Raw genomic sequence first — 57,671 nt, 5'->3', positions numbered from 1 at the left:
TATTAATGCAATAGGTGCAGATGCTAAAGGTAAACAGGAAATTGATCCTAGCTTACTCGTTCATTCCAAACTCGTAGTAGATGATATTCCTCAGGCATCACATTCCGGAGATATAAACGTACCTATTTCAGAAGGTAAATTGGAAGTCGAGGATATTTACTGTGAACTTGGCCAAATAATAAACGGAACATATGCTGGTAGACAAACTGATGAGGAAATAACTATATTTGATTCTACAGGCTTAGCTATCCAAGATGTTGCAACAGCATCCTACGTTTATTCTAAGGCTAAAGATAAAATGATTGGAAAAAGAGTTGAAATGTTTTTTTGAATTAGGAGTGTGATATCAATGAAATCTGGAATTGGAGCCTATGGATATCAAAAAATAAAGAAATCGATTACTGGAATAATAGGACCTGAAAAGAATAGTGATGAAGATAAAAGCTTGGATTCATCAGTAACTGAACTATCGATCAAACCGCCAGATCCAACAGTAGGTGATGTGCTTGAAGCTTGGGGTACAGCGAAACCAAACTCTAAAATTGAAGTAAGTGTAACTTTTGAAAAAGAAATACCTGTAAATGATGGGAAATACTTTTTCGAGTTTGACAGAGTAGCTATCCCCGAAGCTCCTAATCGGTATACTGTTAAAGCAGTGGGTGCAAAGAACCTCAACTTTACAGTAAAGATGTTTGTTATGTTTACACGTACGTCTCAAGCAAAAGATGGTGTTGCGATATTCTCGGATTCAAATGTACCCTCAGGTACTTATGATATAAGAATTGATGGCGATGCTGAAGATGGTAAGGACAGTATCGTTCTGGGTATAGAAGCCGTTCAAACAATTCCCACAAATGAAGAAGGCAAGTTCCATTATAAATACGATACAACCCCACTGGTAGATGGTGAGTTTAAAGTGCAGGCAGGAGATGTTGTGGAATACATAAAACTTAATTCAAAAAAGAACTAATATATAGAAAAAGTGTAAAAATATTTTTAGTAAAAGGGATGTAAACACCAGCTCATCTCTGATTGAGTACGTAACGTATTTTGTTACAATCTCTTTACGACATTTTCTATGGCACTACAGAAATATCCATCACTTCACAACTTTTGCTCTGTCCAATCATATTTTCTAAAATGTTTTTTTTGATGTGAGATGATAGGTTCAACTAATCCTAATTATTTGATTGGATAGATACTTATTTAACCTATTTAACTAGATTCTTATTGATAATTTGTTTTGTTACTGTGATCAAAATAAAAACAGAATTTACAGGAAAGAGGATTCATGGGTTTAATGAAAATCAAAAGAATAAAAGGTTTTAAGAAACAGATTCCATTGGTAATTATGACCATCATGTTAATGACATTGATGGTTCCATTTATCGGTTGTCTAAGTGAAGGAAATGGTGTGGAAAGTCAATATTGTGACCTAGATGATCAAAGTCCTATAATAGATCTAGATTTCATTAACGAATCTGAAGCATATGCAAGTACATCAATTGAGTTAGCAACACCTTACACTCTAAAACAAATTAATATATAATTTAATTTTATTTGTGAGTAAAATATAGGATTAGTGAACTAAATAGAAGTTCTATATTGAAAAATTTTAGAAAAAAAGATGAGTTTATAGAAATCTCACCTTATTGTCTTAATTACTTATATTTTGACATTAAACTCATGAATTCGCCTGTTTCCATGACAGGTATTGATTCAATTACACATACATCTGACCAAGGTAGATTGAATGCACCAACAGCTTCTGCAGATTCTGCTTCATATAATATGAAGTATCTGCCACCACTTAAGTCAATCCACTGGTTCTTGATCTTGATACCTTCAGGAACTTTTATGTCTTTGAAGTGTTTTAAGATCTCATCTCTGTCATGTGGTTCCCATGTGCTTATATCTAAAAATAACATTCTTTAATCACACCCTTTAATTAATTTTATTACATTACGTAATTAGCAACTATAATATATAGTTATTTCGAATTCATCTATGTGTTATTGGATAAGCTGATACTGGATATTTTTTTGGATCGAACTTTATTAAAAATTAAACACTTACCTTCTATCAACAACTCTTTTTGGGCGACCTTTTACTTTATACAGTTCTAGGTCACCTATTTGAGTGAAATTGAACAATATTTTTAGTAATCCATCCCCATGCGCTTGTTTTAGTGGTGGTTTATATTTTAGGAAAGAGTTCAAGAAATTTTCTTTTATTAGTTCTTTGTCAGTATCACTTTTATCTTTGCACTCCACACTAACCCTGAGCACGGTTTCGCCTTCGTCATCTCCTCCATAGATAAAAGCTTCATATTCTCCTGTAAGGTATTCCATGTTCTCTCTTTGGAAAACTCCTCTTTCTACATCGACACGGTTGAAGGGCGCACCTAATATCCAAAAGGTTTCAGCTTCACGTTGTGGATTTTCTATCCTCATATGTGTTCTTCCACAAGCACATCTTTTCTTTGTGTGTATTAATGTGGTATCCTCCGTATCGTAATTTAAAAGCAAATTACCACATTTTTCTCCAACAGGTAACAAAGTTGTCAAAATAGCTCTACCACATTCTCCTTCATTTACATAATTGCCTGAATATGGGTCATAGACGTCAAGGTGTACAAGGTCTTCTGGTACATGGAGGCCAGCAATTTCAGTACATTCGCCACACATAGTTCCTTCAGTGCTACCATAAGTATTATACACGTCACAGTTCCATATCTCGGATACGTATTGTCTGGATTCGTCTGCAAACCCTTCTCCACCAACAATCAGTTTTTGTATGCTTGATTCTGCAGGGTTCATCCCATTATCTTCCATACGTTCGGCAAGTTTTATCAACTTGAATACACTCCCCACAATAGAAGTAGGCTTATATGATTCCATTATTCTAACTGGGAATGTACATTTACCTGTTGGTATTATGGCCATCCCAACATCCTTTGCAGCTAATGTCATTGTATTTGCACCTACATTCATTCCATAGGATGCACAAATCACTACTCTATCTCCTTGACCAAAACCTTGAGATGCGAATGCACGAGAATATTTTTGTGCAAACCTCATCCAATCATCCCATGTTAAGAAGAAGGATTTAGGAATTCCTGTGGTTCCACTTGTTTCATGGATAGTGAAAACATTGTTCCAATCAACACTTTTAAACTCGAAATTATCTGTTATAGGAGGTTGGTGTTGTTTTAACATATCTCCATTTATTATTGGGAGTCTTAAAAGGTCTTCATGTTCTTTTATGGTCTTGGGGTCGATATTATTCTCTTTGAACCATTTTTTATAAAATGGAGAATTTTCTGCAGCGTATTGTACTGTGTACCTGATGCGTTCGTCAACAAGTGCTTCTAGTTCACTACGCTCCATAGTTTCCATTTCCGGATTGAAGTATGTGCTCATAACAAGTCCTCAGTGAACTACTCCTGAGCTAAAGACTCAGGTGCTTCCTTCGACCGATTCCTTGAGGAATCTGATATCACAGTTCATACCCAACTGGAAAGGCAACGAACTATGGGAACCCTTTACGAAGACCCCTATCCCATGGGTGTCCAGTTTTAATTCCTTTTGGCTTGGTTCTCGCCATCGGTTAATTACATACATATTGAGACTTATTTATAATATAGTTGACGCTTACATCCACTATGCTAAAGACATAGTGGTTTTACGCTTTAATTATAAAATATTGATGTGTGAGTTTTAAATCATTTGTCAAATAGAACCGTTAATTGTGATATCTTTAAAGAGAATGGGTGTTTAAAATGTTTTTTATAACATGAACTAGAAAATTATATTGAGTAGAGGTTAAATTCAAAGCTTATATTCAATTCATTAAATTCAAATATTTAGTGCAGGTGAGATTATGAAAAAGGTGTTAATGATTCTTACATTTGTAACAGTTGCTTTGTTGTCTGTGGGGTGCATGGACTATGACGAGGAAGGTTATCTAGAGGAAAGGGCCGAAGAAGCCAATGATGACGATCTATTGCCAGATGAAGAAAACGGGGATGTCGAAGAAAATGGCCTAACTGAGGTAGCAATAGAATCCTTCTCTTATGTCCCTGACACAGTCATTATTTAATAAGTAGAAACTGTTAGTGTAAGAACTGTGATTCTGAAGAACATGATGTTGCATTTGATTTCAATCAACTAAAAAAGCAGGAGTCTCCTTCCGTAAGGTGGGGATACTTGACAAGGTAGTATTAACAATCTTTTTATTGTTTTATTGTGAACTAGATAAAACCTTAGTCAACTCAAAATGAGTGTTTAATATGAAAAGTATATCTTTATTAAGTGGTGGACTTGATTCAATTGTAGCCACATCTGTTGCTATGAATGAAGGAATTAATATAAATTTGGCTATTGTGTTTGATTATGGACAACGTGCAGCAAAAAAGGAGATAGGAGTGTCTAAACGTTTCTGTGAACATATGAGTATACCCTATGATATAATTAAACTCGATTGGCTTGAATCAATCACTAAAACGTCTTTAGTGAATAAAGATAAATCAATCCCACATTTATCTCAGGAAGAAATAAACGAAGATGATATGGATATTGTAACAGAATCTGCGAGGCAAGTATGGGTTCCAAACAGGAATGGTGTTATGATCAATATCGCTGCAAGTTTTGCAGAAAGCATGGGCTGTGATTATATTATCGTTGGTTTTAATGAAGAAGAAGCTAGTACATTTCCTGATAATTCTGAAAGTTTCATGAAGTCGGTTAACTTGTCATTATCATATTCAACTCAAAAAAGTGTTGAAGTATATGCACCTCTCCTATCTTATGATAAAGAAGCGATTGTAAGGAAAGGGGTAGATGTAAAGGCCCCACTTGAATTTAGCTGGAGCTGTTATTACGGTGATGATAAACCGTGCGGTGTATGTGAGAGTTGTGTTAGAAGGAAAATAGCATTTGAAGAAGTGGGTATGGAAGATCCATGTTTGAGATAATGTTTTTGTAGGTAAATATACATGAGACCAATTGTTTTAACTGATGAGCAACTTCGATATGATGGGAGTCAAATCTCATCGTTGTGGGCATATACGAAGTTTAAAGTGAGCGAAGATACAATTGTTTCTTTTAGAGGTCCTTGTGATGTTAATATTGAACATATGATCGACCTTGAGGATAAGGTCCTAAACGAGTCTATAGTATCCACTGACATGATCCATTTTATAATAGAACACTTTGATTCAAATAACTTAAAACTAGTATACACGCGGCAAAGGCTTTTTGTGAATATTGTTGCAGAGATATTAAGTGAATATTGTATGAATATTATGCGTGATGGTGATGACCTTTTCATCAACTCCAAAAAGTTATCAGTATCTATAGCCAGTGTATCTTCAGTATCTCAAAAGATACATTTTGGTTTGAATGTAGTACATGATAGTTATGGTAGTTTAGATATGGCTGGCATAAATGGAGATGAGACAGTTTCTGCTATAATGCATAAAATTGCTCAGAGGTACTGTACTGAGTTTAATGATATTGAGGCGGATTTAAGAAAATCAAGACCATTGGACGTGTTTTAATGGATGCACCCTTGCAAGAGATATTCTGTTCGGTTCAAGGTGAAGGTCCTTATATAGGAATGAGGCAAGTTTTTGTAAGATTTGCTGGCTGTAACTTGTCATGTTCTTATTGCGACACGCCTCAAAAGACTGATAAATACTTTAAGTTCGAGCGAATACCAGGTTCTTTTGAGTTTGAGAGTATGGCAAATCCAATAACACCTTCAAGACTCAATGAACTTGTTTCAAGGTTTGATCAAGTGCATTCCATATCCCTTACTGGAGGTGAACCTCTCTTGTACAGTGATTTTATTCAAGAACTTGATACAAGATATCCATTATATCTTGAATCTAATATGACACTCCCTGAGAATGCAAGACAAATAAGTGATAAGATCAGGTTCGTTTCAGGAGATATTAAGATGCAGGGTGATGTCAATGTACCTGAACTCAGTTCACATATTGATTCAACTATTAAATGCTTTAAGGAACTTAGGACTACTAAGACTAGGGATTGTTTTGCTAAAGTCATCATCTCAAAATATACGGAAACTGAACAAATCTACGATATAGTTACAGAAATATCTCAATACATATCATGCATTGTTCTACAACCAGTAACATCACCCACTGATAGGTGTGACTTAGATGTTTTGTTACAGTTTCAAAATAAACTATTAAATATTATCGATGCAAGGATAATCCCACAATCACATAAAATGTTAGGGTGTCTTTAATGAAGAAAATGAGACTTGGAATTATTGATCATATAGATAGCGCACATTACCTTCCAGGGCATGATTCATGTGGAATTGTGCATGGTCATACCTATAAGGTTGAAATAGTTATTGAAGGTGAAAAGAAAAAAACTGGAATGGTCATGGATTTCTATGATATTAAACAGAAAGTTAAAGTGATATTGAACCAGTATGACCATGTACTTCTAAACGATCTTCTAGAATATCCAAGCGCTGAGAATATGTGCGAACAAATACATGCTAAGGTAAGCAAAGAACTTGGATATCCTTTATCTGTAAAGGTATGGGAAGGTCATAACAAGTGGTGTGAACTAAGTTCAATAGAATGATCAGCCTATATAATATCAAAATATTCAAAACTTATTTCAACTTATATGTCAAATTAACAGTTGAATTAGTTTACTTTCATCCCTTATACAATGGAGAATATAATGTCAGAAACAAAAAAAGATACACATGACAAAAGTTCTGAGACCTTAGATCAAAAATGCCCTAGCTATAAAGGAAGCGATGTACTAAGAAAAATAGCTGGCCACCCATGTTATGATTCAAAGGCACAGCACAAGTTTGGGCGCATACATTTGCCCGTTGCACCAGCTTGTAATGTACAGTGTAGATTCTGTGTAAGGGAATTCGATTGTGTGAATGAAAGTAGACCTGGTGTCACGAGTGAAGTTCTAAGTCCCGAAGAGGCTGTATCTAAACTAAGGGAAGTAACCAAAGAACATCCATATATTAAGGTAGTAGGTATTGCGGGCCCAGGTGATCCTCTATCAAATGAGAATACCTTCAAAACACTTGAACTTGTGAAAAAGGAGTTCCCAGATTTATTGTTATGTCTTAGTACAAACGGGCTTGCTTTAGCTGATAGGATAGATGATCTAGTTGATCTTGGTATCTCTACATTAACTGTTACAGTGAATGCAATTGATCCGGAACTAATTGAAAAAATATATTCACATATAGTATATGATGGTAAGATTTACAAAGGGGCCAAAGCAGCTCAACTTCTTCATGAGAAACAGATGGAAGGAATAAAAGCTGCTGTAGATAATGATATAGTTGTTAAGATAAACACTGTACTAATCCCCGAGATTAATGGGGACCATGTTGTCGATATTGCTCGTAAAATGAGGGATATGGACGTTCATATAATGAATATAATTCCAATGATGGCTCAAGGTGAGTTTGCGTCCTTAAAAGAACCTACAGACGAAGAACGCCAACAAGCTCAAAAAGCATGTGAAGAATTTGTGAGTCAAATGAAACATTGTCGTCAATGTAGGGCTGATGCTTATGGTTTGATTGGAAATGATCTATCTCAGATGAGTCAGGAACGTCGAAATCTAATTAAACTTAGAAAAGATTGAGTGATTTACTGCTGTTTTAAATGGAGAATTACTTTCGATGTCCGAATTGAAAAGTTTGATAAAAGAGCTTCGTGAGTTTGAAGGGGTAAAACGTAAACAGCCTATAGAAGACGTTGTGAAACTTTTTGAAAGTGTGAAGGACGATTATAATGGTACTACTCTGATTGATTTTGGGGACGATGCAGCTGTTATTGATATTGGCGGTAATGATGTTATACTTTTTTCAGCGGATGGTATTTGGGGTAAGATCACGGATGCAAGCCCCTGGTGGGCAGGTTACACTTCAGTTCTTGTGAACGTTAATGATATCTCGGCTATGGGTGGAAAACCTATTGCAATGGTGAATGTTTTAGCTTCTAATAATTTAGAGATATGTAATGAATTGATACAAGGGATAAATGAAGGTATTAAGAAATTTGGTGTGCCTATGGTAGGTGGACATATGCATCCCGATACACCTTATACGTCCATATCAGTAGCAATTATAGGTATTGCTAAAAAGGATAGCATTATTCGAAGTGATACTGCAAAAGATGGTAACATTATCATTGTGGCATATGATATGGACGGTAAGATTGGCAGAAATTCTCCATATAGTTGGGATAGTACATCTTTTAAAGATTCTAAAAAAGTTAGGGATATGTACATGGTAATGCAAAAGCTTGGTGAAGCAGGACTAGTTACCTCGGGTAAGGACATTAGTAACCCCGGTACAATTGGTACACTTGGTATGCTCTGTGAGTCAAGTCATGTAGGTGCATCTGTAGATATTACCAAAATACCACGACCCAATTCAGTACCTTTAGCACAATGGCTTAAGGTCTATCCCGCAACAGGTTATATTGTTACTGCCACTGAAGATAATGTAGAACCATGTATCACTACTTTTGAGGAAACAGGCTTGACAGCAGCTGCTATTGGCACTATAGACAATACTGGTAAAATAGAACTCTTATTTGAAGATGAAAGTGATACTGCATTCGATTTCAGGTATGATTCTATAACTGGAATTAATATGAAATCCTGAGATCCTAAAATTCCTTTTTTTATGGTTTTGAGCACACAAACCCTTTTTCAATATACTCACTCGATTAATCATGATAAATCAAAAAACTTAAATATAATATAATCTATCATTATTATTAACTATAATTGATATATTCAATTAATATGCTCAATTAAATGTTTCAGACTATAATTTTGGTGTTTATGATATGAAGAACAAAATTACAGTTAATTATGTATATTGCGTGGGGTGTATGTAAATGAAAGAAAGGTTTAACTTTAAGTTAGATAAGACCGATTCAATTGCTATATATCTGTATTTGATTGGAATAGTGCTATTGATTATATTATATATATCTGGACTTTTAGCATAACATGAAAAGGCAGACCAGTTTTTTTCCTGTACATGTTATATAAAAACATTATTTCCAATTACAAATGACTGGATGGTCGTGATCCAATAGTTAAAAAAGCAACGTTTGCAGCCGGATGTTTCTGGGGGATCGAGAATGCCTTCAGAAAAATAAAGGGTGTTAAATCAGTTTTATCTGGTTATACTGGTGGCGACATTCCTGATCCAAAATACAAAGATGTGATTAAAGGTAAGACCGATCATGTAGAGGCCGTACAGGTAACTTATGATCCATCAGAGATAGATTATTCAAAGCTCATTGAAGAGTTTTGGAAGTTACATGATTCAAAATATTCAGGATGTCTTGTAGCTCCACTTACTAAAGACCAACCACAATTTGGTCGACATTATCAATCGATTATATTTTATCATGATGATGACCAAAAAGAGGTTGCAACTAAGGCTTTAAGAGATCAGGAAAAGTCGGGGAAATATGATTCAGAACTAACAACTCAAATATTACCTGCAAAGAAATTTTATGCTGCAGAAGAGTACCATCAAAACTTTTTTCAAAAACAGGGTTATGAAGATATTTGATTAATTTAATATATAATGAAATTTTTATATTTTTGTTAACTTGAACTAACTAAGATTTCAATTATGGTTGTATGGCTACCTTTAATGATTATTGGTATACAACTTGAAATGATGGTTAAGTAAGGAGATTTCACTATAATGAGTGAAGAATGGAAAGAACAATTAAAAAATAGTGTAGATTCGTTAGAAAAACTTGAAAAATACATAAATTTAACTGCTGAAGAAAGAGAAGCAATTGAATCTCTTGATACAATATGGGGAACAACGCCTTATTTTGCATCTTTGATGGATAAAGATGACCCCAATTGTCCTATTAGGAAACAAGTCGTACCATCCCTTAAAGAAACTAAAAACAAGTATGGTATGCAAGATTATCTCGTTTGGAAGGAAAACAGGGCAACTGAAGAGGTTCGACCAGATAGTATTGCACGACAATATAAAGACAGAGTTGCTTTTACAGTAACTGGCAAATGTGGGATTTATTGTCGACATTGCTTCAGGAAAGAACTAGTTGTTGATGGTGACCTTAAGCTTGATTTTAATGTGAATGCCGGTATTGAATGGATTCGGGATCATCCAGAGGTTAGAGATGTCCTCGTAACAGGCGGTGATCCGCTTCTTCTTTCAGATGAAAAACTAGAATACATAATTGAGAACTTACGTAACATTCCTCATGTAGAGATGGTGCGAATTGGATCTCGTATTCCGATAGTTTTGCCACATAGAATAACAGATAATTTAAAACGTATTTTAGGCGGATATCATGAAGTTCCAGTTTGGTTGAATACACAATGTAATCATCCAAAAGAGATAACAGAGTTGACAAAACGTGCAGTATATGATCTAGTGACAAGTGGTGTCAATGTAGGGAACCAGGCAGTTTTACTGAAAGGAATAAATGATGATGTAGAGACTATTCGTGAACTTCATCAAAAGCTGCTTGCAGCAAGGATCAGACCCTACTATTTATTCTACTGTGAACCTGCACCAGGTATTGATCACTTTAGAACGCCTGTTGAGAAGGGAAGCGAACTTATAAGGGATGCTTTGAGAGGTCACACTACAGGTCTTGCTCAACCAATGCATGTAATTGCTACGAATGTAGGTAAAATCCCATTAATGCGGGACTATTACATAGTTGATCATGACGATGAAAAATATGTTCTAAAGAATCACCGTGGTGAACTTACAGAAATTCCTAATATAAAAGAGTGATAAAACTACCCTTTTTAGGGTAGTTTGTTTAACTTTATTTTTGTTACTTACTTTAGCTTAGAATTTTCCAAGGTAAGCATCAACTTCCCAAGGATGGACTTGAGCTTTATAATCATCCCATTCAGCTATTTTTCCTGCTATGTAATGCTCGAACAAGTGATCTCCTAAAGTTTCCTTCACGAACTCACTATTGCTCATATAATCCAATGCTTCTTTTAAGTTAGCTGGAAGTGAACCAATTCCCATATCTTTTCTCTCTTCGGGTGTTAGGTTGAATATATTTCTGCTGGTAGGGTCTCCAGGATCTATTTCATTCTTAATTCCGTTCAAGCCTGCTTTCAACATTAATGCGAATGCAAGGTATGGGTTACATGTTGGGTCAGGACATCTCAGTTCAACTCTGGTACCCTTACCACGTGTTGCAGGTATACGGATCAATGAACTTCTATTCCTATCTGACCACGTTATGTATATTGGTGCTTCGTATCCTGGTACTAGTCTCTTATAAGAGTTTACTAATGGGTTAGTCACAGCTGTAAATTCCTTTATGTGATTTAATAAACCACCAACATAATAGCGAGCAGTTTGTGAAAGCTGGTTTTCACCTTCTGGATCATAGAATGCATTCTGACCGTCACTTGTCATTAAAGATTGGTTTGCGTGCATTCCTGAACCATTTACTCCGTAAAGGGGTTTTGGCATAAATGTAGCATAATATCCTCTATGGCTTGCGATCGATTTCACAACATACTTGAAAGTCACAACATTGTCAGCAGTTGAAAGCACATCACCAAATCTGAAATCAATTTCATGTTGTGATGGTGCTACTTCATGGTGAGAAGCCTCAAGTTTAAATCCCATATGTTCCAGGGCATAATCGATATCTCTTCTCATATCTTGTGCTCGATCAAGTGGTGCGAAATCAAAATATCCACCTTCATCAGTAAGATTGGTGGTAGGATTGTTGTTTTCATCTAACTTGAACACAAAGAACTCCAGCTCAGGCCCTACGTTCATTGTATACCCTTCGCTCTTTGCTTCCTCAATGGCCTGTTTTAGTACATACCTTGGGTCTCCAATGAAAGGACTTCCGTCTGGTAATTTGACATCACCTAATAATCTGGCAACAGAACCTTCTTTTGGTCTCCATGGCAAAATTCTGAAAGTTGAAGGATCTGGCATTAACATCATATCAGATTCTTCGATCCTTGTAAATCCCTCAATTGAAGAACCATCAAACATAATTCCTTCTGAGAATGCGTCTGAGAGGTCCTCTGAAGGGATTGCCCAACTCTTAATCGCTCCGAACGTATCAGTAAACTGAGTTCTTATGAACTTTACATCATACTCGTTCACTGCTTGTAATACATCTTCTTTTGTTTTGTACATAGACATCTCCTTTCGGTGGTATACACTAACCATTTACCTACTTAATATTATATAAACATTTTTACTAAATTTTTTATTAATGTTTCAACCTTAAAAAGATGATAGATTGTAAATTAGCATGTTGTAGTAAGAATAGCATATGTTCAATTGCTTCGAAATGGGACTAATAGATGAAATTACTTTGTTACTGTAACGATCGTCAATGTATTTCTTAATCGTTTTAGCGGATATTTTAACATGATGCAAAAATCTATAGGTAAGAAATGCATTTAAACAGTTTGAACTTATAGGTATTTAATACAGCTATCAGCATACTCAACTGTGTTGTAAGGACTACAGCGCAAGTGTGTGTAATTGAGTCGGTGGACTCGATAATGGAGAAAGAAGTCATTCTATTCATGAAATGTAGTTCACCCATAAGTGTGAGTTAAGGTGTTATTTATGAAAGCAAGTGATTTGTTTGTAAAGTGTCTTGAGGAGGAAGGTGTTGACTATATTTTCGGAATACCAGGTGAGGAAACCGTTGATTTGATGCACTCTATATCAAGGTCAAAAATCGAGTTCATTGTAACTAGACATGAGCAATCGGCAGCCTTTATGGCAAACATGTATGGTAGAATGACTCATAAGCCAGGAGTATGCCTTGCAACACTAGGGCCAGGTGCAACTAACTTGATAACTGGTGTTGCGGATGCACACTTGGATCGTGCACCAATGGTGGCTATAACAGGTCAGGGTGGACTTGATAGAACGCATAAGGAATCACATCAGTATATTGATATTGTTACCACTTTTAAAACAATAACCGCATGGAATTCAGGTATACTTAGGGCTGATTTTATACCTGAGGTTATTGCAAAGGGTTTTGATATAGCTAAGAATGTACCTGGTGCTGTACATATTGAATTGCCTGAAGATGTTGCTAAAGAGGATTCTCAGAAAGGCCCGATATTAAAGAAATCTTATTCTCACACTACACATTGTGATGAAATTGAGCTTGAAAATGCATCTAAATTGATGGAAGAGGCGCTTAATCCCTTGATATTGGTAGGTAATGGTGCTATCCGGTTTGGTGCTTCAGAGGTATTGAGACATTTTGTTGCATGTAGTGGTATTCCTGTGGTAACTACATTTATGGGTAAAGGATCTATACCTGCTGATGATGAACATTTTATAGGTTCAATGGGTATTCCTGATAGGGATTACATCATGTGTGGTTTGGATCGGGCAGATTTGGTTATATGTATTGGATATGACCCTGTAGAGTATAGTCCAATGCACTGGAACTTTAATGGGGAAAAGAGGATTGTTCATATTCATCAAAATGTACCTGATATTTCAGAGAATTACGTTCCAGATGCAGCTCTTATAGGCGACATTAAGGAATCACTTAAAAGTCTTTTAACTTATTGTAAGGTTCTAGATGAAATGCCACAGGAGTTTAAAGATCTAAGATCACAAATGGTGGATGAGCTTGAAAGCTATAAACTAGATGATTCTTATCCTATAAAACCACAAAAGATATTGTGGGATATAAGGCAAAGCTTACCAAGGGATGGTATTTTGATAAGTGATGTGGGTGCTCATAAACTATGGGTTGGCAGATTATTTCCGGGAATGGATGAGAATACTGTGTTTATATCAAATGGACTTGCATCAATGGGATTTGCACTTCCAGCGGCAATTTCAGCTAGTTTAATCAATCCGGATAAAAAAATAGTCGCAGTTGTGGGTGATGGTGGATTTATGATGAATGTACAGGAGTTAGAGACTGCTGTTAGACTAGGCTCAAATTTTGTTGTTGTAATATTTAATGACTCCAAATATGGTGTGATTGCTTGGTCTGAAATGAAAAAGTTTAATGAAGAAGTGGGCACTGATTTTAACAATCCTGATTTTGTAACTCTTGCTAAAAGCTTTGGTGCAAATGCTATAAAAGTAGAAACAGCACTAGATCTTAAAAAAAGCATTGAACATAGCTTGTATGAAGGTGGTGTTTGGATTATAGATGTAGCTGTGGATTATTCTGAAAATATTAAGCTTACCAAGAAGCTAAATCAAAGCTCATGCAATGTTTGAAAGATTCTTATTTCAGTCCCTAAAACAAATAGAGTTCCATATACAATCTTCACATACATCTAGGGGTTTTATCTCATTTATCTTGTTGTCAAAGGACTGAAATATCTTAGTCGCAGTATGGATTTTGTATTTATCAATACCCAATTCATCAATAATTTTTTTATCGGATTGCTGTATTATTTTATCATGGTTTTCATCTTGACATGTGCCCTTGATGTTGTTTGGGCAGTATGCACAAATATCATCACAGCTTGATACTAGTTTTAATTTTATGCTAGGGTTTGATTGGATATTAGAGATAATATTTTCCATATTTTGTACAAATAATTTAGAATAACCTCTACCTTCAAAATGTTTCATACACATCAAATGATGTCCTCTTATAATGATAATATTTGACATTAGGATTCACTTCAATTAATTGTATTAGGCATAAATAGCAACTCTTATATAAATGGATTAAGGAATCTGAAGTGATTAGTATGCTCTATATAAAGATTTGTGTGAAATCATCTTAATTTAATAAACTATGCTATAGATTCAGTCAAATTTGAGGGTAGATTATTCAATTTAAACACATATTATAAAAATGAGTAAAAAGGTCTAAGATTAGTTTAATATAATTATTATCTCAAATATGAAATATTTAATCACCAGAGCTTAAAAGGACCTGTTTATGAGATATAAGACAATTTTCAGTTTGAAGAGGCTTAATAATGTCAGTAGAAAATCCGTTTGAGAACTCAAGAAAACAATTAGCAAAATGTGCAGCGATACTTGAACTTGATGATAATGTGCATGAAATGCTTAGACATCCAATGCGAGAAATGCGTGTATCTATTCCAGTAAGGATGGATGATGGTACTACGAGAGTATTTGAAGGTTTTAGAATACAATATAATGATGCACGAGGACCAACTAAAGGTGGTATCAGATTTCATCCAGAAGAAGATGTTGATACAGTAAGAGCGCTTGCTGCATGGATGACATGGAAATGTGCAGTAGTTGATATTCCACTAGGTGGTGGCAAAGGTGGGGTTGTTTGTAATCCAAAAGAATTATCAGAAACTGAATTAGAGAGGCTAAGTCGCCAATATATAGCTAGTATTTCACATATAGTAGGCCCAAGGATGGATATCCCTGCCCCTGACGTTTATACTAATCCAAAGATGATGGGATGGATGATGGATGAATATTCTAAAATAAAAGGGATGAACCAGCCAGGAGTTGTTACTGGAAAACCTCTGACAGTAGGTGGATCTCTTGGTAGAGGAGATGCTACAGCCAGAGGAGGGATATATACTATCCGAGAAGCTGCCCAAAAACTTGGAATTGATATGGGAGAGGCAAAGATTGCAATCCAAGGATATGGTAATGCTGGATATTATGCCGCAAGTTTGGCTAAAGAGACTTTTGGTTCAAAGATAGTGGCTATCAGTGATAGTAAAGGTGGCGTGATGAATTTAGAAGACGGTATTGATCCTGACTTAGCACGCCAACATAAATTAGAAACGGGATCTGTAGCAAATCTTCCTAACACTGTTCCAGTGTCCAATGAAGAATTACTTGAATTAGATGTCGAGATACTGATTCCTGCAGCCTTGGAGAATGTTATAACAGATAAGAATGCATATAATATCAAGGCTAATATTGTTGCAGAACTAGCGAATGGTCCTACAACGCCTTCAGCAGACGATATACTCTATGAACGCGGTGTCCATATCATACCAGATTTCTTATGTAATGCAGGTGGTGTAACAGTATCTTACTTTGAGATGGTACAAAATTTCTATATGTATTATTGGAGTGAAGTAAGAGTGCATACACGTCTTGATAGGAAGATGACAGAAGCATATAATTCGGTATACGAAGCTGCAGATAAGTATAATACAGATATGAGAACAGCTGCATATGTAGTTGCTATTGAGCGTGTAGTACTTGCAATGAAAGATCGTGGCTGGATTTAAGCTTTTAAAATATTTGATACAAATGGCCTAATTTCAGGCCATATTTTTTAACGAAACTGATGGGATTATCATGAAAATCGCAATAATTGGTGGAACCGGAAATATTGGAAAAGGGTTTGCAGTAAGATGGGGTAGCAAACATGAGATTATAGTAGGGTCAAGAGATAAACAAAGGGCTGAGAATAAGGCTTTAGAGTATGCTAATCTCTTAAAAGATCGTAATATGGATGCTTTGATTACCGGTAATACAAATTTAGGTGCAGCTTCAGAGGCGGAGGTTATAATCCTAGCTGTAAGGTACAGCAAGGTAGAATCTATCATTGAGCAGCTTAAGCCTGTACTAGATCGAAAAATTATAGTTTCAGTAGTTGTTCCTATGGAGAAAAACCAATGTACGATTCTACCAGATTCTGATTCGATACAAATTGAAGCAACTTCAAGAGAAGACTTTAAAGCCGATTATTTCTGCTACATGACACCTAAACTAGGGAGTGCGGCTGAAGAAATCGATGCGATGTTACCTGAAGGAATTGAATTAGTATCGGCGTTCCACAATGTACCAGCAGCTAAGCTAGCCAATTTGGATTTAGATTTAGATTATGATATTGGTGTATGTGGTAATTACATGCGGTCAAAAGAAATTGTGTTTGACCTTGTGCGGGATATACCTAACATGCGACCTATTGACGTAGGGCCTTTGGAAACATCTTCAATGATAGAGGCACTTACTCCTTTAGTCATAAATATTGCTATTCGCAACCAAAAGAAGGATATTGGAATCAAGTTTGTAGATTAATCATTATTTGATTATTTTCATTCATTATTTTTTAGGAAAACTATTGCTTTTTGTGCTTGTTGGTTTGCAATAACAGATATTTGGGAGTTATTTTTTTCTAAACTTATATCTATCAACTTAACTATATTCTCGAACTCTTTATATTCTGGGAGTAGCTCAGTTAATACATTTTTTGATTCATAAAAGAAAGTTTCATTGAACAAGCTATCCTCTTGATCCGGATATAATGGCATATAAACAATCCCACTTTCAACAAGGTCTTGGAAAAAATGAGTCCCATAAGATACTTCTGGGGTATGACCTTCTTTGATCCGAGACATCTCTACAAGCACAGATGTGTTATCAATTTCACTGTAAGTCACATTTACTCCTAATTCTATGTTACTACTACCCCATCTTCCAGGCCCAATCAATATAAACTGCTTTTCTATCTTGGCCAATATTGAGTTGATTAGTCCAACAACTCTGCCAAGAGATCGCTTTTTATCAAAACTGTCTATTGTTTCGTAAGATTCTGGGTCGATGTATAGGATATAGTTAATGTTATCGATCTTACCTGCATTTATTACCATGCTTGACTGGAACAAAATATTTTTCTCAGGAATATTTTTAGGGAGGGTAGTATCATCAGTGATGCCTGGGATTGTCATTGGTCTACACTGGACTATATTTATTTTGATATCACCTCTATTGTCTACATGTGAAGTAAATTCAATATCTACAGGTTTTTCATAAACTTGTTCAACAGTTTCAAGGATGGTATCAATTTTTTTGACAAAACTGGTTTTCTTAATTAAGTTATTGAATGTGAGTATCATTTTTCTCGATTCACATTCGATTTTACCCATATATGGGTCTTCAATATATCCATTATTTAAACAAGATACAAACATTTTTAGGTTAGGGTAATCTTTTTTACTCAAAAGTTTGTGGAATGGGATCGTAGTTAACCTGTTGTTTTTCAGATCAATCACATCAACGTCCCACTGAGAATATTTTTGTATTTGGATACCAGTTTCTGGCCTAAGTGTGGGATGGCTTACAGCTATCATTCTTGGATAATCTCTACCTACACGATCAACAGCTCTGGTGCCGAGGCCGAAAACTAATCTTATGACTCCTTTAGATGGGTCGATCCTGTTGGTCCATGTAAACATGTTCTTCGAGAATGTCACACCTGCTAATGATGGGAAAAAGAAATGGTTGTACCGCAGTCCAGATACTCTTTGGACAAGTATTGCCATTTGCTCATCTTCGTATTGTAATCCTCTACTTCTTCTGTATGAAAGAGCGTCTGGATTCAATGCACTCGCATAGACCAATTTTACTGCATTGATGAAAGAGCTTAATCTGTCCTCAGGACTACCTTGATTAGCACAGAACTCACTTCTATACTTACCTGCAAAGGCATTTCCATAACTATCTTCTTGTAAGCTACTTGACCGTATTATAATAGGTGCCTGTCCAAAATACTCTAACATGTCTTTGAATTGTTCTATAATATCAGTTGAGAAATCACCTTCAAGGAACTTTTTTTCAACTTCAAAGAATTCATTCTTTGTCATACCCGAACTGTCTGACAACTTCAGTTTTAGGCGAAACAGATTATTATTGATCATGAAACTAAAAAAAACATCTGAACCAATGTAAAATGAGTCATGTGGTTCAATAATTTCTGAAATATCTTCTTTGTTGTTCTTTAGTACAATGTTTCTTGCTAACAACATACCTACTGCTTTACCCCCAATCCTTCCAGAGCCGATGATTCTGTCCCTGATACTAAGCAGATCTTCAAAAGAAAGGTAAATGTCTGCAAGGTCGTTGAACTTGGGGTGATCCCCAATTATCATTCTTGAAAGTTCTTTTTTTAAAGCATGTATCTCAGGATGTAATTCTTCTTTCAAGTCACCAATCTCGTAGTACATTTTAAGTCGTGTATACACACTGTCCCATGGAGCAGTGGCAGTTGTACTCCGGTGAAGAACCTTTTCTCGGTCACTTGAAGAAATTGAGGCAGCTGCACCGCTTTCAAAGACGGGTTTCCACTCAGAACTATCCGTGACGGCATGTGGTAAGAACATACTCTGAGAGTATCTAGCATAGACCTTTAATGGATGTACATAGGCTTGGTCCTTAATGTGGTAAAAGTCTATAAGGACCTGTGTAGTGTCCCTTATTGCTGCAACAGTTGTATGTGTATGTCGTCCCCTGGAAAGTGCAAAGTATCCAATAGTATCAAGTTCAAATAGGTAAGGACACGTGACTTTAAAGAAATTAGCAACGAGCTCATCTGTAGCCCATTCTACAACAAGTGAAGATAGGTTATCAAACACATAAAATACTTTTTTTCCATAAGACTTAATTATCCTATGAACTTGGCTACTAAAATAATCAAAACCATAGCTTGGTTCCACATTGATTATATCCAGCCCATCCATTGGTTCAAGTATGGGATCATGAGGTGCAAATCTCACATATACACATTTATATCCGTTCTCAATTCCACTTTTTATGAAAGATGTAGCGAAATACTTGTAATCTCCAATGCTTTCAATTTTCCAAACTACATTATCTCCAAGTCTTAGATAATGTAAGATATGGTCCATTTGCTGTATTCCTGTAGTAATGCTTGCTTTATCACCATAATTTGCTATATCGATGTTTCCATCTATGTCTTTTTTCAACAAAAAGTCTCCATATATTGGTTCCATTAAATATTCTAGATCTTTTTCATGCTACAATAATCAATTATTGTTGATATTGGGTGTGTTGTGACATTTATTCCATTTTCTTCTACTGCTGCAATGGAATTAACACCAACAAATATGGGAATTCCAGATTTTCCAATATCAGCAGGTGCACCAAACAATTCTTCTCCAGAGTTACCAACCCGAATTGCACCAAGTATATCGGATTCAGATGCTTTGTCTATGATAAGCTCAGCTTTTTCCTTTGCAGAAGATGGAATGTACCTGATATTAGAAAGAACCGAACCAGTTCCCGTTTCCATGACATCAAGTACAGAAGTCGATTTTCTGCTCATGAAAATTTTTATTGGGTCTATAGAGGTGCCATGATATGAGATGAGGTCAGAGTAATTAATAGGCACATTATTTTCAATTTTTAAAATCCCACCATAATAAGGTTCTACAGGGATGCCGTTTTTTAGTAAGAGGCCATCAAAGGTTATGCTACACATGGTAGCAATACAGATTTTATCTTTAGGTACTATAACATTGTCATCATTTCCTTCATCGAAAATCTTTATTTTAGGACTAATACCTATACCAAGACTTGCAACATCTTTCATAATATTAAGTGCATCATCGATCTCATTTTCATTGATATAAGACAGATTTACTATAACTTTACCTTTTTTTGTGTACAGGTCATAGTCGGTCAGATAAATGAGTTCATCTATTCTATTGATGACATATCCCAACCTGTCAGTTATGAGAGCTTCTTTCAATTCTTCAGTACCATGTTTTGTGATTGTACGGCCAGCATACCCATGCTTTTCAGTAAAACCCCTTTCATCTAAGATTCTTAAATGGTACCTTACAGCTCTTTCACCTATATTATATCCTCTTGTATTAAGTTCATCAGCTATATTCCTTGCACCAACTGGCTTTTCACTTTCACTGATGATTCTCATAATCTCAATCAGCTTTCTTTCAATGTCAGGGTCTGTCATTTAAACACTCGCAAATAAAACAAAATCTTTTTTAATATATTAGATAAGAAAAGTGCTTCCGTATATTGTGAATGAATACTGTTGTATTTATAGTTTTTTAGTTTAGGGGAAGATGCTGATAATGAATGATCATTTTAGAAATGACCACTCCTCAATATGTAGATTACAAGTACAAGCCCCAATATTCCGGCAGTAAGAAACCCAACAAGTCCAATTACTGGAACACCCCAAAAATGTGGTTCAATTCCAGTTTGTATTATTAAGGAAGAACCAATTATTATTGCTGAAAGTATTAGACTGAAAGCTATACGGTTACTTGCAGTATTGATTTGATATACTAGCTGCTGTAGCCACTTAAGTTCAAGGTTGATCAAGAATTCACCCTTTTCAGCAGAGGATAGTATATGAGATGCTTGGGCTGGGAATTTTCTAACAGCTCTTATGACATTTATTAGTTCTGTGAATGCACCTTGAGCCAATTTGTCTGGACGTACTCGTTCTCGGATAAGTTTTTTTGCATATGGTTCTGCTATTACTGTTGCATTGAAGTTAGGCACAAGCTGTGATCCAAATCCTTCTAACGTAACAATAGCTTTCATCAGCATAGATATATTTGGTGGAATTTTAGCTCTATGAGTTCTTAAGATCGAAAAAGTTTCTTTTATCATTTCGGGTGTATCGATTTGATCTACTGATCGCCCATAATACTTGTACATAAGAAACTCTATATCTTGCTGTAAGGCGACTGTATCCATATGTCCACTTATGATATCAAAGTCTCTTAATAGGTCTAAGAACTGTGGGATATCACGATTTGTTATAAGGAAAAGTGAATCTATCAATGCGTATCTAAGTTCTTTTGAGATATACCCCACCATTCCAAAATCTATCAATGCAACTTTATTATTATTGAGTATTAATACATTACCAGGATGGATGTCTGCATGGAAGTACCCATCCTCAAACACTTGTTTCATAAATGCTTTTGTTACATATGTCACTATTCTATTTGGATCGATCTCATTATTTTCAATTTCCTTGAGATCATTGCTTCTAATTCCATCGATATATTCTATGGTAATTACACGCCTTGTACTGAATTTGTCATAGACATGAGGGATATAGATGTTAGGATTATTCTTAAAATTATTATGGAAAACGTTTGCATTCCTTGCTTCTTGTGTATAATCTAACTCCGACCTGATCGTACGTGCTAGTTGATCAACGATTTCCTTTGGATGATAATACCTGGACTCTTCAATATACTCTTCTAAAAAACCAGCTATATTATAAAGAATATCAAGGTCACTTTCAATTCTTGATGTTATCCCCGGTCTCTGAACTTTTACTACAACATCAGTTCCGTCGAATAATGTTGCTATATGAACTTGTCCGATCGAGGCGGAGGCAAATGGTTTTTCTTGAAACGATATAAAGACCTCATTTAGATTATAACCAAGTTCACTCTTGATTATGTTTTTAACCTGGTCAAATTCAAAGGGTTCAACAGAATCCTGTAATTCTTCTAGCTCATCTATATATTTTGTTGGGAGTAAATCTCTTCTAGTGCTCAGGATTTGACCAAATTTAACAAAAGTTGGACCAAGGTCTTCTAATACTCTCCGTGCTCGCTCCGGTCTGCTTAATCCTGCTGCTCTACTCCTATACTTTTGCTTAATTTTAGTCTTGAATAACCATGTTTTGCTCACTCCAAGTTTTTCAGCCAAATAGAAGAACTCGTATTTTAATAGAGTATCGATGATTTCACGATATCTTTTAACCATTGAATATTTTCGTGCTAGGTTTGGGATCATTAGAAGGTCTTCCTTTATTGTTTGAAATAGACGAAAATTGAACAATAATAGATATAAACTAATTTTTTTTACCTATGCATATTTCACACAGCTACTAACATAAAGTACGGTTCTGATTAAATATATTTACCTTATATATTATTTTAGGAAAATTTATTCTATTAACGTTGATGTTTTCCTGAATCAAAAAGTAATTTGAAAATCAAGGTATTAGAAGCATTGATATGATCAATATCCTTGATTTATTTGTCCATGTAGCTATAACAAAAAGGTCTAATCAAAAATATGGTTAAGAAAAAAACTACAGTGTTGAGATAAGATATGTTATTGATTATATAATCAACTTTGACCAATTGCCATAAGTTATTATATATATCTCTACCAAAATATTAGTTTACAGTCAATAATTACAAATTAAGTATTTGTTTTTATTGATTAGAAAAAACTAATTGAAAACTGGAGGTTATGGATGGCCTTTTACTATCCTTGACCATTAATTATTAAAAATAAAAAGGGTGATAAATAATATGCCAGCAGAGGATTTTGCTCCAATAAATTCAGAATGGTTAGAAAAAGCAGGTAACTTATGGACAACACCTTTTGTCGATAAACCATCAGAAAGGGTAATTGTTGACCCAATCTTATTGTCTCATGCAGCTGCTTTATTCAAGAAAACTCCAAAATATTTCTGGGAAAACCCAGATGAAGCAGCACGAATGGTATGCCAGGCCTGTGAACTGTATGATATCACACCGGTAGGTCACTATCTGTGGGCAGATTACTGGGGACAGGACTATGGTGCTGAGATTAAGATACAGGAAACTTCACCACCTGCAATTACTAAATATCCTATAAAGGAACCTGAAGATATTGATAAGTTTGAGGTAAAAAGTCCTGAAGAACTTAAAGAAGGACCAACATTCAAAGATCACTTCAAAGCACTGGATACAGTTCTAGAAGAATATCCACAAATGTTTGCACCTATTACACAGCTTGCAGGACCAATGGAAGTTGCAACTAACTGGGCAGGTATTGAAGATGTATTTATGTGGATGATAACTGAACCAGAAATTGTTGACAAACTTATAGTCAAAGCAACTGAACATATGGTCAATGCATGTAAGGTAACAGCTGAGAAGTACGGTGCTAATGTAATGATTACAGGATCTGTTGTTGCCAGTGGTGATCTCTTAGAAAGAGAACAGATCAAAAGATTCAGCTATGAACCACAATGCAAAGCAGTAAAAAATGTACTTAAAGCCGGTGCTGGACCTGGTATATATTACCACCTTTGTGGAAACCACACTAACAGTTTTGATATGTGGAAAGATGCACCTATGTCACCATTTACTGTTGTACAAGTTGGTAATGATGGAAAGAATGTTTTCCCATCAAGCAAATTGGTTGAACACTTTGGAGATAGATGTACTTGCTTTGGAGTTGTTGATACCAAACTAATTGATCGTGGTACTCCTAGACAGGTCTATGATCAAACTGCAGAACAGCTGCAAGCAGGTAAGGATAGTCCAAGAGGATTTATTATTGGAAGTTCATGTGAATGTCCAACATACGCTCCACCTGCAAACGTACATGCAATGGTTAAAGCAGCAAAGGACTATGGTAAATACGAAAAATTCTAAAGTTTTGATACTTGAAAATTGATGTCAAAGCTATCAAAATAAGCCGGTGGACTTGATGGATATCAAAAAATTAATATCAAAAATATCAAAGGTGTACTCTATGGATATCAAAATAAGCGAAGAAGTTGCTAATTTATTGAAAGACAATGGTCTAAAAGCAGAAGAAATGGAGAAAGTAATCAAAGATGCGGAGGAAAGCGGAAAAAAACTTGAATCCAAAGATGGGAGTAAATGTCTTGCAAAAGCTGAAGATGATAATTTAACATGCTATGCTTTATACTCTGCTTCAAACGGTGGATTTTCATTAGATAGTGGATATGCTCATAAAATGAAAATGGTGGGCCCAACAGGTGGAGAATTTAACGTTGAAGCTGCAGATGAAGCCGATTGGATTTGTAAGAAATGTAATGAGAATGCCATTGAAGCAAATGTTGACATGACCTATCTTGGAGTTACAAGACCAGGTAATGCAATAGTCTGCCCTAAATGTGGTGATATGTATCTTGGAGAAGATATGGTACCAACAATAAAAGGTGCAGAAGGTATCCTTGAGGAAAAAAGAGGATAATATTTGTATAACTTGAGGTAATTGTAATATTCCAGAGGGTGATAATGGAACAAATTGAAAAAATTAGTAGTTTGTGTCCTGAATGTCTCAGGAATATCAGTGGCGTCAAGTATGCTTCAGATGATGGTAAGGTATATATTGATAAGGAATGTGAAGATCATGGCGTCTTCACAACTCTTATCTCAAAAGATGTGAATCATTATCATCAAATGGAAAATTTTTTTGAAGTTGACCGAGCAAGCCCAAAAAATCATCTAGGTGTTACTGAAAAAGGGTGCCCACTAGATTGTGGTTTGTGTCCTTCCCATAAACAAGATACTTGTTTAGCAGTGGTAGAAGTTACTGACAGGTGTGATATGGGGTGCACTTATTGTTTTGCGAGTTCTTTGATGGATGATAGTAAAGATCCTGATATGGCAACAATAAGGAAAATGTTTGAGACTGTTAAATATTATTCAAATGATCCAACATGTGTCCAGATATCTGGTGGTGAGCCTACTTTAAGGGAAGATTTACCAGAGATAATTAAAATGGGCCGTGACTTAGGATTGACTCATATTGAACTCAATACTAATGGGGTTAGGATTGCCCAGGATCAGGAATACTTTGATCGGATAATAGATGCTGGGATAGATGCACTTTATCTTGGCTTTGATGGGGTTTCAGATGACGTTTATATGAAACGTACCGGGAAGAATCTTTTTGAAGTCAAATCTGAAGTAATCAATAAATGCAGAACAGCAGGTATTGGTGTAGTCTTAGTACCCTTAGTAGCTAATAATTATAACCTCCATGAAGTTGGTAACATAATAAAATTTGCTAGCAACAATGTGCCTACTGTACGAGGAGTTCACTTCCAACCAGTTTTCTTGTCAGGCAGGTCGCCTGCTGACCAGGAAGCTAAAATAACTATTTTAGATTTACTTGAGAATATAGAAGAACAGACCAATGGTCAACTTAAAGTAGAGCACTTCACTCCAGCCTTAATGGCAACGGCACAATGTGGTGCTACTTGTATGACATTAGTAGAAGGTGAAGGTGAGTTCTTACCTCTAACTAACATTGAACAAGGGTCATTAAATACTTCTACAGATGTTGCAAGTAAGACCAAGAAATCTATTATGGGTAGATGGAAAGGATCTAGTAAGAACGAAGACAATTCGGAGGCTGTAGGTAGCAACAAATGTTGCGGAAATACACCTTTAACTACTGTTACAGTTCCACAAGAGAGTTCTTGTTGTAGGTCTACTACGAAAAGTAATGGATGGGCTGAATTTATTGAAATGAGCAAGAATAGATACTTAACTATTTCTACAATGGCTTTCCAAGACGTGTGGTCCTATGAAAAAGGAAGAATTGAGAACTGTTGCATCCATGTTGTAACAAAAGATGGAAAGTTTGTACCATTTTGCAACTATAATCTAAGTAGCTGCAATGGAGAATACCTGTATAGGGATCAAATTACTACATGATAGTGGTTTATTAATACTAAGAACAATGTCTTTATTGCTAATCAAAAGATAAAAACATTGTTCTTAGTCTACTTTTTTGTAATTTGATGTGGAATCTATAGAATCTGAAATTGAGCATGAGCTATTTTTATTACCAAAAAGGTAAATGTATACTTTTAAAACGTGTTAAATTTGATTTCAAAATTAGTTAGTTTATTTGGAGGTATATCTTATGGGTTTATCTGAAAGGATTAGTAACTTTGTTAAATTAAATGTAGCTAAAAGAAAACTAAAATCAAGGGATATTGACTCTTCTAAAGGCAACCCGCTAGAAATGTGGGGTTTGCTCAAAATCAAGAAAGAGATAGCTGCAAATGAAGAACTGAGTTATCTTGGAAAGGATTATGGCCTGAAAAGAGATGATATAAAAGAGTATAAACTTTATAAATTCAAACAATTATTAGATTATGTGTCAAAAAACAGTCCTTATTATCAAGAACTATTTGAAAAAGAAGGGATAAAGTCAACTAATATTAAGAGCATGTCCGACATATCTAAGGTTCCTTTGACGACACATGAACAACTAATACAGAATCCATATCACTTTTTGTGTGTATCTAGGAGAGAAATAGCAAGAGAATTTACTACTTCAGGAACTACAACTACTGAAACAGCTGACTTGAAAAAGCGAATTTCTTATACACAGGATGAATTGCTAGATATTGTTGATTCAGTTATATCTGGACTAAAAATGGCGGGAATGGATTCTGAAAAAGATATGCTTCAAATAATGTACCCTACTCTAACAGCTACATGGGATCCAGGATTAGTTCTTAGCAAAGCATGTGATCTAGCAGGCTTCAAGTCTGTGATTAATGACTCTTCTGATATAAATGACCAGATTAATACAATGGTCAATTCAGGAACTACTTTTATTATAGGAAAATCTTCTTTTATATATGACCTTTCCAAATCAGCTTCAAATCTGGATAAACTGAGAAGCCTTGGAATAAAGAATATAATTTGTTCATCTGAGCCATTAACCGAGGAAATGAAAGAAGTTATCGAAGATGCATGGGGTTGTACAGCAGTAAGACAGTGGGGTATGACTGAACTTGGGCTAGCTAATGCTATTGAGTGTACAGAACAAAATGGAATGCATGTAAATAATCCTGACTTCTTAGTAGAAGTTGTAGATCCAGATACTGGACAAGTACTTCCAGAGGGATCAGAAGGTGAGCTCGTGTTTACTACACTTAATAGAAGATGTATGCCACTTGTAAGGTATCGCACCAAAGATTTAGGTGTTCTGCTAGATGAACCATGTGATTGTGGAACTACATTAGATCAAAGGATTAAAAATGTTAGAAGAATGGAAAACTAATATTTTTTAGTTATTCCAATATTCTGAGAGTAGGCTCAATAATAATATCTAGTTTGATTAATTTATCAGGCAAGTATAAACAGCCTGAACAATTAATTTCATATTTTATGATATTGTTAAGCTCAACCTTCAATAATATGCTTCGTATATTTGGATAGCTCTTTACTTTTTTAAGCAATGCAAAGTTACAAAATCAATCAGGTTAAGATACTGTCAGTATTAATTTTTGAATATCTTCTACAAAAACTAAATACAACTTTAGCTGGCTAAACAATAGTCAAATAATAACTAAATTAAGTTTAAAAAAATAGTACAAAAACATCCAAATTTCTAAAATAAAAAAAAAAGATAGCAGAATATATTACTTTTTAATATATTCTACTTTATTTAAACTAATTCATCCCCATCTGGAGGAATCAAGTTCTTTAACTGCTTCTTTTGCCCACTTAGCAGCTCCCATAGCATCAGCTTTATATTCATCTGCTCCAATATCTTTAGCGAAAGCTTCAGTGACAGGGGCACCACCAACAACTATTTTTACTTTATCTCTAAGACCTTTGCTTGCAATATCTTTAACAGTATTTTCCATGTTATCCATGGTTGATGTCATCAATGTGCTTATTGAAACTACATCTGCTTTGTTTTTCTCAACAGCATCAGCAAATTCAGGAACAGGCACATCTTTACCAAGATCAATAACATCGAAACCGACAGCTGACATCATTGTTTTAACTAAGTTCTTTCCAATATCGTGGACGTCTCCCTCAGCGGTACCAATTACCAAAACAGCAGCTTTTTCAGCACCTTCCATTTTTAGATGAGGTGTAAGTACATCCATTCCTGCATACATGGCATTGGATGACATTAAAAGGTGTGGCATAAAGACTTCTCCATCCTCATACTTTTGGCTCATAATTTCCATACCATTAGCTAGACCATTTACAATTGCTTTATATGGGTCAATTCCAGCTTCCAGTGCTTTTTCAGACAGCTCTGTTGCTTGATCTTTTTTACCGTTTACTACTGCGTCTGTGAGACCACTGAGTATTTCTTTTTCGTCCATAATTTTCCTCCAGAATTTATTTTTAGTATAATCTTGTAAGGAATGGATTGAAATCAAATTCTAACCATTCTCAACAATCTGTTCAGTATTCTGTTGTTATTTTTGTCAATATAACAAATACATAATTTGTATTCATTGACTGTTAATCAATATCTGGTTAGAGATATATATAATAACTTGTGGTAATTGGTCAAAGTTATTTATATTATCAACAATGAATGGTTGTTTCTTAACATAATTATTATCTAGATAAGACAGTAAAACCATAACGTAAAATAAATCAATCTCATTGATAATATCAAGGATAAATCTAAATACTCATTCTTCAACTATTATTTAAAAAGAAAAAACAATGCAAGAATTAAAGTTATAAAGTTGTTTTACTTGACCGGTGTTGCTCGCTCTTTATAGTAGTTAAAGAGTTCTTGGCCCCAAAGTCTTGCACTTTCATCAAAGCTCATAACTTTTTTATGGTCAAAAACACCATCTTTATTGAAAAAAGCAATTAGCATCATATCGTCTGTAACAGAAAGAGCACCAAGTTTTATTGCAGTATCATCACAAATATAGATATTTGAGTTTTCATTCTCGATCATAGCATTATGTTCTTCTGTATACTCTTCTTCTAGACGCTCATATACGGGTTTTGTTAATATAAGCTCGAAATTTGTTTCTTTTTTTGCTAACTCGGAATAATTTTTAGGGCAGGATGGGCAAAAGTATGAGTATAATGTACTAACATTTTGTGATTGATATAAACTGGTTAATAGCTCTTGTGGTGGCTCGAACAAGTGGTTAAGGTCGGGTTCATAAACTATAACATCACCTAACTCTCCAATCCTATCAAGTAGATGTTCAGGTATTGGTCCTAAGTCTCTATTTTGCCAAAAATCCTTATGTTCTTCTAAGACATTTAGAGTTTTGATTAATGGCTTCATCTTCTTTACTATAATCTCGCCAATATAACTTAACCTATACTCATAATCTTCGTTCTCTATCAAGCCCTGTTCGAGAAGTATTTTGATTTGAGTCATAATTGCACTAGAGGTACCAGTAAGACATTTTTTAATTTCATCTACTGTAGTGGGTCCATCCATTAACATCAAAAGAATGGCCTTTCTTTTTTCAGAAAGAAACACTGTGCCTATTAGTTCAGTTTTCATATTAGCTAATCCTTTATGTGTGATAGATATATAAATTATTTCTCTTAGTCAACTTAAAATTTAGGAAGTTTTATTTTGACCAAGGTTCCTTTTCCTTTATTGCTTTCAACCCAAATTTTACCTTTATGTGCTTCAATGATATTTTTAGCTATATAATAATTAGATTTCAATTCTTCATAGACTTCATACCACGAGGTGTCAAATACAATGTCATTGAATTGGTGAAATCGCATGAATAAACTAGATGCAAGTGGTTCAGGTATACCTACACCATTATCTTTGACCTCAAAGTATACATAATTCCCATATTCTGAAACTTTAATATCTATATTCCCTGCGATTGGTGTAAAATGAATTGAGCTAAAAATTATTCTTGTTAAAGCATCAGTAAACTTTTCTTTATCAACCCTCAACTTAGAAATATTTTTAGGGATATACTGTTCAATAGTTATATTTTTTTCATCGATGTTTAGTATAATGTTTAGTACAGCATCATTGATAAGTTCTTCAGGGTTCTCGTAAGTCATATAATAAGTGATCTTTCCAGCACTCTCAGCACTCATATATACCATTGAATCAATAATACTTTTCAATTTTTCTGAGCTTCTTATCAAATCTTGCATTACTTGGCTTTGCTGTTCATTTATCGAATTTATAGCTTCATGATCAAAGATTGATGTATGTCGGTCACTTATTTGTGAAGAACCAATCGAATCGAATAACTCCTTTTTTATACTCTGAATAGACTTTAATTCATTGTTAGCCTTCTCAAAATCTTTAGAGAAAATCATAAGTGAATCTTCAAGTTCTTTTCTCTGAATTATTTTCCACATACCTTCAATTAAGAGTCTCAAATGACGAACATCATTTGTATCATAATCTTCTTCTTTATTTCCCACACCTACCAAAGCAACTATTTTTGATCCATCGAATATTGGGACGTTCATATGTCTTTTAATTGATACATGCCCTTCTGGGTAACCCTTTCTTGTTTCGCATGCCTCGTAATCGTTTGTGATAATGGGCTTTCGCCGTCTTATAGCATCTCCCCACAAACCAGTATTCTCTACATCATATAATCTTTGCTTAGTATTAACTCCACATTCTGACATTGCTTTTTTAGACCAAGCATGCATTGTGAGAACAGTTTCGGAAGAATTTAAAAATGCAATGTATCCGATTTTACTTTTAGTGAGTTTTATACCTTCTTCTAAGGAAAAATCAATTATCTCACTCACACTATAACCGGTCATCTTGTTAAGCTTGAGAAGTGTTTCTAATCTATTCTCATTTAAAAGTAGCTCTTCCTCATGCTTTTTTCTTTCAGTTATGTCAAGGATGATTCCTTGGAAGTGTGTTATTTTACCATTACTGTCTTTTCTTATAAGAGTACGTTCGTCAACCCAACGTGTTTCACCAAATTTTGTGATAATACGGTATTCCTGAGTAAAACCTTTATATGTATTCTCGCTACAATACCGATTAAGTTGTTTTTTCAACCTAGGCAGGTCATCTGGATGAACAATGTCCCCATATTTCAGTTTACCTTCTATAAATTCCTCTTTTTCATAGCCAAATTGAAGGATATTGTCAGAAACGAATTCTACGGGCCAATTATCTTTAGCCTCCCATAAAAAAATTACAGCTGGGCTACTATTAACAATGATATCCGTTTCATCATTAAATTGTGAGGTTTTCATTTTCTAATCTCAGCTAATTGGTTGATTACTTATTTATCAAATAATTTTCAGGTATATTTCATGTCATACTGAAAATAACAAACACATTATGAGCTAATTTAATTACAACGTAGTTTTTGACTAAATCTGATGTTATATTTATTGAGGCTTTTTACCTACCAGGCCGTTCACCAAATGTATTATGATAGTTGTTTATTAAAGACTCTAAGTAAGTTGAAGTTCTCCTAGACTTTGCTTTGTTCATGAAATCCGTTAATGGGAACTCAGTATCACATCGAATACAACGCGCAAATTCACATCCATTAACTGCATGGATACATCCTGTGCAGAGTTTAGCTCTTGAGTAGAATAGGTTAAATGATTGTCCACATTCAGGACAGGTTACTTGCCTACTAGCATCAAATAGATCTTTTGGTACGCCTCGCCTTTTTAGTTCACTGTTGTAACGTTCATCTCTCTCTGACATGTGTAAAAATAAGCTTATAGCCTACTTAAACCTTTTGAACCATACATGTTATTTTAACCTAGTTATAAAAAATAAAAAAGTATACGGATTTGTATGATTAGAATATCCTCAAATTTATTTCTTAAATGATAAAATCTATAAAACAATAGTTAAATCAATGTTTTGTTCTGTAAAATTAAGCATCTTTAATATTAAGAGAAGGTTAGATAGATGGAATTTGATAACCTGTTTGAATCAGGCCAGATTGGTAGTTGTAAACTAAATAATAGAATAATCATGGCGCCTATTGGCAATATTAATATGGTGGATTCCAATGGCCGTCCTACAAATAAAATGATTGAATTTTTTAGGGAAAGAGCAAAAGGTGGTTGTGGGCTACTAATTACTGGTTTGGTTCCTGTATCTTATGGAGTGGATCCAACACTCTTAGAAGATAATAACACGACATATTTTCCAAGAATTGATGGTACTTCACGAACCAGACTTAGTGGTTGGCAAGATCTTACATCGAGTGTGAGACCATATGGATCCAAGATATTTATACAATTATCAGCAGGTCTTGGTCGCGTTGGCTCACCAGAACCAGCTTTGAAAGGTAAACTATTAAAATCTGCATCTTGGAATAGGAATTTTTACGTTCCTCAAGTTCCTCATTTACCATTATCTAATCGAGATATTAAGAAAATAGTGAAGAGTTTTGGGCAGTGTGCTATTAATGCAAAGATCTCAGGTTTTGATGGGGTTCAACTACATGGACATGAAGGTTATTTGATGGATCAGTTAACATCAAATCCATGGAATAGAAGAATATTTGGTCGATATAAGGATAAATTCAGATTTGCATTAGATGTAGTTAAAGAGATTAAAAGTAGGTGTGGCACTGACTTTCCTATAATTTATCGATTAGACTTGACACAAGCTATAAGGGAAACGTACGGTGAAAGTATATTCAAAGATATTTTTAAAGGTAAAGAAAGAAGTATAGAGGAAGGTTTACAATTTTGTAAGGCTTTAAATGAAGCTGGGGTGGATGCGTTTGATGTTGATAAAGGATGTTATGAAAATTGGTTTTGGCCACATTTACCCTCTTATTTCGATGATGCAGTTTATGTGGAAGAAATTGCGGGTAGATTAAAGCAATTTTTTGTTTCGGAAGGTATTAATGTACCTGTTGTTGCAGTAGGTAAACTTGGAAAACCTGAAGTTGCTTCATATGTATTAAATAAAAATTGGGCAGATTTTATTATGCTGGGCCGTCCTTTGTTAGCTGATCCATATTGGCCTAATAAAGTAAAAACAGGTGATGTTAAAGACATAATTCATTGTATAGGCGATAATGAAGGTTGCATCGAATCTTTTAAGAAAGGAGGACATCCCTGTTGTTCTGTGAATCCATATATGGGCTTTGAAGATGTTAAGGAAATAAAGAACGCTGAAATTAAAAAAAGGGTATGTATTGTTGGCGCAGGCCCAGCGGGCTGTGAAGCTGCACTCACAGCACACAAAAGAAGCCACAATGTAACACTTTTCGAAAAAAGCTCTGTAATTGGTGGTCAACTATATTTAGGTAGTAAGATGGAGATGAAGCATGACCTTAAGAGGTACTTGGATAATATTAATCATAAAATTGAGCGAGCCAATGAGCAAGGTTTGACCCTTGTATTCAATAAAGAAGCAACATTAGGTGATATAAAGGATCAATTCGATGTGATTATTTGCTGTAACGGTTTAAAAGAAAACATCCCTCACATAAATGGCCTTGATAAGATCGATCACATTGGTGCAAGACAATTCATTTCAAATGGTATGAAAGTACCACCTAATAAAAAAAATATACTTATTGTTGGGGGTGGTAATGTAGGATGCGAACTTGCTTACATAGTAGCAAAAAACAAGTCTTATAATGTAACAATAGTTAGTAAAAACAAGAATTTAATGCCAAATACAACTATGGCTAATCGCAACCAGATGTTATGGTTGCTCATGGGAAAAGGTTCAACTAATGGAAATAAAAAGGATAGTTTAGATCAAGCAGTAAAGGCATATACTGCTTCAAAAATCATTGGTTTTTCAGAGAATCAAGTCTATATATTTTCTAATAAAGATCGCAAGGACCCCTATATTCCTTGGATGTCATTAATTCCTGAAAATGTGAATAATCCTTTTGAGAAAAAGTTAAATCCGGAAAAAGTCGAACATTTGAATTTTGATGTCGATTATGTTATTTTTGCAACTACTGGAGTACCTGATGATGGTTTGTATCAGGAGTTGAAAAATGCTCAGGCTGCACGTGAGATATACCAAGTTGGTGATGCTAAAGAAATTGGTTTAGTATGGGGAGCTGTAAGTTCGGCAAATGAAATTGCAAGGAATATATGACAATTATTGTACCTGTACAACTAAAGATGAAAATGAAAAGATTATAAAAGGATAAATGTGCTATTAGGGAGCATGACAAATATTGATACACTGATTCATTCACTCATTGGTCAAATAGATAAGAAAAGTAAAATTGTAATAAACAATTTCTTGTATTTTACAGTGTTCATGCTCTTGTCTATCTATGGTGTGTTATTTTTTTATGAACTAACTGAGATCGAAATAATTCCTTTCCTTTACTTGTCTATAATCTGGTTTATTTTCTGGAAAAACAGTGAGTTTAGGGGTAAGCTCTTTCTCTTTATCGCATCAGTATTTGGTTATATACATGAACTTATAGGGGTTCATTTTGAGTATTTTATATATTTAGGTGGAGTAATTGGTGGTGTTCCTATCTGGATACTTCCAGGCTATGGTGCAATATTCTGGTCATCCTATAATTTATGGAGGACATTCGAAGAAAATTACTCTAATAGACATTGGTTCAATCAAACTAATTTTGTTATATTGATTGCTTTCTTATTACTGATACTCGTAGATTATTTATATTTTGATCTATCAGCCAACCTACTTCCAATAATAGCTAAATTTGGTCTTGCAGTACTTCTATTTAAATCAATTAGAGGATATAGATTGGTTGCTTTTGTAGGTTTCTTCACAGTTTTAACAGAGTTTTCGGGAGAAACTATAGGTACTTGGTATCACCCTGAGTTTTCCTTCTTTTCGCTTATGGCAGGATATATATTTTTGTTGTGGATATGCTTGACATTAAATGACCTATTCAAACATAAGAAGGATTGGGGGAAAATCGAAGCCTTTGCAGCAATTAGCTTATCGATTTTCTACATCTTTTCAATGCTTGGATTTGTAGCCGTATGACGAATAATTAACTATTATTAATATGTGGTAAAGTATTATGGCCAATGATATAGATGCTTTATTTAATCAGCAAAAAGAAAATCAGAATAATATAAAGAATTCTGATTCTGGGCAAAGGATACAAAAACTTGAACTAATTGAGAATTATCTAAACAATGAAAAAAATTTAGATCAACTCTACCATGCAATGTATACGGATCTAAAAAAACCTAAAGCTGAGATTTTGATTAGTGAAACAGGTATCATACATGCACATTTATCATTTGTAAAAAAAAATCTTAAGAAATGGATGAAGCCTGAAAAAGTATCTAGGCCATTGTCTTTACTTGGAACCAAATCCTATATTCATTATGAGCCGAAAGGAATAACATTAATAATATCTCCTTGGAACTATCCGCTAAATTTGAGTATAGTTCCTCTTATATATGCTCTTTCTGCAGGAAATTCAATTGTTCTAAAACCTAGTGAAATTTCATCTAGCACGTCAAGATTTATTAAAAAAATGATTACTGACCTGTTTGATGAAAAGGAGGTTGCTGTTGTGGAGGGAGGGTCTAATATTGCACAGGAGCTTCTGAGCAAACCATTTGACCATATATTTTTCACAGGTAGCCCTCAAATAGGCAAAATTGTGATGTCAGAAGCGGCAAAGAACTTGTCAAGTGTAACATTGGAACTTGGTGGCAAATCCCCTTCCATAATTGACGAAACAGCGGACCTCTCTGGGATTTCTGAGAAATGCACATGGGCAAAATTCATAAACACTGGTCAATCATGTATTGCCCCCGATTACCTGATCTTAAAAGATGTAGTATATAATGATTTTCTGGAAAATATGATATATTCAATAGAAAAACTCTATTCTGCCCAAGAAAATATCAAGATGTCATCAGATTATGGTAGAATAATCAATGAAAAACATTTCAAGAGACTTGAATCAATGTTTAATGATGCTTTAGAAAAAGGAGCACATGTAGTTTATGGAGGAGAGTTTGATGAATCTTCCTTGTATATTTCTCCCACAATATTAGATAACGTTGCAGAAGATATGGAAATTATGAACGATGAGATATTCGGGCCAATTCTTCCTGTTATTAAATATTCATCAACCTCAGAAGCCTGTGATATTGTTTCTAGAAGACCAAAACCACTTACCATGTATATTGCAAGTAAAGATAAAAAGAATATTAACTATTTAATAAACCACACTACTGCCGGGGGATCTGTAATCAATGATTATATGTTGGGGTATAGTAATCCAAATTTACCATTTGGTGGTGTAAACAATAGTGGTATAGGTAAATCTTTTGGATTCCATGGATTTGTTGAATTTTCTAATCAGAGGAGTATTATCCACAGGAAGTGGGGAAATTTGAATTTGATATATCCTCCATATTCTGAAAAAAAACTTGAGAAACTTAAAGAAATACATAAATGGTTTTCTTGAACATACAAATACTATGTAGGTAAAGCAGATGGGGAAGTTTGACTCAGGTACTATATTAATCACAGGTGGCTCACAAGGAATTGGGTTTGGGCTTGCTAGAAAATATGCATATGAAGGTCATGATATTTTGCTGGTATCAATTTCAAGGGAAGAATTAGATACTGCATATAGGTTGTTGGTAAATGAAGGTGTGAACACTAAGATCCATACATTGGAAATGGATTTATCCAAAAAAGGATCAGCATTAGAAGTTTACAAATATACTAAGGAGAACAACCTTAAAGTAAATGTTTTAATAAACTGTGCAGGATTTGGTACCTATGGCTTTTTAAAAGATATTGATAAAGATATTGAGTTGAATATGCTATACTTACATATATGCAGTGTCTATGAGTTAACGCGTCTTTTTCTTAAAGACATGCTTAAACAAGACTATGGCTATATCATAAACTTTTCTTCAATCACTGCTTTTCAGCCAAATCCTTTAATGGCAACGTATGGTGCAAGTAAAAGTTTTATTCTCCAATTTAGTCGTGCAGTTTCTTATGAGCTTAAGGAAATTGGCTCAAATGTAAAAATGACTGTAGTATGTCCATCTGCAGTGAGTGGAACTAACTTTGAAATCAAGGCGTGTATGAAGAATACACACAGTTTCAACTCTTGGTTAACTCTTGATGTTAATTCAGTTGTAGAGCAAACTTATAATGGGATTAAAAAAGGAAATGAAATAATAATTCCAGGTAGGGGTTTTGCTATAATTAATTCGGTTTTAAGCATTTTACCTGCTAAATGGAGATCTAAAATAGCTTATTACTATTTAATGGAAAAGGTTTAACTATCAGTATCACCAAGCGTTCTCTTCATTCTCCATTTCTTCTTTTTGAGCATTTTCTAATTTTTCTACTCTTGAAGCCAATTTTTTAAGATCTTCTTTTGTAGCAAGATTTGTTTGCTCTATCATTTGGTTTACTCGCTCATTGATTTTAGCTTCAATATGTTCTTTTTGTCTTTGCCTTTCATCAATGATCTCTTGAAATACCATACGCCCCTCTTCACGTGACATTTCTCCTTTTTCCACAAGTTCTTTTACCAGCTCATTGACTTTTTCTTCAGTTAGAGCCCATGCACCAATCCCCATAAGACCTAGTTTTCGGATAGTTTCACGCATTTATATCACCACTTCTATTTTGTTTTTAAAGATTAAATAATTTTTGTGATTTAAAGAAACAAGTGGACTATTTTGACTAACCATTAGACAGCACAAAAATCAGAGAATGTTGAGAATTTAAAATTCTAGTTTAGGTATTTTACATTACTTCTATCTATGAAATCTTGACAGACATCACTTGGTTTACCGTCATTTGCAATTTCACCATCAAGTATCAAGATAGCTCTATTTGCCGCTTCTTTCACAAAGTCAATGTGATGGCTGACAAATATAATAGTTGTACCAAAATCTTTGTTGATTGATTTTAGTGCATTAGTTACATCTCTTAGCGTAACTGGGTCCAAATCTCCAAAAGGCTCATCAAGGAATAAAATATCTGGATATGTTGCTAGTGCTGTAGCTATATAAGCTCTCACATGTTCTCCGCCACTTATATGGTGTGGTTTTTTGTCTAAAATTTCTAGAGGTAGGTTTAAAGACTCAAAAATCGGGATTGAATAGTTTTCAAGGTCTGTGTTTGTTATTTTTGGGAAAAGCTTTGAGTAAATATCATCTGAAAGATTCAGTTGGTGCATTTTCATAGCTCTTTCATTTTCACTCATATCTGGTAGGCGGTAGATAGTATCTAGAAGTTCTTCTGAAATGTTTAATTCACTTGCCTTCATTTGAGCATATTCTAAAGAACCTCTTTTTTTCATGCTTAATTTGAACCCAATTTGTTCTCTAATAGTTGAATGTGGAGATAGTGAGAATTCTTGGTGCATAATACTGATTTTTTGGCGTAGCTCCATTCTCCTCCTACTAAACTTGGTAATTTCTATCCAGTCGCCGTCTAAGTTATAACAGACATTACCTGTTTTTGGCTCAAGTAGTCCTTCTATTATTTTCATTAAAGTGGTCTTTCCCGTACCAGATGGACCAATTAATGATACAATTTCACCTTTTTTTATTTTCAAGGACAAGTTTTGAATATTCAAAACTTCTCCAACTCTTAAAAGAACAAGCCTTTTAGAGATATTGTTTACATTTATGCATTCAGTTTTGCTTTCATTAACTTTAAAATCTAAACGGGGCTTCAAATCTTTGTTATAATTTTTGAGAACAGATTCAGGCAAACCATCATCAACTAGCTTTCCATCTTCAATAAATACTAATCTGTCAGAGAGATACATGTGGACTTCCGGTAAATGAGAAACAACAATTATTGGAATATTTAGTTTTAACTTCAACTCTTTTAAAACATCTAAAACCTGTTGTTTTGTTTCCGGACCAGTCATTGTTACAGGTTCATCAAGAAGTAATAAAGATGGCCTTGAAGCAAGCTGTCTTGCAATAATTAGTCTTTGTTTTTCACCACCACTTAAAGCACTTGATGAATGGAGCGCTTTCTGATCAAGCTTTACCATTTTTAAATATTTATAGGCTTCATTGTACATATCATCGTAGTAAGGTGAATCCTTCTCTGGTAAAGACTCATTTCCTGTTCGAATGTAACTGAGTTTTCTTATAACGTTTTCGATTGCAGGACCGTTCCAAAGTCCAAAACTACGTTGTAAATGAATTGCAGTGTTTTTTATCAGAAACTTTGACCCTTCTTTACCTGAACCACTATTGATGGATACACCATTGAGTTCTATTGTACCTTCATCTAAACTTTCAACACCACGGAGTACTTTTAATAATGTTGTTTTACCACTACCACTCTTACCTGTAATTCCAAGTATTTCTCCATCATCTACTTTAAATGAGATATTATCGAGAACTTTTTTATCAAAAGAATCAAGCTTGTAGAATTTAGTTATGTTATTTACTTTCAGCATAGCGCACCTCTTGGAATGAGATACATGAATTGAGTATTTGAGCTTTTACTTCTTAAAAAGCTGATATTGGTATGTAAAATTGATTTATGAATAAAAAGTAAACTTTATTGTTTGATAGCTTTTATTATTTCTTCGACCTTTGATTTGATATCACTAGTTTCTTCGACAATAGTTCCAGTAACTATCATATCTGCACCTGCCTCGGCACATTTTCCAGAATCAGCTGGAGATCGGATTCCACCACCAACAATTAATTTATTAGATGAACCTAATGCTTTTTTAGTTGCTGCTATCATTCTAGGTTTTATGGGTTCACTTGCACCTGAACCAGCTTCAAGGTATGTATAATGCATTCCAAGGTACTTTCCTGCGAGTGAATAAGCAACTGCAAGTTCTGGCTTGTTCTTTGGGATAAGTTTTGCGTCACCGACCCATCCAACTGTTCCACCTGGCTCTACTATCAGGTAAGCCATAGAAATAGCTTCAATACCATACTTGTAGACAAGCGGTGCACCAATCATTTGATTAGTTGCAACAAAATTGACATCACGAGAGTTCAATAAACTCATAAAAAAGATTGCATCAGCTTTTGGACTTATTCCATCAACGTTGCCTGGGAATAAGATTACAGGTTTAGCAACCTTTTGTTTTATTTGTTCAATTGTTTGGTCAAGTATAGTTCCGCCAGCGCCTGTAGAACCTCCGACCATAATTGCATCAGTTCCACCACTAACAGCTTCATGGGCAATATGACCTGCCTCTTCTGGGGTTTGTGAGGCAGGATCTATTAAAGTAAGATGAACAGTACCTTCATCTTCTACTATTTTATTGAGGTACTTTTCAACTTCCATTTATTGGATCAGCCTCTCACATCTTTTGATTTTGGTCTTAGCTGTTTGTATCCACATTTTCTGCATCTAGATGCACGAGAACCATTTCTTGCATTGCATCTCATGCATATTTTTTTGTTTAGGATTCTATTTTCAGCTTCTGGGAATCGTGCCATAGTCTTTCACCTTTGATAATTTGATAATTAAAATCATGTAAGTAATATCTGCCTCGCTACATACATCTTAACCAATATAACTGTTTTGATATCTCTACTTAAAATGTATTTTAGTTATTTGATTCGATTGGCAATGATGTCTCTGACTATCATTGGATCTGCTCTACCTCTAGTTTTTTTCATGACTTGTCCAACTAAAAAGTTCAAAGATTGCTCTTTTCCATTGAGGTAATCATTGATTGCATTCTTGTTTTCACCTAATACATCATCAACTGCTTGTTCAACTACATTGTCTTCTACTTTAACAAGTCCCTTTTTCTCAACAATTTCCATGCAATTGCCACCGGAATCTAATAATGTTCTGATAACTTCAACTGCGCTTCTATCAGTGATTTTGTTTTCCATGATCATAGTGACAAGCTGGACAATATCTTCAACCTTGCATGCATCTATTGTTAGATCACGATAATTGAGTTCTCCTTTCAAAACATCAGCAATCCAAGTTGCAGCTACTTTTGGATTAACCTCAGATGCTACTTCTTCGTAGAAATTAGCAATTTTTAGATTAGAGACTAAGGCTTTTGCATGCATATCTGAAATTGAATACTGACTTATTAGCCTTTCTTTTTTTGCATCTGGTAGTTCAGGTAGTTCTTGTAACAATTTTTCAGTTCTGTCTTTAACTCTTAGTGGTACAAGGTCAGGTTCTGGGAAGTATCGATAATCATGTTCTTCTTCTTTGCTTCTCATAGAAGTTGTCACACCACGCGCCTCATCAAAATGCCTGGTTTCCATTGTGACAATTTCACCACGTCTTAGAAGATTTTTTTGTCGCATTATTTCGTATAAAAGTGCTCTTTCAGCTCCTTTATGTGATGATATATTTTTGATTTCGGTTCTGTCTCCACCTTGTAGCGATATATTTGCATCTACCCTCATTGCACCTTCTAGATCACTATCGAAGACATCAAGGTATTCTAGTATATTTCTAAGTTTATCTAAGAATCTTCTAGCTTCTTTTGGACTTCTAATATCTGGTTCAGTTACAATTTCTAATAATGCCATACCCGACCGGTTATAATCTATAAGGGTACCCTTAGACTTATCAATGGATCCCATATGTATAAGTTTACCAGGGTCCTCTTCCATGTGAGCTCTCCTAATCCTTATAACCAGCTCGCCATCCTCACCTTCTATTGCAACCTTACCATTGCTAACAATGGGGTAATCGAATTGGCTTACTTGGTAACCTTTAGGAAGGTCTGGATAATAATAGTTCTTCCTATGGAATTGTGTTTGTTCTACTATTTCACAGTTTAAGGCCAATCCAACCTTCATGGCAGATTCAACAGCTTTTTGGTTTATTACTGGTAAAGCACCTGGTAATCCAAGACAAACAGGGCATACATGGGTATTAGGCGGTGAACTATGATACTGGGTCGAGCATCCACAGAACATCTTGGTTTTTAGTCTATTGAGCTGGACGTGTATTTCCAACCCAATCATAATCCCATCAGTATTACTATAGCTCATTTAGTTCACCCCATCAGGTCTTTTTCTATGGTGATTAGTATTCTGTTCAAAAGTATATGCACATCTTAATATCGAAGATTCATCAAAAGTATTTCCAATGATTTGCAATCCAACAGGCATTTTATCTGCAAAACCACAAGGTATAGACATTGAAGGAACGCCTGCAAGATTTACAGGTACATTATTAATATCAGTCATGTAGATGGACAATGGATCCTCGATTTTTTCACCTACTTTGAATGCAATATCAGCCATGGTGGGTCCCATCAAAACATCAACATCATTAAAAGCTCGATCAAAGTCATTTTTGACTAATGTTCGTACTTTTAAAGCTTTAACATAATATTTATCGTGGTAACCTGCTGATAATGCGTAAGTTCCAAGTAAAATCCTTCTTTTAACTTCGTCCCCAAACCCTTGTGCCCTTGTTTTGGATGCCATAACATGCCAGTTGTTTCCTTCGACCCGTAGCCCATATCTTGTACCATCAAACCTTGCTAGGTTAGATGAAGCGTCACTCATAGCAAGTATATAATATGCAGGCAATGCATATTTTGTGGTTGGCAATGATACTTCTTTCCAGATAGCACCTAAGTCTTCCATTTTATGTATTGCATCCCAGACTATTTTTTCTACCTTAGGATTAATTCCATCGGAAATAAGTTCAGTTGGTACACCAATTTTCATCCCTTCCGAATCGTTTATGATAGCATCTGAATAGTTTATGTCTCTTTTTATAGAAGTACTGTCACGGTTATCATACCCTGCTATAACATCCATGATATGTGCAATGTCCTCGACACAAGTTGCCATTGGTCCTATTTGTTCTAGCGAGTTAGAATAAGATATCAAACCGTACCTAGAGATGGTGCCATAAGTGGGCTTCATAGCAACCACTCCGCAATAAGATGCAGGCGATCTAACAGAACCGCCAGTATCAGATCCTAATGAAATAGGTGATTCTCCTGCAGCCAAAGCTGCTGCACTACCTCCGGAAGACCCTCCGGGGACTCTTGATGTGTCCCATGGATTAAAGGTAGTTCCGCCACAGCATGTTTCTGTCGATCCTCCCATTGCGAACTCATCCATATTGGTTTTACCAATTATAATTGCACCAGCTTCATAGAGCTTTTCAATAACATGTGCATTAAAAGGCGGAATATAATTCTCTAACATTCTCGAAGAACAAGTTGTGGGTATCCCTTTAGTAGAGATATTGTCTTTAATTGAGATGGGTACGCCTGCTAGCGGTAAATCACTTTGGTTCTTATCATAATATTTAGCATCTTCAATTGCTTTTTTATTTATGTTTGTAAAGGCATTGATTGAACTCTTTTCAATAGTATCAAGATATGAAGAAGTAACCTCTTCAGCTGACAAATTGTCGATTTTGTGTTTAGTATCTCTTATACTCATCCATTCTGGCATTTATTATCCTCACATTATACCTGGAACTTTGAAATATCCATCTTTTTTATTCTCACAATTCTCAAGTGCTTCTTCTTGGGTAAATGATGGCTTAATATCATCACTCCTTAAAACATTCACTAAGTCATCTACATGGTATGTAGGCTCTATGTCACTAGTATCTAGCTCTTCAAGTTGTTGAAAATAATCAAGAATTGAGTTTAGTTGTTCTGCGTACTCCTTACTTTTAGAACTATCAATTTCAATCCTAGCGAGCCAGCTTATACGTTCAACATCTTCTTCTGTGATCATCTAAGATTCCTCTATTATTAGCTTTAAAGTTTAATGTTAAAACAATAGACACTTAATATTAATATGTTGGCGTTTACATTTATTATGGTTTAGATGGCATTGCTATTATGAAAAATTAAATTTGCCGAAGAGATAGGTTTAAAGTATAGATGTATTTTCCTATTATAATAGGTGAATATGAAAAAAGCGGTTTGATTACATGAAATCAGAAGTAAAAGCAAAAATGATAGCTATAGGCTCTGCTGATATTGATGAAGATGCACTGGGGGACTTAACGGTTCCTACAGCAGGTCCCGGAGCTGGTAAAAAGGCTTTTTTTTTCAAATCAGGAAATCGGAGAGTACGTCTCTCAGTTAATAAAGATTCTCCTCTTAAAGTGTTTACTAAGAATGACCATGTTGTTATTTATTATGACAATGAAGAACTGGTCACAGGTAAGATTGAGCCAGAACTAGTACATTGTCCCGGGCAAGCATATATTACTGTAAGTGAAAAATGTATATTTGATTGCAAGTTTTGTCCAGTACCGAAACTGGGAGGCAGAATAAAATCTTTTAAGGAAGTAATCAAACTTCTAGAAAAAGCCTATGATACAGGTAAGATGGATTCGATATCTATAACTTCTGGGGTATCTGAGACACCTGATAAAGAAGTTGAACGTGTAAATGAGATTGTTTTAGAAGCTAAAAAATATGGTGTTCCAATTGGTGTATCGGTTTATCCTACAAATAAGTCTAATAAGATTTTAAAAGCGGCTGGCGTAGATGAGATTAAGTATAATGTAGAGACAATGGATCGAGCTGTATTTGATGAGGTATGTCCTGACCAGAATCTTGAGTATATTTTGGATAAGCTTGAAGAGGCAGTAAAACTATTTGGTAAGAATCATGTTTTCTCAAATTTCATAATAGGTTTGGGAGAAAATGATGATTCAGTGATTCAAGGGATTGAAGAATTAGCAAGTATTGGTGTTATCCCTATACTGCGTGCAGCAAATTTATCTCCTTTAAGAGAAGGAGAAGTTTATATAAATAGACCCACAGCAGAGCGAATAATGTATCTAACAAGAAAACTCAAAGAGATATTAGATATACATGGTTTAAATGCTGCAGTTTCGAGAACAATGTGCTTACCATGTACAGGCTGTGACATGAATCCACATATAGATTTAGATGAGTGAATCCCATTGTCACTTATTAGAAGGAACTGAGCTATTTAACAAATTCTTTTTATTTGCTATCTTCATTAAGAGAAATGGCTAATTATATTAGACATTTGTTCGCATTAATACATCTAACACGCAGATATAATTTGCTTTTAGCAAAACCTTATATTAATGTTACTACCTACTTCCTAAAACAAAGGGATTGCTATGGATGAGATTGAGAAGATTAGAGAAAAGAAACTTCAGGAACTTAAGGAATCGTTGGAAAATAAACAACAAAAAGAATCTTATTCAGAACCAATAAATGTAAATGATGCTGATGTTGACCAGAAGATAAATGAGAACCAAGTGGTAGTTATCGACTGCTGGGCTCCCTGGTGTGGTCCATGTAAGACAATTAGTCCAGTAATTGATCGACTTGCAGCAAGATATGCCGGAAAGATACTGTTTTGCAAACTGAATGTGGATCAAAATAAATCTACTGCCATGAAGTATGGCATTAATAGTATACCTACAATCCTAATATTTAAGAATTCAAAGCTAGTGGATAAAGTTATTGGAGCAGTACCTGAGAATTCTCTTACTAATAAATTAGATTCCCTCATAGCTCAAGGGTGATATGGATGGCACCTAAACATGTAGTAAAAAGTCCTAACGTAGGACTTCTTGAAATAAAGTCAAAACCTTATTACATAGTAGCATCAGTTGAGGTTGGGAATACAACCACTAAGTGCATTTTAACAGCTACAAACATGGAGTCTGGGAAAACGCATATAGTAAACCGATACATAAGGATGACTCGAGAAGTAAGGGCACCTAAGGTTGGCGAGGTTGTGTTTGGTAAAACGTTAACTGGAGTGGAACTTACAAGACAATCTATATCCGAACTGGTAAGAGATACTCTTGTTGGTGCTGTTAATAGTGCAAACCTAGATATTGAAAAAGATATACATTTTGTAGTTAGATCAACTGGTGTGGTTGCTGGATTTGCTGTGCCCGAAGATGTAGGGGAGTTTATAAAAGCTTTGGCAGATGGCTGTTTATTGGCCGGGATACCCCCTTCACGCATGACTCCAGCAATGTCAGTAAATAATTTACCACTCAAGTTTCAAAAATATACTAAGATGGAAAAAGTTGTTTTTGATGGAGCTGTAGCTAGTGTGAACCCACCAATAGGATCTACGGGTGTAGAAATAGTTGCTAATGAGATGGAGGGTGAATTAGCTACTGCAGGGATAAAAGAAGGTGCTAAATGGACTGGAGTGGACTTCAGGAATCCATGCATATCTATTGATTTTGGGACTACATTAGATGGAAGGATTGTTAATTCCGATTATCCATACGCCAAGACGGTTGGTAATTTTTGTGGGTATGCAGGTGCTATTCCAGATGCTTTGATCAAAGGTACAAGTATTGTTGATTCAAAACTTGGTACTGCACTTGATATTTCTGGTAGGAATAAACATAGCTGGCTAATGATGAAGGTAAAGAATAAAAGAATAAAAGAACTTGCATCAAAAGTTTTAGATATTATTACTATTGAAAAAGTTCCTGATGATGTTGTAAGGTATGGAAGTGTGCCTGTAAATCCAAAAGCTGCAAAAGAAATGGGAGTGGTACTAATAGGCTGTGATGTAGGAGATAATGGATCTAGATTGAATGAAGTTCTTGAGTTAGGATCTCATATCTACAAAGAGGAGGGTATTAAGACCCTATTCTCAGTAATAGATGAGGTAATGGCTAATATAGTCTCCCGGTTAGTTGGAGTCGCATTAGAATATAATTTGCTCCATGAAAATACTTCTATAGGGATTACAGGTAGAGCTGCAATCACTGGTGATAAACCATCACTTATATTGAAATATTTGGAAAATATAAATGATTTAAACAATATAGAAAATAGGGTCGTGTTTGTAGATGATGCCCTTGCAAGAGGAGCAGCTGTAATGGCAAGGTGCATGAATTCAATGGGTACACCATTCAATCCTTTAGGAGGAAACGCGGGTGGTAAATGTATCATGGGTCCTAGGATGAAACTCCAGTCGCACTAAGGTAATTAAGATGCATAGCTAGGTTTTTATATATCTATTATTTTTTTATTTTGTTTTCTGGAGTGCATTTTCGACGGCTTTTTTATGTATTGCTGCAGACCTGTGAATCCCATCTTTAGTCCCCCGGATGGCTCTACAAGGATACTGCTGTACAAGTAAACCCGCACGAGCTGATGCTTTATCTAATTCAATTCCTTTCAGATTCCTTGCCATGTACCATGTACTACCACAAGGAGCACCCTTTTTAACGTTGACATTTTCTATCTTTTTATCTTTTACATCGATTTCAAGTGCTGGTGTACCTAAAACTGAGGTAAGCTCCTTTGTGCTTTCATGTTCTTTTAATGCACAGCATATTTCATCGATTTCTATATGCATGTTAGAGTTTTTAGCTATTTTTTCAAGTTCATCCATTGAAACATGGGAATATCCGCCAGGAATTATTAGAGACTTGACATTTCTCTGTGAAGCTATTTTAGCTATGGCTGTTGTGATGTCTGGATGTAGTGAATATGAAACTATGATATCAGAGTTAAATATAGATTGATCTAATCCAATTTCATCTAGGTATTTTTCAGGCTCTTCTATGAGAATTGGCAGTTTACTGGGTAAGTTTGCTACCAATGGCTCAAAGTTTGTTTTATCTTTGATAGTATCTATCAAACGATGTCCATACTTCCCTCTTGTAATTATGCCAATCTTTGTCATTAAAGTTTAAATTATAGAGATTAATCTATATATTTTGTGGCATATTATGGTGGTAACCAAACTACTTTAATCATATTTTTGAAATTTTATAATATACGGGTTTTGTTTTTATGAAAGGAAAATTGATTACGTTTGAAGGTATTGATGGTGCAGGAAAATCTACAGTAATTTCTACTTTACGTCGCCTTGAAGAAATGAAAGACGTTATATTCACAAGAGAACCAACTGAGACATGGCTTGGAGTAATGGTTGAGCGAGCAATAAAATCGGACACTAATGAACTAGTAGAGTTATTTTTATTTACAGCAGATCATGCCCAGCATGTATCAGATGTGATAAAACCAGCACTTGAAGAAAGGAAATGTGTAATATCTGATCGTTATTCTGATAGTACTTATGCATATCAAGGGATGACTCTTCAATCAATGTTTCAATATCCGATGGACTGGGCACGAAATATTCGTTCTGAATGGACTGTTTTGCCAGATAAGACAATTCTTTTTGATATTGAACCTGAAATAGCTGTTAAACGCTGTTCTTCACGGGGGCAACAAATTAAATTTGAAAAGATTGACTTTTTGAAAGGTGTTCGTTCAAACTACCTAAAGTTAGCTTCAGAAGAACCTGATAGATTTATAGTTATAGATAGTTCGAAGCCATCAAAAGAACTAGTTCCGGAAGTATTGGACATAATCTTACCTTTGATCTAAAGAAAAAAAGAATTAGAGATTGTTTCTGTCCGCAAACTTGATTAATTCTTCACCCAGTTCCCTTACATATTTAGGATTGAGATTAAATCTATTTTTCTTTTGGCCGGATCTCTCTTTTGAGATTTCTACATATTCTTTATCATACCGGTCACTTGAGGTCAGGTTAATCGTTAAAAACCAACCTGCACCCATTTTGATCTCTGTATACTTTTCATCATTTTCTACTTCAATATCTGTCATTATAATCAATCCTTACCTATTAGACATATGTGTCTAAATCATATTTTAATATTGATAATGGTATGGAACCATTATGCAGTGCAGTTGCTGCCAAAGCGCCTTTGACGCCGATATTATTTAAGAGCTTGATATCCTCACAATCGCGGATTCCACCACCTAAAAGAATATCATGTTTAGATTCAAGGACAAGTTTAGATACAAGTTTTTCATCAAATCCTTTAGAGGTGCCTACCCGACTGAGATCTAAGTATATTATATCTTTGATATTTAGACCATTTAAAAGTTTTATTATTTTTAAAGGATCATCTGGTATGCATTCATCGACCTTAAGTATTTTTCCATTTTTCTGATCAATACTAACACTCACTCTACCAGGGTATGAACTAACAGCGGCTTTCAAAGTTTCGAGTTTAGTAGATTCAGTTCCTAAGATCAAGTGATCAGCCATCTTTGATGCATAGTGAACGTCATTGATGGACTCAATACCCCAATCAAGATAAGTTTTTGCTTTATTTCGAATTTGATAAATAGTGTCTACATTTTCCTCATTAGTTTTACTAAAATGTAATCTGTTCAAATCTGCTATGTATACTTCTTTAGGCTTGATATTTTCAACTATTTCTAAAGGATGTGACGTATCGGAAATTTGACTGAAACTTTCGATTTTATTATATTTTTCTCTTTCACCTTTAACAGCATGAACTAAGTAATTATTTAATATATCTAATACAAGTAAAACTCGAAACATATTTAACAAATACATTATTTCATGATATATAATAAGAGGGTAGCTTTATGAAATTACTTATAAGTCCAATCAATTCACAGGAAGCTATCAGTGCTTCTAAAGGTGGTGCTGATATAATTGATGTCAAAAATCCAAAAGAAGGGTCTTTGGGTGCTAACTTTCCCTGGATTATTAGAGAAGTAAAGGAATTAATTAATTCAGAGGTTCCTTTGAGTGCAACAATAGGAGATTTTAACTACAAGCCCGGGACAGCATCTCTTGCTGCTTTAGGTGCAGCATATTCTGGAGCTAAATATATAAAAGTTGGACTTTATGACATACAGACTGAAGAGCAAGCTTTTGAAATGCTTGAAGGTATAAATCGAGCAGTTAAAGATTATGACTCAAATAAGAAAGTAGTAGTTTCTGGCTACTCAGACTTTTCTCGTATAAATTCAATATCTCCTTTCCTTCTCCCCGAGATTGGTTCAAAGGTAGGTATAGATGTGGTCATGGTTGATACTGCAATTAAAGATGGAAAGTCTACTTTTGAGTTCTTATCTGAGCAAGAACTAACTGAATTTACTAATATCGCAAAAAAGTATAATTTAGAATCTGCTATTGCTGGTAGTCTTAAATTTAATGATTTACCCATGATTGAAAGAATTGATCCTGATATAATAGGTGTTAGAGGCATGGTTTGTGGGGGAGATAGACAGACAGCTATTCAAGAACCCCTTGTTAAAAAACTTAAAAGTGAAATGTGTCAGTTAAAAGCTTGAAATAAATTATTATTTTCTGTTTCTACTTACACATATTTTTTTTAGATATGTGTAAGTTATACCTTCTATTAAGCACATGAACTTATAAAATTAAATCACAATAAATATATACTGTTATAAGTTAATACTTCTCAATGACTAGGGGTAGTTATGGTCTCACAGATAACTATTGCAAAGAGAATCTTTCTTGCACTAATGGATACTGTAGTTTGATTTCACTTGACGTAGGTAATTCGAGAGATTATAAGATTATTGATATGGATGCCACGGTAAAAGAAATCCTTGGAATTGAAGATGCGAATATTTTAGATAAAAAATTAAGTGAAGTATCTCCAACTTTTTATAACAAATATACCTCTGAATTAAACAATGGTTTAAAAAATTCAACTGGAATAAAGTTTAATTTTTTATCTAGTAAGTTAAAAATGTGGTACAATGCTGTAGTGTTACCATCAAAAATGAAAAAAAGACACATTACTATTTTTTTCTCAGTACTTGAAACCGATCTGTATCAAGCTAATAGTACCACAGATGATAAAGCAGTATTTATCGAAAATATAAATGACTTCATTTTGCCCTCATTTAAACGTCTTGAACTAGCTACAAATACTCCAGATCTAAAAAGAGGTGCTGATGTCAAGAGAGTTGAAGTTAAGGAAGCCATTAATGATGAAGACTTTGCATTGTTACAGACTAATAAAAACACGTTACTTGAAGATAATGAAAGTGAAATTTCATCTATAATTAGTGCACCTGAGAAACCCATTGATCACTTAATTGTAACAGAGTCAATGGAAAAAAGGAAAGAACATCTCTCACACCTGGTACATAATGTGCCTGGAGTAATTTTTAGGTGTGAGTTTGATGAAAATTGGACAATGGTATATTTGAGTGATAAAATCTATGATATTTCTGGGTACAAGTCATTAGATTTCATAAATAATAAAGTAAGGTCATATTCAAGTATAGTCTTTGAAAAAGATCGATCTAAATTGTTCACTGAAATATCTAATAAAATCAGTAGGCACTTACCTTATCAGCTAGAATATCGAATAGTAACAAAAGATGGATTTATCAGGTGGATACATGAGAATGCAGAAGGAATCTATGATTCAAATGGTAAAATTTTGTACATTGATGGAATCATCACTGACATCACAGATTTTAGAATGGAAAGAGAAAACCTAAATGAAAAAGTAAACCTTTTAACAGGAGTTTTAAACTCAATATCGGATACAATTTCAGTGAAAGATAAATATGGAGTTTACTTAGCCTGTAATTCAGAATTTTGTAATTTAGTAGGTAAATCGTATGAACAGATAATTGGGAAAACAGACTATGATTTATTTCCTCAAGAAATAGCTAATAAACTCAGAACAAGAGATATTCTTTCACAAAAAAGACTTAAATCTACGAAAAACGAAGAGTGGTTAACTTATCCTAATGGCAAGAATGTTCTTTTTGATACTCGAAAGGCACCACTGACCTCTCAGGAAGATATTCCTTTAGGAATTGTTATTTTGAGACGTGACATAACCTCACAGAGGCGTACAGAAAAAGCGCTTAAAGAAAGCCATAAACAACTAAAAGATTTCTTTACACAATCATTGACGGGATTTCTTTTGATGGAATTTGATGTGCCCATTACGTGGAATGATTTAATAGATAAAGAGGATATGTTAGAATATGCTATATCTCATGAAAAGATAAAGATGGTCAACCAAGCTTTTCTTGATCAATATCTTTCAACCAAAAACGACTTTATTGGAAAAACACCCCTCAGTATTTTCAATGGGAATAAAGATGACATGAAATCACTACTTAGAAAAACCTTTGATAATGGCCATTATTATGGTGAGAAATTTGAAATGAGAAAAGATGGCACAGGCATATGGGTTGAAGGCGAATATGTGTGTATTTATGATGATGAGGGAAGAACCAAAGGTCATTTTATAGTACAACATGATATAACTGAGCTAAAAGATACGCATAAAAAGTTACAAGAAAGTGAGAATAAATTCATTACAATTCTTAGCAGTATAGATGACGTAATTTGGTCATTCTCATGGCCGGACCTAAAACCTATATACATCAGTCCATCAGCTGAGAAAGTTTATGGATGTTCACTTGATCACATATTAGCAAATCCTAACTGTTTGGTAGAAATGGTTTATGCAGAAGATTATGATATTTATCTTGATGCATCAAAAAAACTACTGGAACATGGGTACTATAATGAAGATTATCGTATCATTAGACCCGATGGCAGCATATGCTGGACTCGTAACAAAACACGTCTAATATATGATAGTAATTCTATTCCCATAAGGTTGGAAGGTATTACATCTGATATATCTGACAGAAAGAAAAAGGAAGAATTAGAAAGAAATCAATTGATAGTGCATGAAATTCATCATAGGGTCAAAAACAACTTGCAGGTAATAATAAGTTTACTGAACATGCAATCTAAGCTTTTCAAACAAAACCCAGATGTTGAAGGTGCATTAAAAGACAGTCAAAATAGAATTCGGTCATTGTCAATAGCCCATGAGAAACTTTATAGAACTGATATAGTGGGTAGCATTGAGATATCTGATTATATTTCCAGTTTAGTGAATTATATATCACAGTTGTATTATTTTGATTCTACAACTATAAAAACTGAACTAGAAGTTGAAAAAGCGTATTTTGATATGGATATGACTATTCCACTGGGATTAATTATAAATGAGTGTGTTACAAACTCTTATAAGCACGCATTCAAAGGATGTAAAACAGGCATAATTTCAGTCTCATTTAAAAGAATTGATGATGCTTATGAATTGGTGGTAAGTGATAATGGGATTGGGATGCCAAATGATATTGATTTTAACTTGATAAACTCACTTGGCTTTAAGATAATAAATTTACTTGTAGCACAGTTGAGTGGGACAATAGAATTAGATAATTCGAAAGGAACCTGCTACAAATTCACGTTTTCTAATTAATTTAGTATAACGAAATAATGGGTTAGGCAATTTGTTTATAAACCATGTATTCGAGAGAAATGTTTATATATTATTAAGACTAACTTAAAGTTAGTAACTATAAGGTATTATAGTTTCTGATTAATTAAAATGACTAATGTGAAGAATAGGGGAGAAGGATGGATTCATCAATAATTCTCGATATACTTGGGAATGAGAACAGGAGAAAGATATTGCAGATACTGTCCGATCGTCCATATTATGTAAGTGAAATATCGAGAAAATTAGAGGTTGGGCCAAAGGCAATAATCAATCACCTCAGTTTGCTGGAAGAGGTTGGTCTTATTGAATGTCATTTTGATTCAAACAGAAGAAAGTATTTTAGCATAAGTCATAACCTCTACCTTGAGATAACACTTTCTCCATATTCATATGTCACATCAATTAGGTCATTTTCTTCGAGAAAAGATAATGGTCTGATCTCTAAGAACTCAGTTGATCAGACATCTGAATCACTAATTGAAAAAAACAAACAAATACAGAACTTGAGGTTAGAGATCAATAAACTTGTGTCAAGAAAAAATGAACTCAGAGATGATTTAATTAAAATAATGAATGAATGCGGGCAAATAATTCAAGAAATCACTCAAAATCATACAGAGTCCAAGATATTATACGAGCTTTTAATAGGCCCGCGTGAACTAGCAACAATCTCGTATAATCTTGGAATAGAGCCGGATATAGTAAAGGTATACTTATCTGCTCTTTATGATAGAAATTTGATTGAATTTCAGATAATAAATGGAACTAAATATTGGAAAATAAGTGAAAAAGGTGAATAATATGGCAGAAGAAACATATGTAAGAGTTGCTGAAGCTTATCACCGTGATGTTGGTAGGGGCATTGCAAAGATTGACCCTGAGTTGATGCAAAGACTAGGCTTAATGAGCGGTGATGTTATTGAAATTACTGGTAAAGAAAAAAGCTATGCCAGAATAATGCCAGGATATCTAGATGATGTAGGTAAATACATTATTCGAATAGATGGTAATATCCGTAATAATGTACGTGCTGGTATTGATGATAAAGTGCAAATAAAAAAAGTTGATGCTAAAGAAGCTAGTAAAGTAACACTTGCACCATTACAACCTATTAGGATTGTTGGAGGTGCACGTTATATACACAGGATATTAGAAGGTCGACCCACATCTCGTGGTCAACGTATTCGTATAGAGGCAGTAAATAACCCATTGACTTTTGTGGTATCATCTACGACCCCTTCAGGCCCAGTTATTGTTACAAGGAACACGGAGATTGTATTAAAGGAGAAACCTGCTGAAGAAGTCGTAAAGACTGGTCAGATATCTTATGAAGATATTGGTGGGTTGAAACGAGAGATTGGACTTGTTCGAGAAATGATAGAATTGCCACTAAGACACCCCGAACTGTTCCAAAAACTCGGAATTGAACCTCCAAAAGGTGTACTGCTGTACGGACCACCAGGTACCGGTAAAACAATGATCGCAAAAGCAGTAGCTTCCGAAACAGATGCCAATTTCATTTCAATCAGTGGTCCAGAAATAATGTCTAAATATTATGGTGAAAGTGAGCAAAAACTTCGAGAAGTTTTCGAGGAAGCAGAAAAAGAAGCACCTTCTATTATTTTTATAGATGAAATTGATTCGATTGCACCAAAAAGAGAGGATGTTACTGGAGAAGTTGAAAGAAGGGTTGTTGCACAGTTATTATCTTTAATGGATGGACTAAAAACACGAGGAGAAGTAATTGTAATTGCTGCTACAAACCGACCAAACTCAATTGATGAAGCTTTAAGAAGAGGAGGAAGATTTGATAGGGAGATTGAGATTGGTATTCCTGATAGAAACGGGCGTCTACAAATACTATATGTCCATACCAGAGGAATGCCTCTTGAAAAAGACTTGAACCTTGGAGATATTGCAGATATAACCCATGGTTTTGTAGGTGCTGATTTATCTTCACTTGCAAAAGAAGCTGCCATGCATGCTCTTAGAAGATTATTACCGGATATCAAGATTGATGAGGATATTCCACAAGAAGTAATGGACAAACTTGAAGTTCAAAAGACAGATTTTGAAGAGGCTTTAAAGAATATTGAGCCATCAGCTATGCGCGAAGTATTCGTGGAAGTTCCACATGTTGATTGGAATGACATAGGTGGCCTCGAAAAAGCAAAACAAGATCTGAGAGAAGCGGTGGAATGGCCATTAAAATACCCTGAGATATTTGAGACCGTGAATACTAAACCACCAAGAGGGATAATGTTATTTGGTCCACCAGGTACTGGTAAGACTTTACTAGCAAAAGCAGTTGCAAGTGAAAGTGAAGCTAACTTTATTAGTATCAAAGGTCCTGAACTCTTAAGCAAGTATGTAGGTGAATCGGAACGTGCTGTCAGGGAAACCTTTAGAAAAGCAAAACAATCAGCACCAACTGTTGTTTTCTTTGATGAGATTGACTCGATTGCACCCAGAAGAGGTAGTAGTTCTGACTCACATACAAGTGAAAGAGTTGTAAGCCAAATTCTTACAGAACTAGATGGTGTTGAAGAGTTGAAAGATGTAGTTATAATCGCTGCCACGAATCGACCTGATATTGTAGATTCAGCACTATTAAGGCCTGGAAGGTTTGATAGGTTGATTTATGTGAAAACTCCTGATAAGGAAAGCAGAGAGAAGATATTCACGATACATCTTGAAGGAAAACCACTCTCAGATGAGATTAAAGCATTTGAACTTGCAGAGATGACGGATGGCTATGTAGGAGCAGATATAGAATCTATTTGCAGAGAAGCTACTATGCTTGCACTTCGAGAATATATTAAACCAGGTATGAGCAAGAAAGAGATTACAGATAACTTAGATAAAATCAGGATTAAAAAGAAACACTTCAAAAAAGCAATGTCAAGGGTTAAACCCGTTTCATCTTCAGAACCAAACGATATTTATGAGCAAAGCATTGCATCTTTTGCTAATTATGCCATAGATGCAAATGCAGAAGACGATGAAGATGATGAGGACGATGAAAGGGTACAGAAAGAAGATTAATAATATAGTGGACTGAGAGAGTACAGGATTATTTAATTTTAATTTTCCTGTGCTTGCCTAATTTTATCTTTAATTTAAGTAATTATATATAACATATTAAAGAATATATTAATCAAATATGTTTATAGTTAATTACATATAATTTTATCAGCTCTATTTACAATCACTAATACTAATGTGAAGATGTGTTTATTCCATGTTAAGACAACGTTTTGTACTTGATACTACTGCACTTACAGATCAACAGGTTAGAGAATCAATTGGGCACTCTGAGCTATGTGATGGGATTAAAGGAATTCTTGACTTGATTGCTGAATCAAGGCTAAAGTTAGGCATCAGCTGCTATATACCCTTCCCTTCTGTTTATGAGGAGTTACAAGACTTTGCTAGAAACAATGAATGTGAGACTGAAGTTGTCGCAAAGATTGATACATGGCTTGTAAAGAAAACACCTGATAGGTATGAAGTAAAGATACCAGCACGTATATTCCACGAATATGTTGCTTTTATGCGAGCTCGTATTAATAAGGGAATGGGTGTTGCTGAAGATGCTATTTGGTCGGCTGCAACTGAGTGTTTATTTCTAACATCTTCTGCAAGAACTAAAAAAGATATTGAGGATAATATTGAAAGAGAAGTTATTGGGAAAACAATTGGTAAGTTTAGAAATAAGTATCGATCAGCATTGAGGTATGGCATTCTCGACAGTGCACCAGATATTGATGTATTATTATTGGCAAAAGAAATTGATGCTGCAGTAGTTGCTAATGATTTTGGAATTCAAAAATGGGCTGAAGAACTAGGTGTTCGATTCGTTCCGGCCAAAACATTTCCTTTAATGCTTAAAGAATACTTAAAGCAACGCTCATCTATTTCTCATAGTACTAAATCTGATTTTTTTGATGATTTTGAAGAATCTTAATTATTTTGTTACTTAATCATGCCCCTGCAATAAAAGCGAACAAGGCAAATAACATACCAATTTTCAACAACTTTGAAGATTTCTCAGGGTTTGACTTGATCATGAGTTCGAATAAAGATGCAAGGAATACAACATTGGCTATACTGACAACATACAAATAGTTCAGATTTAAAATTGATTGGAAGAAAGGGAGAGGACTTGCAATCATTGCTATAATAACAAAACCTGTAGCTGCATAACTTGCATTTTTCTTTCCAATTATAATTGGTAACGTTTTTGCACCGCTTGCTTTATCTCCCTCTATATCTTCAATATCTTTTATAATTTCACGAGAAAGGGTTGCTAATGCTGC

At 34.7% G+C, this 57,671-nt stretch carries 54 protein-coding genes (2 of these 54 running past the window's edge); 32 read left to right on the top strand and 22 right to left on the bottom strand.

Features of this window, described 5'->3' with window-relative positions:
* The 3 genes from ala to J2T59_RS01155 form a co-directional block, all read left to right on the top strand.
* On the top strand, positions 1 to 331 hold the end of the coding sequence (gene ala / locus J2T59_RS01165) for an alanine dehydrogenase (RefSeq protein ID WP_259133224.1). 653 nt of this gene lie to the left of the window's left edge; 331 of the gene's 984 nt are visible here — the last part of the coding sequence; its start codon lies off the left edge, out of view; it ends in the stop codon at positions 329 to 331.
* 18 nt (positions 332 to 349) lie between these two features.
* Positions 350 to 970: a hypothetical protein gene (locus J2T59_RS01160; protein ID WP_259133223.1), complete on the top strand. Its 621-nt coding sequence runs from the start codon at positions 350 to 352 to the stop codon at positions 968 to 970.
* 321 nt (positions 971 to 1,291) lie between these two features.
* Positions 1,292 to 1,549, top strand: a complete 258-nt coding sequence (locus J2T59_RS01155; protein ID WP_259133222.1) for a hypothetical protein — start codon at positions 1,292 to 1,294, stop codon at positions 1,547 to 1,549.
* Between the two features lie 112 nt (positions 1,550 to 1,661).
* Here the strand turns inward: J2T59_RS01155 and J2T59_RS01150 are convergent, their stop codons facing one another.
* Both J2T59_RS01150 and ftsA read right to left on the bottom strand, forming a co-directional pair.
* Entirely contained in the window at positions 1,662 to 1,928 is a 267-nt protein-coding gene (locus J2T59_RS01150; RefSeq protein ID WP_259133221.1) for a DUF3303 domain-containing protein, read from the bottom strand.
* A gap of 144 nt (positions 1,929 to 2,072) precedes the next feature.
* The gene (gene ftsA / locus J2T59_RS01145) at positions 2,073 to 3,422 is read right to left on the bottom strand and encodes a coenzyme F390 synthetase (protein ID WP_259133219.1); all 1,350 of its coding nucleotides are present in this window, start codon (positions 3,420 to 3,422) and stop codon (positions 2,073 to 2,075) included.
* Between the two features lie 520 nt (positions 3,423 to 3,942).
* On the opposite strand from ftsA, the gene J2T59_RS01140 reads away from it, so the two are divergent.
* The 9 genes from J2T59_RS01140 (at position 3,943) to J2T59_RS01100 (ending at position 10,836) form a co-directional block, all read left to right on the top strand.
* On the top strand, positions 3,943 to 4,101 hold the full coding sequence (locus J2T59_RS01140) for a hypothetical protein (protein ID WP_259133218.1): 159 nt from the start codon (positions 3,943 to 3,945) through the stop codon (positions 4,099 to 4,101).
* 190 nt (positions 4,102 to 4,291) lie between these two features.
* On the top strand, positions 4,292 to 4,975 hold the full coding sequence (gene queC / locus J2T59_RS01135) for a 7-cyano-7-deazaguanine synthase QueC (protein WP_259133217.1): 684 nt from the start codon (positions 4,292 to 4,294) through the stop codon (positions 4,973 to 4,975).
* A gap of 21 nt (positions 4,976 to 4,996) precedes the next feature.
* A complete protein-coding gene (locus tag J2T59_RS01130; RefSeq protein WP_259133216.1) occupies positions 4,997 to 5,560 on the top strand; it encodes a DUF366 family protein in 564 nt (187 codons plus the stop codon).
* The gene (locus tag J2T59_RS01125) at positions 5,560 to 6,276 is read left to right on the top strand and encodes a 7-carboxy-7-deazaguanine synthase QueE (protein WP_259133214.1); all 717 of its coding nucleotides are present in this window, start codon (positions 5,560 to 5,562) and stop codon (positions 6,274 to 6,276) included. The genes J2T59_RS01130 and J2T59_RS01125 overlap by 1 nt, the downstream gene beginning before the upstream one ends.
* Complete coding sequence (gene queD, locus J2T59_RS01120) at positions 6,276 to 6,626, top strand: 6-carboxytetrahydropterin synthase QueD (protein ID WP_259133213.1); 351 nt, start codon at positions 6,276 to 6,278, stop codon at positions 6,624 to 6,626. Before J2T59_RS01125 ends, queD begins: the two co-directional genes overlap by 1 nt.
* Positions 6,627 to 6,728: 102 nt before the next feature.
* On the top strand, positions 6,729 to 7,667 hold the full coding sequence (gene nifB, locus J2T59_RS01115) for a nitrogenase cofactor biosynthesis protein NifB (protein WP_259133212.1): 939 nt from the start codon (positions 6,729 to 6,731) through the stop codon (positions 7,665 to 7,667).
* Between the two features lie 37 nt (positions 7,668 to 7,704).
* The gene (locus tag J2T59_RS01110; RefSeq protein ID WP_259133210.1) at positions 7,705 to 8,694 is read left to right on the top strand and encodes a methanogenesis marker 2 protein; all 990 of its coding nucleotides are present in this window, start codon (positions 7,705 to 7,707) and stop codon (positions 8,692 to 8,694) included.
* Positions 8,695 to 9,114: 420 nt separating this feature from the next.
* The gene (msrA, locus tag J2T59_RS01105; RefSeq protein ID WP_310572646.1) at positions 9,115 to 9,621 is read left to right on the top strand and encodes a peptide-methionine (S)-S-oxide reductase MsrA; all 507 of its coding nucleotides are present in this window, start codon (positions 9,115 to 9,117) and stop codon (positions 9,619 to 9,621) included.
* Between the two features lie 138 nt (positions 9,622 to 9,759).
* The gene (locus J2T59_RS01100; RefSeq protein ID WP_259133208.1) at positions 9,760 to 10,836 is read left to right on the top strand and encodes a KamA family radical SAM protein; all 1,077 of its coding nucleotides are present in this window, start codon (positions 9,760 to 9,762) and stop codon (positions 10,834 to 10,836) included.
* Between the two features lie 57 nt (positions 10,837 to 10,893).
* On the opposite strand, the gene glnA is transcribed toward J2T59_RS01100, so the two are convergent.
* Positions 10,894 to 12,225, bottom strand: coding sequence for a type I glutamate--ammonia ligase (glnA, locus tag J2T59_RS01095; protein WP_259133207.1), 1,332 nt, complete (start codon positions 12,223 to 12,225; stop codon positions 10,894 to 10,896).
* Positions 12,226 to 12,666: 441 nt separating this feature from the next.
* On the opposite strand from glnA, the gene J2T59_RS01090 reads away from it, so the two are divergent.
* Positions 12,667 to 14,304 (top strand): acetolactate synthase large subunit, encoded by a 1,638-nt coding sequence (locus J2T59_RS01090; protein ID WP_259133206.1) that lies wholly within the window; start codon positions 12,667 to 12,669, stop codon positions 14,302 to 14,304.
* Positions 14,305 to 14,316: 12 nt separating this feature from the next.
* Here J2T59_RS01090 and J2T59_RS01085 read toward each other — a convergent pair whose 3' ends face one another.
* A complete protein-coding gene (locus J2T59_RS01085) occupies positions 14,317 to 14,664 on the bottom strand; it encodes a DUF1284 domain-containing protein (RefSeq protein ID WP_259133205.1) in 348 nt (115 codons plus the stop codon).
* A 356-nt stretch (positions 14,665 to 15,020) separates the two neighbouring features.
* On the opposite strand from J2T59_RS01085, the gene J2T59_RS01080 reads away from it, so the two are divergent.
* Complete coding sequence (locus J2T59_RS01080; RefSeq protein ID WP_259133204.1) at positions 15,021 to 16,271, top strand: Glu/Leu/Phe/Val family dehydrogenase; 1,251 nt, start codon at positions 15,021 to 15,023, stop codon at positions 16,269 to 16,271.
* A gap of 70 nt (positions 16,272 to 16,341) precedes the next feature.
* The gene (locus J2T59_RS01075; protein WP_259133203.1) at positions 16,342 to 17,067 is read left to right on the top strand and encodes an NAD(P)-binding domain-containing protein; all 726 of its coding nucleotides are present in this window, start codon (positions 16,342 to 16,344) and stop codon (positions 17,065 to 17,067) included.
* 17 nt (positions 17,068 to 17,084) lie between these two features.
* Here the strand turns inward: J2T59_RS01075 and J2T59_RS01070 are convergent, their stop codons facing one another.
* The 3 genes from J2T59_RS01070 to J2T59_RS01060 all read right to left on the bottom strand — a co-directional run bounded on the left by J2T59_RS01070 (position 17,085) and on the right by J2T59_RS01060 (position 22,575).
* Positions 17,085 to 19,751, bottom strand: a complete 2,667-nt coding sequence (locus J2T59_RS01070; RefSeq protein WP_259133202.1) for a PEP/pyruvate-binding domain-containing protein — start codon at positions 19,749 to 19,751, stop codon at positions 17,085 to 17,087.
* Positions 19,752 to 19,786: 35 nt separating this feature from the next.
* Positions 19,787 to 20,761: a DUF128 domain-containing protein gene (locus J2T59_RS01065; protein WP_259133201.1), complete on the bottom strand. Its 975-nt coding sequence runs from the start codon at positions 20,759 to 20,761 to the stop codon at positions 19,787 to 19,789.
* Between the two features lie 134 nt (positions 20,762 to 20,895).
* Entirely contained in the window at positions 20,896 to 22,575 is a 1,680-nt protein-coding gene (locus J2T59_RS01060) for an ABC1 kinase family protein (RefSeq protein WP_259133200.1), read from the bottom strand.
* A 527-nt stretch (positions 22,576 to 23,102) separates the two neighbouring features.
* Between J2T59_RS01060 and J2T59_RS01055 the strand changes: the two genes are divergently transcribed.
* The 4 genes from J2T59_RS01055 (at position 23,103) to J2T59_RS01040 (ending at position 27,618) form a co-directional block, all read left to right on the top strand.
* The gene (locus J2T59_RS01055) at positions 23,103 to 24,215 is read left to right on the top strand and encodes a uroporphyrinogen decarboxylase family protein (protein WP_259133198.1); all 1,113 of its coding nucleotides are present in this window, start codon (positions 23,103 to 23,105) and stop codon (positions 24,213 to 24,215) included.
* Positions 24,216 to 24,270: 55 nt separating this feature from the next.
* Positions 24,271 to 24,783 (top strand): DUF7479 domain-containing protein, encoded by a 513-nt coding sequence (locus J2T59_RS01050; RefSeq protein ID WP_259133196.1) that lies wholly within the window; start codon positions 24,271 to 24,273, stop codon positions 24,781 to 24,783.
* Positions 24,784 to 24,827: 44 nt separating this feature from the next.
* Entirely contained in the window at positions 24,828 to 26,255 is a 1,428-nt protein-coding gene (locus J2T59_RS01045; protein ID WP_259133195.1) for a radical SAM protein, read from the top strand.
* A 211-nt stretch (positions 26,256 to 26,466) separates the two neighbouring features.
* Entirely contained in the window at positions 26,467 to 27,618 is a 1,152-nt protein-coding gene (locus J2T59_RS01040; RefSeq protein ID WP_259133194.1) for a phenylacetate--CoA ligase family protein, read from the top strand.
* A 397-nt stretch (positions 27,619 to 28,015) separates the two neighbouring features.
* On the opposite strand, the gene J2T59_RS01035 is transcribed toward J2T59_RS01040, so the two are convergent.
* From J2T59_RS01035 to J2T59_RS01020, 4 genes are all read right to left on the bottom strand, one after another.
* A complete protein-coding gene (locus J2T59_RS01035) occupies positions 28,016 to 28,681 on the bottom strand; it encodes a cobalamin B12-binding domain-containing protein (protein ID WP_259133193.1) in 666 nt (221 codons plus the stop codon).
* Between the two features lie 380 nt (positions 28,682 to 29,061).
* Positions 29,062 to 29,844, bottom strand: a complete 783-nt coding sequence (locus tag J2T59_RS01030; protein WP_259133192.1) for a helix-turn-helix transcriptional regulator — start codon at positions 29,842 to 29,844, stop codon at positions 29,062 to 29,064.
* A gap of 53 nt (positions 29,845 to 29,897) precedes the next feature.
* A complete protein-coding gene (locus J2T59_RS01025) occupies positions 29,898 to 31,544 on the bottom strand; it encodes a sensor histidine kinase (protein WP_259133191.1) in 1,647 nt (548 codons plus the stop codon).
* Positions 31,545 to 31,695: 151 nt separating this feature from the next.
* A complete protein-coding gene (locus J2T59_RS01020; protein WP_259133190.1) occupies positions 31,696 to 32,010 on the bottom strand; it encodes a hypothetical protein in 315 nt (104 codons plus the stop codon).
* A gap of 210 nt (positions 32,011 to 32,220) precedes the next feature.
* Between J2T59_RS01020 and J2T59_RS01015 the strand changes: the two genes are divergently transcribed.
* From J2T59_RS01015 to J2T59_RS01000, 4 genes are all read left to right on the top strand, one after another.
* Entirely contained in the window at positions 32,221 to 34,389 is a 2,169-nt protein-coding gene (locus J2T59_RS01015; protein ID WP_259133188.1) for an oxidoreductase, read from the top strand.
* Positions 34,390 to 34,461: 72 nt separating this feature from the next.
* Complete coding sequence (locus J2T59_RS01010; RefSeq protein ID WP_259133186.1) at positions 34,462 to 35,268, top strand: hypothetical protein; 807 nt, start codon at positions 34,462 to 34,464, stop codon at positions 35,266 to 35,268.
* Between the two features lie 37 nt (positions 35,269 to 35,305).
* Positions 35,306 to 36,715, top strand: a complete 1,410-nt coding sequence (locus J2T59_RS01005; protein ID WP_259133183.1) for an aldehyde dehydrogenase family protein — start codon at positions 35,306 to 35,308, stop codon at positions 36,713 to 36,715.
* Positions 36,716 to 36,743: 28 nt separating this feature from the next.
* Entirely contained in the window at positions 36,744 to 37,550 is an 807-nt protein-coding gene (locus tag J2T59_RS01000; RefSeq protein ID WP_259133181.1) for an SDR family NAD(P)-dependent oxidoreductase, read from the top strand.
* A 9-nt stretch (positions 37,551 to 37,559) separates the two neighbouring features.
* Here the strand turns inward: J2T59_RS01000 and J2T59_RS00995 are convergent, their stop codons facing one another.
* The 7 genes from J2T59_RS00995 to gatC form a co-directional block, all read right to left on the bottom strand.
* Positions 37,560 to 37,883, bottom strand: a complete 324-nt coding sequence (locus J2T59_RS00995) for a phasin family protein (protein ID WP_259133179.1) — start codon at positions 37,881 to 37,883, stop codon at positions 37,560 to 37,562.
* Positions 37,884 to 38,008: 125 nt separating this feature from the next.
* Positions 38,009 to 39,703 (bottom strand): ATP-binding cassette domain-containing protein, encoded by a 1,695-nt coding sequence (locus J2T59_RS00990; RefSeq protein WP_259133177.1) that lies wholly within the window; start codon positions 39,701 to 39,703, stop codon positions 38,009 to 38,011.
* A gap of 104 nt (positions 39,704 to 39,807) precedes the next feature.
* On the bottom strand, positions 39,808 to 40,554 hold the full coding sequence (locus J2T59_RS00985; protein WP_259133175.1) for a phosphoglycerol geranylgeranyltransferase: 747 nt from the start codon (positions 40,552 to 40,554) through the stop codon (positions 39,808 to 39,810).
* Between the two features lie 8 nt (positions 40,555 to 40,562).
* Positions 40,563 to 40,709 carry a 50S ribosomal protein L40e gene (locus J2T59_RS00980; RefSeq protein ID WP_259133173.1) on the bottom strand — a complete coding sequence of 49 codons (147 nt, stop codon included), beginning with the start codon at positions 40,707 to 40,709 and terminating at the stop codon, positions 40,563 to 40,565.
* Between the two features lie 114 nt (positions 40,710 to 40,823).
* Positions 40,824 to 42,242 (bottom strand): Asp-tRNA(Asn)/Glu-tRNA(Gln) amidotransferase subunit GatB, encoded by a 1,419-nt coding sequence (gatB, locus tag J2T59_RS00975; protein WP_259133172.1) that lies wholly within the window; start codon positions 42,240 to 42,242, stop codon positions 40,824 to 40,826.
* Positions 42,243 to 43,670: an Asp-tRNA(Asn)/Glu-tRNA(Gln) amidotransferase subunit GatA gene (gatA, locus tag J2T59_RS00970; protein WP_259133169.1), complete on the bottom strand. Its 1,428-nt coding sequence runs from the start codon at positions 43,668 to 43,670 to the stop codon at positions 42,243 to 42,245. It abuts the gene before it with no gap.
* Between the two features lie 9 nt (positions 43,671 to 43,679).
* On the bottom strand, positions 43,680 to 43,961 hold the full coding sequence (gene gatC / locus J2T59_RS00965) for an Asp-tRNA(Asn)/Glu-tRNA(Gln) amidotransferase subunit GatC (RefSeq protein WP_259133168.1): 282 nt from the start codon (positions 43,959 to 43,961) through the stop codon (positions 43,680 to 43,682).
* Between the two features lie 199 nt (positions 43,962 to 44,160).
* Here gatC and J2T59_RS00960 point away from each other — a divergent pair, with 199 nt between their 5' ends.
* The 3 genes from J2T59_RS00960 to J2T59_RS00950 all read left to right on the top strand — a co-directional run bounded on the left by J2T59_RS00960 (position 44,161) and on the right by J2T59_RS00950 (position 47,177).
* Positions 44,161 to 45,141 carry a radical SAM protein gene (locus tag J2T59_RS00960; RefSeq protein ID WP_259133166.1) on the top strand — a complete coding sequence of 327 codons (981 nt, stop codon included), beginning with the start codon at positions 44,161 to 44,163 and terminating at the stop codon, positions 45,139 to 45,141.
* Positions 45,142 to 45,333: 192 nt separating this feature from the next.
* Positions 45,334 to 45,744, top strand: a complete 411-nt coding sequence (trxA, locus tag J2T59_RS00955) for a thioredoxin (protein WP_259133164.1) — start codon at positions 45,334 to 45,336, stop codon at positions 45,742 to 45,744.
* A gap of 5 nt (positions 45,745 to 45,749) precedes the next feature.
* Positions 45,750 to 47,177, top strand: a complete 1,428-nt coding sequence (locus tag J2T59_RS00950) for a methanogenesis marker 14 protein (protein ID WP_259133163.1) — start codon at positions 45,750 to 45,752, stop codon at positions 47,175 to 47,177.
* 45 nt (positions 47,178 to 47,222) lie between these two features.
* On the opposite strand, the gene J2T59_RS00945 is transcribed toward J2T59_RS00950, so the two are convergent.
* On the bottom strand, positions 47,223 to 47,885 hold the full coding sequence (locus J2T59_RS00945) for a DUF166 domain-containing protein (protein WP_259133161.1): 663 nt from the start codon (positions 47,883 to 47,885) through the stop codon (positions 47,223 to 47,225).
* Between the two features lie 110 nt (positions 47,886 to 47,995).
* Here J2T59_RS00945 and tmk point away from each other — a divergent pair, with 110 nt between their 5' ends.
* Positions 47,996 to 48,595: a dTMP kinase gene (tmk, locus tag J2T59_RS00940; RefSeq protein WP_259133160.1), complete on the top strand. Its 600-nt coding sequence runs from the start codon at positions 47,996 to 47,998 to the stop codon at positions 48,593 to 48,595.
* 12 nt (positions 48,596 to 48,607) lie between these two features.
* Here the strand turns inward: tmk and J2T59_RS00935 are convergent, their stop codons facing one another.
* Both J2T59_RS00935 and J2T59_RS00930 read right to left on the bottom strand, forming a co-directional pair.
* The gene (locus J2T59_RS00935; protein WP_259133158.1) at positions 48,608 to 48,835 is read right to left on the bottom strand and encodes a hypothetical protein; all 228 of its coding nucleotides are present in this window, start codon (positions 48,833 to 48,835) and stop codon (positions 48,608 to 48,610) included.
* Positions 48,836 to 48,854: 19 nt separating this feature from the next.
* Positions 48,855 to 49,583 (bottom strand): HisA/HisF-related TIM barrel protein, encoded by a 729-nt coding sequence (locus J2T59_RS00930; RefSeq protein ID WP_259133156.1) that lies wholly within the window; start codon positions 49,581 to 49,583, stop codon positions 48,855 to 48,857.
* A 47-nt stretch (positions 49,584 to 49,630) separates the two neighbouring features.
* Between J2T59_RS00930 and J2T59_RS00925 the strand changes: the two genes are divergently transcribed.
* The 5 genes from J2T59_RS00925 (at position 49,631) to J2T59_RS00905 (ending at position 57,319) form a co-directional block, all read left to right on the top strand.
* On the top strand, positions 49,631 to 50,344 hold the full coding sequence (locus tag J2T59_RS00925) for a (5-formylfuran-3-yl)methyl phosphate synthase (protein WP_259133154.1): 714 nt from the start codon (positions 49,631 to 49,633) through the stop codon (positions 50,342 to 50,344).
* A gap of 134 nt (positions 50,345 to 50,478) precedes the next feature.
* Positions 50,479 to 53,331: a PAS domain S-box protein gene (locus J2T59_RS00920; RefSeq protein WP_259133151.1), complete on the top strand. Its 2,853-nt coding sequence runs from the start codon at positions 50,479 to 50,481 to the stop codon at positions 53,329 to 53,331.
* 158 nt (positions 53,332 to 53,489) lie between these two features.
* Entirely contained in the window at positions 53,490 to 54,152 is a 663-nt protein-coding gene (locus J2T59_RS00915) for an ArsR/SmtB family transcription factor (RefSeq protein ID WP_259133150.1), read from the top strand.
* Position 54,153: 1 nt separating this feature from the next.
* Positions 54,154 to 56,397, top strand: coding sequence for a CDC48 family AAA ATPase (locus tag J2T59_RS00910; protein ID WP_259133148.1), 2,244 nt, complete (start codon positions 54,154 to 54,156; stop codon positions 56,395 to 56,397).
* A 196-nt stretch (positions 56,398 to 56,593) separates the two neighbouring features.
* Positions 56,594 to 57,319 (top strand): RNA ligase partner protein, encoded by a 726-nt coding sequence (locus J2T59_RS00905; RefSeq protein ID WP_259133146.1) that lies wholly within the window; start codon positions 56,594 to 56,596, stop codon positions 57,317 to 57,319.
* A gap of 16 nt (positions 57,320 to 57,335) precedes the next feature.
* On the opposite strand, the gene J2T59_RS00900 is transcribed toward J2T59_RS00905, so the two are convergent.
* Positions 57,336 to 57,671, bottom strand: the final stretch of a protein-coding gene (locus J2T59_RS00900) for a geranylgeranylglycerol-phosphate geranylgeranyltransferase (RefSeq protein ID WP_259133144.1). Its footprint extends 525 nt past the window's final position; only the last 336 of its 861 coding nucleotides appear in the window; its start codon lies beyond the right edge, outside the window — the gene reads right to left on this strand; the stop codon is at positions 57,336 to 57,338.

This window comes from Methanosalsum natronophilum, from assembly GCF_024808815.1.
GTDB classification, from domain to species: Archaea; Halobacteriota; Methanosarcinia; order Methanosarcinales; family Methanosarcinaceae; genus Methanosalsum; species Methanosalsum natronophilum.
This window is presented reverse-complemented; position numbering and strand designations above follow the sequence as displayed.

Coding starts and splice junctions, on each gene's coding strand:
- J2T59_RS01085 (WP_259133205.1), bottom strand. CDS start 14,664: ATGAAACATTTTGAAGGTAGAGGTTATTCTAAATTATTTGTACAAAAT.
- J2T59_RS00980 (WP_259133173.1), bottom strand. CDS start 40,709: ATGGCACGATTCCCAGAAGCTGAAAATAGAATCCTAAACAAAAAAATA.
- J2T59_RS00910 (WP_259133148.1), top strand. CDS start 54,154: ATGGCAGAAGAAACATATGTAAGAGTTGCTGAAGCTTATCACCGTGAT.
- trxA (WP_259133164.1), top strand. CDS start 45,334: ATGGATGAGATTGAGAAGATTAGAGAAAAGAAACTTCAGGAACTTAAG.
- queC (WP_259133217.1), top strand. CDS start 4,292: ATGAAAAGTATATCTTTATTAAGTGGTGGACTTGATTCAATTGTAGCC.
- J2T59_RS01130 (WP_259133216.1), top strand. CDS start 4,997: ATGAGACCAATTGTTTTAACTGATGAGCAACTTCGATATGATGGGAGT.
- J2T59_RS00990 (WP_259133177.1), bottom strand. CDS start 39,703: ATGCTGAAAGTAAATAACATAACTAAATTCTACAAGCTTGATTCTTTT.
- J2T59_RS01125 (WP_259133214.1), top strand. CDS start 5,560: ATGGATGCACCCTTGCAAGAGATATTCTGTTCGGTTCAAGGTGAAGGT.
- J2T59_RS00945 (WP_259133161.1), bottom strand. CDS start 47,885: ATGACAAAGATTGGCATAATTACAAGAGGGAAGTATGGACATCGTTTG.
- nifB (WP_259133212.1), top strand. CDS start 6,729: ATGTCAGAAACAAAAAAAGATACACATGACAAAAGTTCTGAGACCTTA.
- J2T59_RS00985 (WP_259133175.1), bottom strand. CDS start 40,554: ATGGAAGTTGAAAAGTACCTCAATAAAATAGTAGAAGATGAAGGTACT.
- gatA (WP_259133169.1), bottom strand. CDS start 43,670: ATGCCAGAATGGATGAGTATAAGAGATACTAAACACAAAATCGACAAT.
- J2T59_RS01060 (WP_259133200.1), bottom strand. CDS start 22,575: ATGATCCCAAACCTAGCACGAAAATATTCAATGGTTAAAAGATATCGT.
- J2T59_RS00930 (WP_259133156.1), bottom strand. CDS start 49,583: ATGTTTCGAGTTTTACTTGTATTAGATATATTAAATAATTACTTAGTT.
- J2T59_RS01160 (WP_259133223.1), top strand. CDS start 350: ATGAAATCTGGAATTGGAGCCTATGGATATCAAAAAATAAAGAAATCG.
- J2T59_RS00905 (WP_259133146.1), top strand. CDS start 56,594: ATGTTAAGACAACGTTTTGTACTTGATACTACTGCACTTACAGATCAA.
- gatB (WP_259133172.1), bottom strand. CDS start 42,242: ATGAGCTATAGTAATACTGATGGGATTATGATTGGGTTGGAAATACAC.
- J2T59_RS00935 (WP_259133158.1), bottom strand. CDS start 48,835: ATGACAGATATTGAAGTAGAAAATGATGAAAAGTATACAGAGATCAAA.
- J2T59_RS01035 (WP_259133193.1), bottom strand. CDS start 28,681: ATGGACGAAAAAGAAATACTCAGTGGTCTCACAGACGCAGTAGTAAAC.
- J2T59_RS01075 (WP_259133203.1), top strand. CDS start 16,342: ATGAAAATCGCAATAATTGGTGGAACCGGAAATATTGGAAAAGGGTTT.
- J2T59_RS01010 (WP_259133186.1), top strand. CDS start 34,462: ATGACAAATATTGATACACTGATTCATTCACTCATTGGTCAAATAGAT.
- J2T59_RS00920 (WP_259133151.1), top strand. CDS start 50,479: ATGACTAGGGGTAGTTATGGTCTCACAGATAACTATTGCAAAGAGAAT.
- ftsA (WP_259133219.1), bottom strand. CDS start 3,422: ATGAGCACATACTTCAATCCGGAAATGGAAACTATGGAGCGTAGTGAA.
- J2T59_RS01140 (WP_259133218.1), top strand. CDS start 3,943: ATGGACTATGACGAGGAAGGTTATCTAGAGGAAAGGGCCGAAGAAGCC.
- J2T59_RS01020 (WP_259133190.1), bottom strand. CDS start 32,010: ATGTCAGAGAGAGATGAACGTTACAACAGTGAACTAAAAAGGCGAGGC.
- J2T59_RS01155 (WP_259133222.1), top strand. CDS start 1,292: ATGGGTTTAATGAAAATCAAAAGAATAAAAGGTTTTAAGAAACAGATT.
- J2T59_RS00960 (WP_259133166.1), top strand. CDS start 44,161: ATGAAATCAGAAGTAAAAGCAAAAATGATAGCTATAGGCTCTGCTGAT.
- J2T59_RS01065 (WP_259133201.1), bottom strand. CDS start 20,761: ATGACAGACCCTGACATTGAAAGAAAGCTGATTGAGATTATGAGAATC.
- J2T59_RS01005 (WP_259133183.1), top strand. CDS start 35,306: ATGGCCAATGATATAGATGCTTTATTTAATCAGCAAAAAGAAAATCAG.
- J2T59_RS00950 (WP_259133163.1), top strand. CDS start 45,750: ATGGCACCTAAACATGTAGTAAAAAGTCCTAACGTAGGACTTCTTGAA.
- J2T59_RS01000 (WP_259133181.1), top strand. CDS start 36,744: ATGGGGAAGTTTGACTCAGGTACTATATTAATCACAGGTGGCTCACAA.
- J2T59_RS01030 (WP_259133192.1), bottom strand. CDS start 29,844: ATGAAAACTGAACTAATAGGCACAGTGTTTCTTTCTGAAAAAAGAAAG.
- J2T59_RS00925 (WP_259133154.1), top strand. CDS start 49,631: ATGAAATTACTTATAAGTCCAATCAATTCACAGGAAGCTATCAGTGCT.
- J2T59_RS01040 (WP_259133194.1), top strand. CDS start 26,467: ATGGGTTTATCTGAAAGGATTAGTAACTTTGTTAAATTAAATGTAGCT.
- J2T59_RS01050 (WP_259133196.1), top strand. CDS start 24,271: ATGGATATCAAAAAATTAATATCAAAAATATCAAAGGTGTACTCTATG.
- J2T59_RS01045 (WP_259133195.1), top strand. CDS start 24,828: ATGGAACAAATTGAAAAAATTAGTAGTTTGTGTCCTGAATGTCTCAGG.
- J2T59_RS01080 (WP_259133204.1), top strand. CDS start 15,021: ATGTCAGTAGAAAATCCGTTTGAGAACTCAAGAAAACAATTAGCAAAA.
- J2T59_RS01025 (WP_259133191.1), bottom strand. CDS start 31,544: ATGAAAACCTCACAATTTAATGATGAAACGGATATCATTGTTAATAGT.
- glnA (WP_259133207.1), bottom strand. CDS start 12,225: ATGTACAAAACAAAAGAAGATGTATTACAAGCAGTGAACGAGTATGAT.
- J2T59_RS01015 (WP_259133188.1), top strand. CDS start 32,221: ATGGAATTTGATAACCTGTTTGAATCAGGCCAGATTGGTAGTTGTAAA.
- J2T59_RS01100 (WP_259133208.1), top strand. CDS start 9,760: ATGAGTGAAGAATGGAAAGAACAATTAAAAAATAGTGTAGATTCGTTA.
- J2T59_RS01110 (WP_259133210.1), top strand. CDS start 7,705: ATGTCCGAATTGAAAAGTTTGATAAAAGAGCTTCGTGAGTTTGAAGGG.
- J2T59_RS01055 (WP_259133198.1), top strand. CDS start 23,103: ATGCCAGCAGAGGATTTTGCTCCAATAAATTCAGAATGGTTAGAAAAA.
- J2T59_RS00995 (WP_259133179.1), bottom strand. CDS start 37,883: ATGCGTGAAACTATCCGAAAACTAGGTCTTATGGGGATTGGTGCATGG.
- J2T59_RS01090 (WP_259133206.1), top strand. CDS start 12,667: ATGAAAGCAAGTGATTTGTTTGTAAAGTGTCTTGAGGAGGAAGGTGTT.
- gatC (WP_259133168.1), bottom strand. CDS start 43,961: ATGATCACAGAAGAAGATGTTGAACGTATAAGCTGGCTCGCTAGGATT.
- queD (WP_259133213.1), top strand. CDS start 6,276: ATGAAGAAAATGAGACTTGGAATTATTGATCATATAGATAGCGCACAT.
- tmk (WP_259133160.1), top strand. CDS start 47,996: ATGAAAGGAAAATTGATTACGTTTGAAGGTATTGATGGTGCAGGAAAA.
- J2T59_RS01150 (WP_259133221.1), bottom strand. CDS start 1,928: ATGTTATTTTTAGATATAAGCACATGGGAACCACATGACAGAGATGAG.
- J2T59_RS00915 (WP_259133150.1), top strand. CDS start 53,490: ATGGATTCATCAATAATTCTCGATATACTTGGGAATGAGAACAGGAGA.